The organism is Bradyrhizobium sp. SZCCHNRI2009, from assembly GCF_032485115.1.
Taxonomy (GTDB): domain Bacteria; phylum Pseudomonadota; class Alphaproteobacteria; order Rhizobiales; family Xanthobacteraceae; genus Bradyrhizobium.
In genome coordinates this window covers 682,937-726,886 of the sequence record NZ_JAUEUH010000003.1, presented here as the reverse complement: position 1 = coordinate 726,886, position 43,950 = coordinate 682,937, and the positions used below count along the sequence as shown (strand labels likewise).

At 65.8% G+C, this 43,950-nt stretch carries 42 protein-coding genes (1 of these 42 running past the window's edge); 28 read left to right on the top strand and 14 right to left on the bottom strand.

What is annotated here, in order from left to right; all coding sequences use genetic code 11:
* The first annotated feature begins 819 nt into the window (after nt 1-819).
* Nucleotides 820-1,173, top strand: coding sequence for a hypothetical protein (locus QX041_RS15155; protein ID WP_315713849.1), 354 nt, complete (start codon nt 820-822; stop codon nt 1,171-1,173).
* A 318-nt stretch (nt 1,174-1,491) separates the two neighbouring features.
* Here QX041_RS15155 and QX041_RS15150 read toward each other — a convergent pair whose 3' ends face one another.
* From QX041_RS15150 to QX041_RS15140, 3 genes are all read right to left on the bottom strand, one after another.
* Nucleotides 1,492-1,869 carry a DUF1493 family protein gene (locus tag QX041_RS15150; RefSeq protein ID WP_315713850.1) on the bottom strand — a complete coding sequence of 126 codons (378 nt, stop codon included), beginning with the start codon at nt 1,867-1,869 and terminating at the stop codon, nt 1,492-1,494.
* Nucleotides 1,870-2,346: 477 nt separating this feature from the next.
* Nucleotides 2,347-2,547, bottom strand: coding sequence for a hypothetical protein (locus QX041_RS15145; RefSeq protein WP_315713851.1), 201 nt, complete (start codon nt 2,545-2,547; stop codon nt 2,347-2,349).
* 175 nt (nt 2,548-2,722) lie between these two features.
* On the bottom strand, nt 2,723-3,451 hold the full coding sequence (locus QX041_RS15140; protein ID WP_315713852.1) for an MgtC/SapB family protein: 729 nt from the start codon (nt 3,449-3,451) through the stop codon (nt 2,723-2,725).
* Nucleotides 3,452-3,832: 381 nt separating this feature from the next.
* Between QX041_RS15140 and QX041_RS15135 the strand changes: the two genes are divergently transcribed.
* Nucleotides 3,833-4,825, top strand: a complete 993-nt coding sequence (locus tag QX041_RS15135; RefSeq protein ID WP_316165802.1) for a cytochrome-c peroxidase — start codon at nt 3,833-3,835, stop codon at nt 4,823-4,825.
* A 203-nt stretch (nt 4,826-5,028) separates the two neighbouring features.
* Here the strand turns inward: QX041_RS15135 and cysC are convergent, their stop codons facing one another.
* Both cysC and cysD read right to left on the bottom strand, forming a co-directional pair.
* Nucleotides 5,029-6,945 (bottom strand): adenylyl-sulfate kinase, encoded by a 1,917-nt coding sequence (cysC, locus tag QX041_RS15130; protein WP_316165800.1) that lies wholly within the window; start codon nt 6,943-6,945, stop codon nt 5,029-5,031.
* A 14-nt stretch (nt 6,946-6,959) separates the two neighbouring features.
* Complete coding sequence (cysD, locus tag QX041_RS15125; protein WP_315826002.1) at nt 6,960-7,784, bottom strand: sulfate adenylyltransferase subunit CysD; 825 nt, start codon at nt 7,782-7,784, stop codon at nt 6,960-6,962.
* Nucleotides 7,785-7,988: 204 nt separating this feature from the next.
* On the opposite strand from cysD, the gene cysG reads away from it, so the two are divergent.
* From cysG to QX041_RS15055, 14 genes are all read left to right on the top strand, one after another.
* Complete coding sequence (gene cysG, locus QX041_RS15120; RefSeq protein WP_315826003.1) at nt 7,989-9,419, top strand: siroheme synthase CysG; 1,431 nt, start codon at nt 7,989-7,991, stop codon at nt 9,417-9,419.
* Entirely contained in the window at nt 9,420-9,734 is a 315-nt protein-coding gene (locus QX041_RS15115) for a DUF2849 domain-containing protein (protein WP_315713857.1), read from the top strand. It abuts the gene before it with no gap.
* A 9-nt stretch (nt 9,735-9,743) separates the two neighbouring features.
* Nucleotides 9,744-11,399: a nitrite/sulfite reductase gene (locus QX041_RS15110; protein WP_316165798.1), complete on the top strand. Its 1,656-nt coding sequence runs from the start codon at nt 9,744-9,746 to the stop codon at nt 11,397-11,399.
* Nucleotides 11,386-11,904 (top strand): DUF934 domain-containing protein, encoded by a 519-nt coding sequence (locus tag QX041_RS15105; RefSeq protein WP_315826005.1) that lies wholly within the window; start codon nt 11,386-11,388, stop codon nt 11,902-11,904. The genes QX041_RS15110 and QX041_RS15105 overlap by 14 nt, the downstream gene beginning before the upstream one ends.
* Complete coding sequence (locus QX041_RS15100) at nt 11,901-12,626, top strand: phosphoadenylyl-sulfate reductase (protein ID WP_316165796.1); 726 nt, start codon at nt 11,901-11,903, stop codon at nt 12,624-12,626. The genes QX041_RS15105 and QX041_RS15100 overlap by 4 nt, the downstream gene beginning before the upstream one ends.
* A 211-nt stretch (nt 12,627-12,837) precedes the next feature.
* A complete protein-coding gene (locus tag QX041_RS15095) occupies nt 12,838-13,830 on the top strand; it encodes a sulfate ABC transporter substrate-binding protein (protein ID WP_316165795.1) in 993 nt (330 codons plus the stop codon).
* 207 nt (nt 13,831-14,037) lie between these two features.
* On the top strand, nt 14,038-14,874 hold the full coding sequence (cysT, locus tag QX041_RS15090; protein WP_315713861.1) for a sulfate ABC transporter permease subunit CysT: 837 nt from the start codon (nt 14,038-14,040) through the stop codon (nt 14,872-14,874).
* Nucleotides 14,875-14,882: 8 nt separating this feature from the next.
* Complete coding sequence (gene cysW, locus QX041_RS15085; RefSeq protein WP_316165794.1) at nt 14,883-15,791, top strand: sulfate ABC transporter permease subunit CysW; 909 nt, start codon at nt 14,883-14,885, stop codon at nt 15,789-15,791.
* Entirely contained in the window at nt 15,781-16,818 is a 1,038-nt protein-coding gene (locus QX041_RS15080; protein WP_315713863.1) for a sulfate ABC transporter ATP-binding protein, read from the top strand. The genes cysW and QX041_RS15080 overlap by 11 nt, the downstream gene beginning before the upstream one ends.
* Nucleotides 16,819-17,181: 363 nt before the next feature.
* Nucleotides 17,182-17,697: a CAP domain-containing protein gene (locus tag QX041_RS15075; RefSeq protein ID WP_315714371.1), complete on the top strand. Its 516-nt coding sequence runs from the start codon at nt 17,182-17,184 to the stop codon at nt 17,695-17,697.
* A gap of 125 nt (nt 17,698-17,822) precedes the next feature.
* On the top strand, nt 17,823-18,998 hold the full coding sequence (locus QX041_RS15070) for a patatin-like phospholipase family protein (RefSeq protein ID WP_316159343.1): 1,176 nt from the start codon (nt 17,823-17,825) through the stop codon (nt 18,996-18,998).
* A gap of 4 nt (nt 18,999-19,002) precedes the next feature.
* Nucleotides 19,003-19,794: a 3-hydroxybutyrate dehydrogenase gene (locus QX041_RS15065; protein ID WP_316165792.1), complete on the top strand. Its 792-nt coding sequence runs from the start codon at nt 19,003-19,005 to the stop codon at nt 19,792-19,794.
* 113 nt (nt 19,795-19,907) lie between these two features.
* Nucleotides 19,908-20,159 (top strand): SemiSWEET transporter, encoded by a 252-nt coding sequence (locus tag QX041_RS15060; protein WP_315713865.1) that lies wholly within the window; start codon nt 19,908-19,910, stop codon nt 20,157-20,159.
* A 10-nt stretch (nt 20,160-20,169) separates the two neighbouring features.
* Complete coding sequence (locus QX041_RS15055) at nt 20,170-20,721, top strand: RNA 2'-phosphotransferase (RefSeq protein WP_315713866.1); 552 nt, start codon at nt 20,170-20,172, stop codon at nt 20,719-20,721.
* Nucleotides 20,722-20,749: 28 nt separating this feature from the next.
* On the opposite strand, the gene QX041_RS15050 is transcribed toward QX041_RS15055, so the two are convergent.
* From QX041_RS15050 to QX041_RS15040, 3 genes are all read right to left on the bottom strand, one after another.
* On the bottom strand, nt 20,750-21,409 hold the full coding sequence (locus tag QX041_RS15050; protein WP_315713867.1) for a L,D-transpeptidase: 660 nt from the start codon (nt 21,407-21,409) through the stop codon (nt 20,750-20,752).
* Nucleotides 21,410-21,584: 175 nt separating this feature from the next.
* A complete protein-coding gene (locus QX041_RS15045; protein WP_316165791.1) occupies nt 21,585-22,961 on the bottom strand; it encodes a lipopolysaccharide biosynthesis protein in 1,377 nt (458 codons plus the stop codon).
* Between the two features lie 112 nt (nt 22,962-23,073).
* Nucleotides 23,074-23,913, bottom strand: a complete 840-nt coding sequence (locus QX041_RS15040; RefSeq protein WP_315713869.1) for a protein-disulfide reductase DsbD domain-containing protein — start codon at nt 23,911-23,913, stop codon at nt 23,074-23,076.
* 136 nt (nt 23,914-24,049) lie between these two features.
* Here QX041_RS15040 and QX041_RS15035 point away from each other — a divergent pair, with 136 nt between their 5' ends.
* Entirely contained in the window at nt 24,050-24,700 is a 651-nt protein-coding gene (locus tag QX041_RS15035; RefSeq protein WP_315713870.1) for a YqgE/AlgH family protein, read from the top strand.
* A gap of 237 nt (nt 24,701-24,937) precedes the next feature.
* Here QX041_RS15035 and QX041_RS15030 read toward each other — a convergent pair whose 3' ends face one another.
* A complete protein-coding gene (locus QX041_RS15030; RefSeq protein ID WP_316165790.1) occupies nt 24,938-25,825 on the bottom strand; it encodes a TauD/TfdA family dioxygenase in 888 nt (295 codons plus the stop codon).
* Between the two features lie 125 nt (nt 25,826-25,950).
* Nucleotides 25,951-26,730, bottom strand: a complete 780-nt coding sequence (locus tag QX041_RS15025) for an SDR family NAD(P)-dependent oxidoreductase (protein ID WP_315713872.1) — start codon at nt 26,728-26,730, stop codon at nt 25,951-25,953.
* Between the two features lie 136 nt (nt 26,731-26,866).
* Here QX041_RS15025 and QX041_RS15020 point away from each other — a divergent pair, with 136 nt between their 5' ends.
* The 3 genes from QX041_RS15020 (at nt 26,867) to QX041_RS15010 (ending at nt 29,311) form a co-directional block, all read left to right on the top strand.
* On the top strand, nt 26,867-28,009 hold the full coding sequence (locus QX041_RS15020) for a PQQ-dependent sugar dehydrogenase (RefSeq protein ID WP_315713873.1): 1,143 nt from the start codon (nt 26,867-26,869) through the stop codon (nt 28,007-28,009).
* Nucleotides 28,010-28,130: 121 nt separating this feature from the next.
* Nucleotides 28,131-28,865: an SDR family oxidoreductase gene (locus QX041_RS15015; protein WP_316165787.1), complete on the top strand. Its 735-nt coding sequence runs from the start codon at nt 28,131-28,133 to the stop codon at nt 28,863-28,865.
* Nucleotides 28,866-28,939: 74 nt separating this feature from the next.
* Entirely contained in the window at nt 28,940-29,311 is a 372-nt protein-coding gene (locus tag QX041_RS15010) for a CsbD family protein (RefSeq protein WP_315713875.1), read from the top strand.
* Between the two features lie 133 nt (nt 29,312-29,444).
* Here the strand turns inward: QX041_RS15010 and QX041_RS15005 are convergent, their stop codons facing one another.
* On the bottom strand, nt 29,445-31,199 hold the full coding sequence (locus QX041_RS15005) for a DUF459 domain-containing protein (RefSeq protein WP_315713876.1): 1,755 nt from the start codon (nt 31,197-31,199) through the stop codon (nt 29,445-29,447).
* A 140-nt stretch (nt 31,200-31,339) separates the two neighbouring features.
* Complete coding sequence (locus tag QX041_RS15000) at nt 31,340-32,734, bottom strand: lytic murein transglycosylase (RefSeq protein ID WP_315713877.1); 1,395 nt, start codon at nt 32,732-32,734, stop codon at nt 31,340-31,342.
* 218 nt (nt 32,735-32,952) lie between these two features.
* Here QX041_RS15000 and galU point away from each other — a divergent pair, with 218 nt between their 5' ends.
* Entirely contained in the window at nt 32,953-33,834 is an 882-nt protein-coding gene (gene galU / locus QX041_RS14995; protein WP_315713878.1) for a UTP--glucose-1-phosphate uridylyltransferase GalU, read from the top strand.
* A gap of 46 nt (nt 33,835-33,880) precedes the next feature.
* Here galU and QX041_RS14990 read toward each other — a convergent pair whose 3' ends face one another.
* Entirely contained in the window at nt 33,881-35,389 is a 1,509-nt protein-coding gene (locus tag QX041_RS14990) for a sensor domain-containing diguanylate cyclase (protein ID WP_315713879.1), read from the bottom strand.
* Nucleotides 35,390-35,532: 143 nt separating this feature from the next.
* On the opposite strand from QX041_RS14990, the gene QX041_RS14985 reads away from it, so the two are divergent.
* The 7 genes from QX041_RS14985 to QX041_RS14955 all read left to right on the top strand — a co-directional run bounded on the left by QX041_RS14985 (nt 35,533) and on the right by QX041_RS14955 (nt 43,669).
* Complete coding sequence (locus QX041_RS14985) at nt 35,533-35,790, top strand: hypothetical protein (protein ID WP_315713880.1); 258 nt, start codon at nt 35,533-35,535, stop codon at nt 35,788-35,790.
* A 119-nt stretch (nt 35,791-35,909) separates the two neighbouring features.
* Nucleotides 35,910-37,703: a peptide ABC transporter substrate-binding protein gene (locus QX041_RS14980; protein ID WP_316165786.1), complete on the top strand. Its 1,794-nt coding sequence runs from the start codon at nt 35,910-35,912 to the stop codon at nt 37,701-37,703.
* Nucleotides 37,704-37,969: 266 nt separating this feature from the next.
* The gene (locus QX041_RS14975; RefSeq protein WP_315713882.1) at nt 37,970-39,763 is read left to right on the top strand and encodes a peptide ABC transporter substrate-binding protein; all 1,794 of its coding nucleotides are present in this window, start codon (nt 37,970-37,972) and stop codon (nt 39,761-39,763) included.
* A 43-nt stretch (nt 39,764-39,806) separates the two neighbouring features.
* A complete protein-coding gene (locus QX041_RS14970) occupies nt 39,807-40,766 on the top strand; it encodes an ABC transporter permease (protein WP_316165784.1) in 960 nt (319 codons plus the stop codon).
* Complete coding sequence (locus QX041_RS14965; protein ID WP_315826014.1) at nt 40,732-41,673, top strand: ABC transporter permease; 942 nt, start codon at nt 40,732-40,734, stop codon at nt 41,671-41,673. The genes QX041_RS14970 and QX041_RS14965 overlap by 35 nt, the downstream gene beginning before the upstream one ends.
* Nucleotides 41,673-42,671 carry an ABC transporter ATP-binding protein gene (locus tag QX041_RS14960; protein WP_315826015.1) on the top strand — a complete coding sequence of 333 codons (999 nt, stop codon included), beginning with the start codon at nt 41,673-41,675 and terminating at the stop codon, nt 42,669-42,671. The genes QX041_RS14965 and QX041_RS14960 overlap by 1 nt, the downstream gene beginning before the upstream one ends.
* Nucleotides 42,671-43,669, top strand: coding sequence for a dipeptide ABC transporter ATP-binding protein (locus tag QX041_RS14955; protein ID WP_315713886.1), 999 nt, complete (start codon nt 42,671-42,673; stop codon nt 43,667-43,669). Before QX041_RS14960 ends, QX041_RS14955 begins: the two co-directional genes overlap by 1 nt.
* Nucleotides 43,670-43,685: 16 nt before the next feature.
* On the opposite strand, the gene QX041_RS14950 is transcribed toward QX041_RS14955, so the two are convergent.
* Nucleotides 43,686-43,950 carry the 3' portion of a cache domain-containing protein gene (locus tag QX041_RS14950; protein ID WP_316165782.1) on the bottom strand. 1,721 nt of this gene lie beyond the right edge of the window, so 265 of the gene's 1,986 nt are visible here — the last part of the coding sequence; the start codon falls outside the window, past its right edge; it ends in the stop codon at nt 43,686-43,688.

Sequence of the window (43,950 nt, the reverse complement as noted above, 5' to 3'; positions counted from 1 at the left end):
GCGATTGATCTGCGCGACCCCAAAACTGTCAACTATGTCCCCGAACAGGTGTAAGCTATGTCTCCGGGCTGAACACTTCGCTCGCAATGACGCCTGAGGTTGCATCTCGTTGCCCATCTCAGGATCATGCATTCGCGGACAATCGCCAACGGCCTCGCGGCGCATGATCGCGTCCGAGCTTTGCCAGGATGCCGCCTCTCGAAAACGAGAGGCGCAGGGAAGGCCGGGTGCAGGCTGCACCCATGGCCCGCCTGCAGAAAAAAATGCAGGCGGCAGTCACCACAGGTACGAGCCGGACATCCGGCCTCCCCTGCGCGATGGCTCTACGGTTGCTCCGTGGTCTCCCCGGTGCGCCGGGCTTTCTGGTCACCGTTGCCCGCGCAGCGCGTTGGCGCTGCCGCTTGCGTGGCATCAGCGTCGGGATGCCAGGACCCCACGGCTTGGCCGTGCGCCTCGGGACTGTCCGTCGACATGATCGCTCACGCCGCAGCCCAAAGCGCCCACCGCATCCCGCACCCGACGTCCGTGACGGTCGCGAAACATCCCTCGTGTGGGACGGGATGAACATAGATCTATCGTGATTTCTGAAAAAAAGAAAGAAGAATATTTTTGCGCCAAGGACTGGACAGGGCAAATCAGGTTGATGGGGCTGAGCAATTCGGCTTTTCGGCGCAGGCAGATTTTGTGGACTTCGGGGCATGGCAAGCTGGCGAGCTAGTGCCGACCGAGCTTCCATCTGGTCTTGCCTGTTGGCTTTGTGAGAACCTTCGAATATGACGTCCGCGCCGGCAGAGTGTTCGCACAACGGAGCCCATGTCGATGGCTCGCCTGAAAGATCGATACGAACTCAATGCGCTGCTGCCGGAAGATGCACGTCGTGCGGAGCTCCTGACACTGATTGATCGCCTCTGTCCGGGAGGATCAATCCATCATGTGCTGAGGCATATCCCCGAGCAGGCTGAAGACGTCTATACCATCCTTGTCGATGATCATTCTGTCGTGAGCTTCGATGTACCGCGCGGGCGTGATCCGATGACTCTAACGGGAGTCAGAATTCAGAGCTTAAAGGAATTTCGCCATGAGATCGGCCAGGGCAAGGACCGGATCAGATTGGATCGCGCCGCTGACCAGGCGAGGAAGCTGCTCGGATCGACCTCCGCACCGCGCTCGTGAGCGCGGGTGCTCTGTAGGCGTGGTCCGGAAGCGGGCTTGGCCGCTCCTCAGGTCGATGGCGGCGTCCGGAATTGACTTGGTAGCGACTCCCCTCCGTGCTCCCAAATGCCAGCATTCGTGAAACGGTTGGGTTTTGCGGATGCAAAAAGCCATTCGTGACCGTCAGACGTGTCGCTGCGTCGATCCGGGCCGTCCGTGCTATGCCTGCTCAGAGCCGGGCTAATGCGCGGAACGCCCTGAGGGTCGACGGTTTGACCAGGGTCGATAGCCTCGTTCCGCAATAGGGGCAGACTTGGATTTGGAACGCGGCGGTCAGGCTCACATCTCCGGCGGTGCCGTGCGGCCTTCCGGCGAGACGGCGATCGATGTCGCTTCATTGGGCCAGCGCTTCTGTCTCGCGGCATCGACGAGTGTGGCGATCGTCAGCGGCAACTGGGGGCGGCGCAGGCGAAGAACGGTCAGGACAAGCCGGGTCAGCGACAGGCCCTCCGGTCCGAAATGGCGGTCGAATTCGAAGCCGGACAGGTCGACGTCGAACGCCCGCTGGAATGCAAGCATGAATTCGCGCGCATCATCGCCGTCGACGCCGAGGTCTCCGGCGATGTCGGACTCGTCAGAGATTTGCTCGCGGATCCCGGTCTCGGCCCTGACGAAGTCCAGAATCTTCTGAAGGAGTTGGTCTGAAGTCTGTGACATCATCCAACTATCCGACACCTTCTGCTGCAGGCAAGCGCAGGTCGCTCGTGGGCCGGGCAAAGGCGCGGAGCGCCGTGCTCACCATGCTTCACCGGTTTGAGATGGGGGGCACGCGCCGCCTGCCCGCGCCGCTTTGCCCACCCGATGGTCGCAAAAGATCGCAGGCGCGTCGCTGAATGAATAGCAAACCATCAATCCGCATGGCGCTTTCCTTTGTCCGCGCCTAGGCTATCCAACGAGCTTGTCGTAGTCGGCATGCGAGCCGATCCAGAACCATAAGTAGCCGTCATCGATCTCGGTCACGAGGGCTCGGTAGCGAGTCCGACCCGAGCCGACCAGAAACGTCCGACCTTCTTAAACTGCAGAGAGGGTGACGCGGGTCGCGTTTCAGCAGCTCAGAAATTCTGATCGGCGAGCCTTTGATGGCTTCAGGCAGCAACTCGTAGGCCGCCCAAAATTTCGGGGATGCGAAATGGGTCACAATAGCCGGGAGCGGCCGGCCCGATGCGCGGCAAGAGCTTCGTCCGCCAAGGCGTCGAGTTTCCCCGTATGAGCATCACGCTCGATCGCAGCATCGAATGACGCAGCATCGAACCGTTCGAACCATGCGCGAAAGCGCGCGAGTTCGTCTGGATTGAGCTGTTGGACGGCCTTTTCGATCTCTTCTGCGGTTGTCATGATGGGAACATAGAACTGAACATTGAAGCCGAAAAGGTGGGGGCCCGATGGGACCATAAAACGGCATTGAGGGATCGCGTTGTCGAATGTGACGTAGGCGTGTTGCTTGAGCGTGCCGCGACACGGCAGGACCGGTCCCGGATGTCGCCGAGCTCATCCCGGCTACGCGCTACCCTCACGCTCTTGATGGCGCCAAGCGGAATTCGACCACGTCTTGCGCGCTCGACAAATCGCGCGCCATCTGGGCGGTCTCGAACCGGCCGGCGGCCTGCAGCACCAGCTCGAAATGGAATTGCCGCTTCGTCTCGCTGTATTCGTAGCACCAGTCCAGCACGTCGAAGCCATAGGCCCGCATGCATTCGCGCAGTTCGGCCTCGCTCGGCTGCAGGCCGTGGCGGTAGACGACCGACAGCGACAGCGTGGTCTGATGCGGCAGCCATTTCTCGACTTGGCCGAGCAGGGTCATCGCGGCCAGCGACAATGCCGTGGCGCACAGCGCGGTGCCGTAGAAGCCGATGCCGATGATGATGCCGATCGCCGACGTCATCCAGATCGAGGCGGCCGTCGACACGCCGCGGATGGTGAAGCCGTCCTTGATGATGACGCCGGCGCCGAGGAAGCCGATGCCGGTCATCAGGCCCTGGATCACGCGCGTCGGATCGGAGACGGTCGGCGACACCGCCATGCCGCCATACCAGCTGCCGGGAAAGCCGTTGATCGCCGTCAGCAAGGTCGATGCGACGCAAACCAGGGCGTAGGTCCGCATGCCGGCCGCGCGTCCGTGATAGGTGCGCTCGTAGCCCAGCAGCAGGCCGACGGCCGCCGCACCCATCAGGTGCAGCAGCAGAATCCCGTTCGTCTCCAGTTCGGCCGTCGACCAATAGGCCGCCAGATGCTCCATCATGCGCCTCGACCGCGTTGCTGCGGGTGGCGTGAACTGTGCGGATCAAGTGCTAATTTCTGCTTGCCGATGCGGCGGCCGCGCCGTGGGCAAACTGTTGTCCAGGCACGAGCCGGCGCACTCCTCCGTAGTTCTCCGGCCAGGATGCGCGCAGCGCCTGACGCGCCGGCGCGCCGTCGTCGATGGAGACGGCAGGTTCTCACATTCGCCGCGCCGGCTGTTCTCGACGCACCCGGCATCGCGTCCGCCGATGACGGTCAGGCCGGCGCACTGACGCCGCTCAATCCCGCCTGCGCCGATTCATTGCCCCCGCACAGTCCCACTTCGGACGTAAAAGCTATCGATAACGATTTGCATCAAGGGGATGTCGGGGGGAGACGGGCGATGTCGTTCACGGGGCTGCGGTCAGTCGTCTTGTGTCTTGGCCTGCTCGCCCTGCCCGCGCTTGCGGCGGACAAATCTGTGGCGCCCTATCTCGCGGCGGCTCCGCAAAAGCCGACCTTGCTGCAAATGCTGGCTTCAGCGTTGAAGCCGAAATCGGCGCACGCGGCGCCGTCCGAGCACAGGCCGAGAATCCGCCACGCCACCGCGGCGGTGAGGAAGCAGCCGAAGGCGCCGTCAGCACCTGCTGTGACCGAGGCGCCGGTGGCCGAGCCCACCACGGTCGGCGCCGCCGTGGCGCCACCGGCCCAGCTCTCCGAAGCCGAACTCGCCGCCAAGGGGCTGGAGCTGTTCAACGACGCGAGCCTCTCCGGCGGCAGCAAGGCGTCCTGTGCGACCTGCCACTTCTCGACCGGGCATACCAACAACAAGACCTATGTCGGCCTCGACGTGGTCGCCGACGGCGATCCCAATGGCCGGAATACGCCGACGCTGTGGGGCGTCGGCGAGCGCGCGGTGTTCGGCTGGGCCGGCCAGGCGCCGACCCTGGAGGACAGCATCCGCGGCATCATCGTCAATCGCATGAAGGGGCCGGAGCCGTCGCCGGAGGCGCTGGCGGCGCTGGTCGCCTATGTGCGCACGCTGAACTATCCGGCGAACTGGCAGGTCAAGGGGGACGGCACGCCGAGGGAGGATGCCAGCGCGGCCGTCAGGCGCGGCTATGAGCTCTATATCGGCGACGGCGGTTGCGGCACCTGCCATCAATTGCCGAGCTTCGACAAGAAGAGCAAAGACGACATCGGCACCGGCGGCAAGTTCAAGGTGCCGACCCTGCATGCGGCCGCGTCGACCGCGCCGTATTTCCACGACGGCCGCACGGCGTCGCTGCGCGACGCCGTCAAGCTGATGTGGGAGTTCTATGCCAAGAAGATGGAGACGCGACTGCCGACCGAGGCCGAGCTCGACGATCTCACCGCCTATGTCGGCGCGCTGTAGCGTCCGGCTGAGCTGGGTCGCGCTTCACCGTCATTCCGGGGCGATCGGCAATGCGCAGCCGTGAAGCGGCTGTGCGTCGACGATCGAACCCGGAATCTCGAAGTGATTGGGGATTGAGCGCAAGGCAATGTCGAGATTCCGGGTTCAAGGCCTGCGGCCTTGCCCCGGAATGACGGAGTGCATGACAAGTCTGGAAGCAGACGTCAGATATTCGCGCCGAGATCGGCGATGTCGTCGAACAGCACGGATGTCCGCGACAGCAGCGCCTCCAGCTCGTCGGTGGCGTCCGCAATCCCGCGCGTCGCGGTGTCGATCACCAGCTCCGCATCGAGCGGCGGCTCGTAGTCGGTGCCGATGCCGGTGAAGTTCTGCAGATTGCCGGCGCGGGCCTTGGCGTAGTGGCCCTTGGGGTCGCGGCTCTCGCAGATCTCGGCGGCCGTCGCGACGTAGACCTCACGGAACAGGTCGCCGGCGACGCGGCGCGCAGCCGCGCGGTCCTCGCGCGCGGGCGATACCGCGGCGACGATCGCGATGTGGCCGTTGCGGGCGAGATGGGTCGCGACCTCAGCGAGGCGACGGATGTTCTCGGCGCGGTCCTCCGGCGTGAAGCCGAGATCCTTGTTGAGGCCGGCACGGACGGTGTCGCCGTCGAGCAGCACCGGGGCGCCGCCGCGGCTGAACAGCCGCCGCTCCAGCGCGCGCGCCAGGGTCGACTTGCCGGCGCCGGGCAGGCCGGTCATCCACACGACGGCGCCCTTGTGGCGATAGCGGTCGGCGCGCTCCTGCGGCTGCAGCGCCGATTCCACCGGCATGATGTCGATCGGTGCGGCGCGCTTGCCAGCGGCGATCGACAGCACCAGCCCGCCGCCGGCGATGCGGCCCTGCACCTCGATGACGAGACGGCCGGTGCGCGCATTCTCGGTGTAGGGATCGACGGCGACCGGCTGGGTCAGTGCGATCTCGATCTCGCCGACATGGTTGCGCGCGATCGATGCGTTCTCTTCGTTGGACAGCGAGCCCGGGTCGACCGCCTTCGCGATCGCGACGACGCTGCCGCGCGCCTCGCGGGTGCCGAGCCGGACCAGGATGCTGTCGCCTTTCGACAGCGGCTGGTCGTGCAGCCAGAAGATGCGGGCATGCAGCCGGCGCGCCGCCTGCGGCTCGCGGCCGACATGGGCGATGACGTCGCCGCGTTCGATGAACAGCTCGCGATCGAGCGTGATGCCGACCGAGCGGCCCGCGCCCTGCGCCGTGGTCACCGGGGTCTGCGGCCAGCCCTCGACGGTCCTGATTTTGGCGATCTTGCCGGCGGGCATGATCACGATCTCGTCGCCGGCGCGCAACTCGCCGGCCTCGACGCGGCCGGCGACGATGCGGCGGTCGTCGAACTTGTAGATCGCCTGCACCGGTAGGCGCAGCGGCAGGCTCGACAGCGGCTTGGCCGGCTCCAGCCCGTCGAGCGCCTCGACCACGGTCGGGCCGTCGTACCAGCCGATCCGCGAGGTCAGCTCGGCGACGCCGTCGCCGTCTCGCGCGGAGATCGGGATGACGGCGACCGGCTTGACGCCGAGGCCTTCGAGATGCGCCGAGATCTCGGCCTTGATCGCGTCGAAGCGGTCTTCGCCGAAATCGACGCGGTCCATCTTGTTGACGACGACCGCGACCTGCTTCACGCCGAGCAGATGCAGGAGATAGCCGTGGCGGCGGGTCTGGTCGCGCACGCCTTCGAGCGCGTCGATGATCAGCACCGCGCCATCGGCCTGCGAGGCGCCGGTGATCATGTTGCGCAGGAATTCGGCGTGGCCGGGCGCGTCGATCAGCACGACCTCGCGCGCATTGGTGCGGAAGCGGATCTGCGTGGTGTCGATGGTGATGCCCTGGTCGCGCTCGGTCTGCAGCGCGTCGAGCAGGAACGACCATTCGAACGGCATGCCGCGGCGGGCGGAGACGGCCTGCAGCATCTCCAGCTTGCCCTCGGGCAGGCTGCCGGTCTCATGCAGCAGGCGGCCGACCAAGGTCGACTTGCCGTGGTCGACATGGCCGACGATCACGATGCGGACCTGCGGACGGGTGGTGCCGTTCGGCGTGGCGGGGGCGGCTGACGGGACTCGCATGTTCATCGCCTTATCCCCCCTCACAGATAGCCGGCGACGCGAAGCCGCTCGAAGGCGTCCTCGGTCTCGTGGTCGAGCGCGCGGCCGGCACGCTCCGGCACCTTGGTGCTTTCGAGTTCGGCGAGAATCTCGGGGATGTTCGAGGCGTTCGATGCGACCGGGAAGGTGATGTCCTGATCGCCGAGCGAGCGATAACGCTTGCCGTTCCTGGACAGATACAGCGGGATGATCGGAATGTTCTCGCGCGCCGTGTAGGCCCAGATGTCGGCCTCGGTCCAATGCAGGATCGGATGGATGCGCAAGTGAGCGCCCTGCGGCGGCGAGGCGTTGAAGTGATCCCAGAATTCCGGCGGCTGGTCGCGCACATCCCAATGGCCCTCGGCCCCGCGCGGCGAGAACACGCGCTCCTTGGCGCGCGTCGCCTCCTCGTCGCGGCGGATGCCCGCGATCAGACCGTCGAAGCCATGCTTGGCGAGCGCCATCTTCAGGCCTTCGGTCTTGCGCGCAGCCGAGCGTGCGGCGGGCGGCAGGGTGGGATCGACGGCATCGATCGGCGGGCACGGCTCGACCTTGAGATCGAGGCCCCATTCCTTCGCGTAGGTGTCGCGGAAGGCGTACATCTCGGGAAACTTCTTGGCCGTATCGACATGCATGGCCGGAAACGGCACCCGGCCGAAGAACGCCTTGCGCGCCAGCCAGATCATCACGTTGGAATCTTTTCCCAGCGACCACAGCAGCGCCAGCTTCTTCAGCCGTGCAAAGGCCTCGCGAAGGATGTAGATGCTCTGCGCCTCCAGCTCGTCGAGATGGTCCATCGTCGGTGCGGCGTTGAGGACGCGCGGCATGGAAGATGCTTGCTCGATCTCGGAGGAGGGTAACCGATCTCTGGAAACGTCGTTGGTGAGAATGTGCATGCTATCAGCCATCGCCTGCCTGGGAGAAAATTCTATGGCGGAGCCAAGGAATAATTTTCTCTTTACGTCGTAGGCGGGACACTTATATAGAAAATAATTCCAGTCAACCCCCAAGTGCCGAAGCCGAAGAACGCAATGCAATATCTGCCGGTGTTTCTCGATCTGAAGACCGGCCCCGTGCTGCTGATCGGCGCGGGCGAGCTCGTGCGCGCCAAGCTTCGCGTGTTGCTGTCCGCGGGCGCACGGATCCGCTGGTTCGCCACCGACGGCGACTTCGATCTCGCGGGTCTGCGCGATCAGCACGGCCAGATCGAGCGCGCCGAAGGCGACCCGCTGAGCGCCGATCTCACTGGCGTCATCGCCGTGCTGTGCGCGGGCGCTGGCGACATCGGCGTTGCGATGTCGGCGCGGGCGCGCAGCGTTGGTCTGCCCGTCAACGTGATGGACGACCTCGCGCATTCCAGCTTCATCTTTCCGGCGATCGTCGATCGCGGCGACGTGGTGGTGGCGATCGGCACCGGCGGCTCCTCGCCCGTCGTGGCACGCCGCGTGCGCGAGCGCATCGAGGCGCTGCTGCCGGCGCGGATCGGCGAGCTCGCGAGCTTCATCGGCGACTTCCGCAAGACCATCAACCCGCAGATCGCCGAGATGACGCTGCGCCGCCGCTTCTGGGAGCGCATCGTCGACGGCCCGATCGGTGCACTGGTGCTGGCGGGCCGCAAGCAGGAAGCGGAGGCGGCGCTGCATGGCATTGCCGATCCCACGGCGTTTGCGGGCGCCGATCATGCCGGCCGCAGCAACGGCCATGTGACCTTGGTCGGCGCCGGTCCCGGCGATCCCGACCTGCTGACGATCAAGGCGCTGCGCGCGCTGCAGGACGCGGATGTCGTGTTCTACGACGAGCTGGTCACGCCTGAGATTCTCGACCGCATCCGCCGCGATGCCTCGCGCGTGCCGGTCGGCCGCCGCGTCGGCAAGCCCGGCATTGGCCAGGACGCTGTGAACAGGCTGCTGATCGAAGCGGCACGCGAGGGCAAGCGCGCGGTCAGGCTGAAAGGCGGCGACTCCTACGTGTTCGGCCGTGGCGGCGAGGAGGTCGATGCGCTGCGCAAGGCGGGCGTGTCCTACACGATCGTGCCCGGCATCACCGCCGGCCTCGGCGCCGCCGCGCAGTTCGAGGTGCCGCTGACCTTCCGCAGCAAGGCGCTGCGCATCACCTTCCTCACCGCGCACAAGGAGCGCGATGCCGAGGCGGTCGACTGGTCGGCGCTGACTGACACCAAGATGACCGTCGTCGTCTACATGGGCATGACCGCGGCGCCGGCGGTGCGCGCAGGGCTCCTCGCGGCGGGCCGCTCGCCGCAGACGCCGGTCGGTGTGTTCGCGAAGGTGACGCGCCCCGATGCGCAGGCGGCGGTCGGCACGCTCGATCAGTTGCCGGATCTCGTCGGCCAAATCGATGGCGGTCCGGCCATCCTCATCATCGGTGACGTCGTGGCGCACTCCGCGCCGTGGCGTCAGCAGACTATCAGTGGCGTGATCGCACAACTCCTGGAACCCGTCTGAATGACCTCCCCGCTGCAACAGAAGATCAAGATCACCGGTCCCTCGATCATCACCGCGAACCGGACCTGGGATGGCGCGGTGATCTACCGCACCGGCACCAAGAGCTGGTCGGATGAGCTCTCCGATGCGGCGATCGTCCGCACCGCCGACGAGGCGCGCGCCCTGCTGTCGGAAGCGGTGGCCGACGATCTCGGTGCGATCGGTCCCTACATCGCGCCGGTCGAGGTGGGCGCCGACGGTGCGGTCAAGCCCGGCAATATGCGCGAACACATCCGGCTCACGGGCGCCTCCATCGCGCTCCCGGCTCAAGTCTGAAGGCCTGTCATGTACGCTTATGACGAAATCGACCGTACCTTGGTCAACGAGCGCGTCGCCGAATTCCGCGACCAGGTGAAGCGGCGCCTGTCGGGCGAATTGTCCGAGGACGAGTTCAAGATGCTGCGGCTGCAGAACGGCGTCTATCTGCAGCTCCACGCCTACATGTATCGCATCGCCATCCCCTACGGCACGCTGGCGTCGAACCAGCTTCGCCGGCTGGCCCATGTCGCGCGCCGCTACGACCGCGGCTACGGTCACTTCACGACGCGGCAGAACATCCAGTTCAACTGGATCAAGCTCGCCGAGCTGCCGGATGCGATGGCCGACCTCGCCGAGGTCGGCATCCAGTCGATGCAGACCTCCGGCAACAACATGCGCAACGTCACCTCGGATCAGTGGGCGGGCGTCGCGCCGGGCGAGGTCGAGGATCCCAGGATCTGGGCGGAGCTGCTGCGCCAGTTCACGACGCTTCACCCGGAATTCTCGTTCCTGCCGCGCAAGTTCAAGATCGCGATCACGGCGTCCGACCACGACCGCGCCGCGATCAAGATCCATGACATCGGCCTGCGTCTCAAGAAGAACGAGCAGGGCGAAACCGGCTTCGAGGTGCTGGTCGGCGGCGGCCTCGGCCGCACGCCGTTCATCGCCAAGACCATCAAGCCGTTCGTTCACGGCCACGACATCCTCAGCTATGTCGAGGCGATCCTGCGCGTCTACAACCAGTACGGCCGCCGCGACAACATCTACAAGGCGCGCATCAAGATCCTGGTGCATGAGCTCGGCATCGAGAAGTTCGCCGCCGAGGTCGAGGAGGAGTGGCAGCAGATCCGCGACGGCGTGCTCAAGCTCGATCAGGGGATCATCGAGGACATCCGCTCGCGCTTCTTCTATCCGGCCTACGAGACGCTGCCGCACATGCCGGACGAGCTCAAGCAGGCCGCGCACGATCCGAAGTTCGAGGCCTGGCGCAAGAACTCGGTCTTCCCGCACAAGGTGCAGGGCTATGCCATCGTGACCGTGTCGCTGAAGCCCATAGGCAAGCCGCCTGGCGATGCGACCGCCGACCAGATGGATGCGCTGGCCGACATCGCCGACAAATACTCGTTCGGCGAGATCCGCGTCGGGCATGAGCAGAACCTGGCGCTGCCGCACGTCCGCAAGCGCGACCTGCCGGCGGTGTGGAAGGCGCTTGAGGCCATTGGCCTCGCGATTCCCAACGTCAACCTCGTGTCCGACATCATCGCCTGCCCGGGGCTGGACTACTGCTCGCTGGCGAACGCGCGCTCGATCCCGATCGCGCAGGAGATCACGCGCCGCTTCGCCAATCACGACACGGCGAACCTGATCGGCCGGCTGCACATCAACATCTCCGGCTGCATCAATGCCTGCGGCCACCATCACGTCGGTCACATCGGCATCCTCGGCGTCGAGAAGAACAACGAGGAATTCTATCAGATCACGATCGGCGGCCGCGCCGACGAGGGCGCCGTGCTCGGCACCCTGATCGGACCCGCGGTGCCCTATGCCGAAGTGGCCGATGTCGTCGAGGACATCGTCGAAGCCTATCTTGCGCTGCGCGCGAGCCCCGAGGAGCTGTTCGTCGACACGGTGAAGCGGCTCGGGGTCGAACCATTCAGGGAGCGGGTCTATGCCACTCGTTAAGGGCGGACACATCATCGCGGACACGTTCGTCCGCCTCACCGACGATGCCGAGCTGCCGGCGCAGGGCGCGATCCTCGTCTCGGAGACGCGCTTCCTCGCCGGCCCCGACGCGCTGGTCGGCCGCGCCACCGGCAAGCTCGGCGTGATCTGGCCGAACAATCGCGACGTCGACGATCTCGTGCCGTATCTCGATCGGCTCGCGCTGGTCGCGCTGGTGTTTCCGAGCTTCCGGGACGGCCGCGCCTACACCCAGGCGCGCCTGCTGCGCGAGCGCCATGGCTTCCGCGGCGAGCTGCGCGCGACCGGGCAGGTGCTGCGTGACCAGTTCGTGTTCATGCTGCGCGCCGGCTTCGACGCCTTCGAGGTCAAGAAGCAGGCGGATGCCGAGGCCTTCACCGAGACCGTGAAGCGCTATTCGGTGTTCTATCAGCCGACCGGCGATGGCCGGATCTCGGCGCTGCATCAGCGCCTGCAACTGCGCCATTCGGAGAGTGCCGGGCTGTGAGCACGCTGGCTGCATCGCCTTCCGTTGCGGAGATCCCGGTCGCGGCGCTCGACGCCGCGCTGCGCACCGCCGCGCCGCATGAGGTCATTGCCGCTGCTCTCGCGGCGATCGGTCGCGAGCGGCTGGCGGTGGTGTCGTCGTTTGGAACGGAGTCGGCCGCGCTCCTGAAGGTGACGTCCGATGTCGATCCGGCGATCCCGGTGATCTTCCTCGACACCGGGCACATGTTCGCGGAGACGCTGGCCTATCGCGACCGGCTCATCGAGATCCTCGGCCTGCAAGACGTGCGCTCGATGAAGCCGGACGCCGCCACGCTCGAGCGCGAGGACGCCGGCAACGATCTGTGGTTCTCCGATCCCGACGCCTGCTGCCGCATCCGCAAAGTCGAGCCGCTGGCACGCGCGCTGGCGCCGTTCGCCGCCTGGATCAATGGCCGCAAGCGTTTCCAAGGCGGCTTGCGGGCGGCGATCCCGGTCGTCGAGCAGGACGGCGTGCGGGTGAAATTCAATCCGTTCGCCAATGTGACCCGCGAGGAGATCGCGGCGATCTACCGCTCTGCCAATCTGCCGCAGCATCCGCTGGTCGCCGCCGGCTTCCGTTCGATCGGATGCATGCCCTGCACAAGCCGCGCCGACTCCGGCGAGGACGAGCGGGCCGGCCGTTGGCGCGGCCGCGACAAGACCGAATGCGGCATCCACACGGTCGCGACCCCGACGGTGTAGTTCGAAACTCACCGGCCGGCTGACTTGGCAGCCCATGACGACATTGTGCCGCGGCAAGAACAGCTATCCCAACGCCGAGCGCTTCGTAGCAAAATGCCTATGTCCGGCCGGAAACAAGAAAATCCGGTTCCGTTGACTCCGACGTGAACATTTGGCGATCTGCAGTGCGCGCCTGCAACATTGCGGGCGGTGAATGGAACGGAGAGCTTGGATGAAGATGCGACGTCTTCTGGCAGCGGTCGCAGGCCTGGCATGGGCAGGATCGGCCCATGCCGCGGACATCAGTCTGCTCAACGTCTCCTATGACCCGACCCGCGAGCTCTACGTCGAGTTCAACAAGGCGTTTTCAGCCGCGTATCAGAAGGAGACCGGCAAGAGCGTCGAGGTCAAGCAGTCGCATGGCGGCTCCGGCGCGCAGGCCCGCAGCGTCATCGACGGGCTGCAGGCCGACGTCGTGACCCTGGCGCTCGCCTATGACATCGACGCGATCGCGGGCAAGGGTCTGCTCGACAAGGATTGGCAAAAGCGACTGCCGCAGAATGCCTCGCCCTACACCTCGACCATCGTTTTCCTGGTGCGCAAAGGCAATCCCAAGGGCATCAAGGACTGGGACGACCTGCTCAAGAAGGGCGTCGACGTCATCACGCCCAATCCGAAGACATCCGGCGGCGCGCGCTGGAACTACCTGGCTGCCTGGGGCTATGCGCTGAAGAAGTTCGGCTCGGCCGACAAGGCCAAGCAGTTCGTCGGCGACCTCTATCAGCACGTCCCTGTGCTCGACACCGGCGCCCGCGGCGCCACCGTGACCTTCGTGGAGCGCGGTGTCGGCGACGTCCTGCTCGCCTGGGAGAACGAGGCGCATCTGGCCCTGCGTGAGTTCGGCAAGGACAAGTTCGAGATCGTCGCGCCGCAGCTGTCAATCCTGGCCGAACCGCCAGTTGCGGTGGTCGACTCGGTGGCCGACAAAAAGGGCACGCGAAGTGTGGCTGAATCCTACCTGAAATACTGGTATACAAAGGAAGGTCAGGAAATTGCCGCACGCAACTCCTACCGTCCGCGTGATCCCGAGGTGGCCAAGAAGTACGAGGCTGCCTTCGCCAAGGTCGAGCTGTTCACCATCGACGAGGTGTTCGGCGGCTGGACCAAGGCCCAGAAGGACCATTTTGCGGAAGGCGGAATCTTCGATCAAATCTACAAGAATTGATCGAATCAGAAGGAACAAGTTGGTGACCGCCGATCTGATACGGCTTCGAGACAACAAGGCAAGAAGCTGGCGTTGCGGCGATCTGCGATATCGCGCATGAGACGCGGTCCCCGGTCTCGATTGCCGAGACGAGGCTGGGGGCGGCGGGCGTACACCACAATCGATTCAAGCCCATCGACACCGATCATCAACGGACCAGGCCTTTTTTTGAACGTACTTGCACCACGTCGCAGCACCTTGCCAGGCTTTGGTCTCACCATGGGGCTGACGCTGACCTGGCTGTCGCTGATCGTCCTGATTCCACTGGCGGGACTGTTCGTTCGCTCGACCGATCTCAGCCTGGAGCAGTTCTGGGGCATCGTCACCAGCCGTCGCACCTTGAGCGCGCTGAAGATCTCGTTCGGGCTCGCCTTCGCCGCCGCCTGCGTCAATCTGGTGATGGGCACCATCGTCGTCTGGGCGCTGGTGCGCTACCGCTTTCCCGGGCGCCGCCTGTTCGACGCCATCGTCGACGTGCCGTTCGCGCTGCCGACGGCAGTGGCGGGCGTGGCGTTGACGGCGCTGTTCGCACAGAAGGGCTGGCTCGGCGCGCCGCTCGCCGCAATGGGCATCAAGGTGGCGTTCACGCCGCTCGGCATCTTCGTTGCGATGATCTTCATCGGCATCCCCTTTGTCGTCCGCACCGTGCAGCCGGTGCTGATCGATCTCGATCCGGAGATCGAGGAGGCGGCAGCGAGCCTCGGCGCCGGCCGCTGGCAGATCGTGGCCCGCGTGATCCTGCCGAGCCTGACGCCGGCGCTGCTCACCGGCTTCGCACTCGCTTTTGCGCGCGCGGTCGGCGAGTACGGATCGGTGATCTTCATCGCCGGCAATCTGCCGAACGTCTCCGAGATCGCGCCGCTGCTGATCGTGATCCGGCTGTCCGAATTCCGCTACGCCGATGCCACCGCGATCGCGGTGGTGATGCTGGTCGTGGCGTTCCTGATCATCTTTGCCGTGAACCGGTTGCAGCGCTGGGCGCAGAGCCGGGCGCCCTTGAACTAGGACCCGACATGAGCGTGGAGATGACCCTGCAGGCGCCATCCGTGGCATCGTCCGCGGCCAGCCCGCACGTCGCGCAGGCCGGCCGCCCCGATCCGCGCACCGAGCCGCGCCTGGTCCGCATCGTCATCACGACGCTGGCGTTGGCGTTCCTGTCGGTGTTCGTGGTGCTGCCGCTGATCGTCGTGTTCGTGGAAGCGTTCGGCAAGGGCATCGCGGCCTATTTCACCGCGCTTGCCGACGCCGAGGCGTGGGCCGCGATCCGCCTGACGCTGCTGGTGGCGCTGGTCTCGGTCGGAACCAATCTCGTGTTCGGCCTGTGCGCCGCCTGGGCGATCGCCAAGTTCGACTTTCCGGGCAAGACGTTCCTGATCACCCTGATCGATCTGCCGTTCTCGGTGAGCCCGGTGATATCGGGCCTCGTGTTCGTGCTGCTGTTCGGCGCGCAGGGGTTCTTCGGCCCGTGGATGCAGAGCCATGGCCTGCAGATCCTGTTCGCCTTTCCCGGCATCGCGTTGGCGACCGTGTTCGTGACCTTCCCGTTCGTGGCGCGCGCGCTGATCCCGCTGATGCAGGAGCAGGGCACGCAGGAGGAGGAGGCGGCGATCTCGCTCGGCGCGTCCGGCCTGCAGACGTTCTTCCGCGTCACGCTGCCGAACATCAAGTGGGGCGTGCTGTATGGCGTGCTGCTCTGCAACGCGCGCGCGATGGGCGAGTTCGGCGCCGTCTCGGTCGTGTCCGGCCATATCCGCGGCGAGACCAATACGATGCCGCTGCTGGTCGAGATCCTCTACAACGAATACCAGATGGTCGCCTCGTTCGCGATCGCCTCGCTCTTGGCGATGCTCGCGCTGATCACGCTGGTCGTCAAAACCGTCCTCGAACGGCAACTCGATGAGGGAGGTCCGCGTGACCATTGAAGTCAGGGGTGTCGTCAAGACGTTCGGCACGTTCAAGGCCCTCGACGGCGTCGATCTCAAGGTCGCCGACGGCGAATTGCTGGCGCTGCTGGGCCCGTCCGGGTCGGGCAAGACGACCTTGCTGCGGATCATCGCCGGGCTGGAGTGGCCCGATTCCGGCGAGATCCTGTTCGACGGCGAGAGCGCGCTCGATCGCGGCGCGCGCGAGCGTCACGTCGGCTTCGTGTTTCAGCACTACGCGCTGTTCCGGCACATGAACGTGTTCGAGAACGTCGCCTTTGGCCTGCGCGTGCAGCCGCGCCGCATCCGCAAGAGCGAGGCTGAGATCCGCGCGCGCGTGAAGGAGCTGCTCGACCTCGTCCAGCTCGACTGGCTCGCCGATCGCTATCCGAGCCAGCTCTCCGGCGGCCAGCGCCAGCGCATCGCGCTGGCGCGCGCGCTCGCCATCCAGCCGCGCATCCTCCTGCTCGACGAGCCGTTCGGCGCGCTCGACGCCAAGGTGCGCAAGGAGCTGCGGCAATGGCTGCGCACCCTGCATCACTCGATCAACGTCACCTCGATCTTCGTGACGCATGATCAGGAGGAGGCACTCGAGGTCGCGCACCGCGTCGTGGTGATGGACAAGGGCCGCATCGAGCAGGTCGGCTCGCCGAGCGACGTTTACGACAGTCCGGCGACGGCCTTCGTGCACGGCTTCATCGGCGAATCGATCATGCTGCCGGTGGAGATCTCCGGCGGCGCCGTGCATCTGAACGGGCGGCCGCTGGACCTGGCTGCAGAGGGCGTGGCCGCGGGCGCCTCGACCTTGTTCGTGCGCCGGCACGACATGCTGATCGGCTCCGCGGACAGCGGCACGCTGCACGGCGCCGTCACCCACGTCCGCAGCTTCGGCCCAGTGCAGCGCGCCGAGATCGCGCTGACTGAAGGCTCGACCATCGAGATCGACGCCCCCCGCGACCGCGAGCTCCGGATCGGCGACCGCATCGGCCTGAAGCCGCGGCATTATCGGATTTTCGCGGCCGGGTAGGGGCTGCTCGGGCTCGTCCCGGCTCTCTGCCAAACATGCGGTGTCGTCCCGGACAAGCCCGGCAACGCGAAAGCGTTGGCGGGCGCTGATCCGGGACCCATGCGCCGTGAAGCTTGCTTGAGGCACGCCGGAGCGGCATCGGGTCTCACCACGACCGCTGCGGAGTAAGGTCCCGGCTCAAGGCCAGGACGACACCGAGGGCGTCGTGCCGTTCCTGGCTTGACCGAACTGCTCCTATGGTTGACGAACGGTTGCCGGCAGGAATGGCCGCAATTGTCGCGACGGAACTTACCGCCGATTCACCTTTCAGCCACGGTTGATGTGCAACAACCCGCCTCTCGCATCGGCATAGGGATTGGTTCATTGAAGCGTCTGGCTCTCGCTCTCTCCATTGCATTCCTGCTCGCCGGCTGTGCGGCCGAGACGCCGGTCGTGCAGGCGCCGACCATGTATGCCGATATGGCGGTCGCGGGCGCCAAGCTCGATGCGGTGGCTGCGGCGACGATGATCTCGCAATACCGCCAGAACAACGGGCTCGGCACGGTCGAGGTCGACCCCGAGCTGATGCGGCTGGCGGAATCGCAGTCGCAGGCGATGGCCGACAAGAACAAGCTCGATCATGACGTGCGCGCCCCGCTGGCGAAGCGCCTGACGGGTGCCGGCTATGACGCTGTCGTCGCGGTCGAGAACGTGTCGGCCGGTTATCATACGCTGGCGGAAGCGTTTTCCGGCTGGCGTGACTCGCCGCCGCATCGCGCCAACATGCTCAAGAGCGGTGTCACAAAAATAGGCATCGCAGCGAGCTATGCTCCGAACACCAAGTACAAAGTGTTCTGGACCATGATCCTGGCCGCGCCGGACGGCAAGAAGCCCTCCTGACAGGCTGGGCTGCCGCCGCCCTGCGCAGGCCGCGTGCGAGTCAGGCCGGCCTAGCCCTTGGGGTGGATTGACGTCACCGCGAAGTGACGCCACGGTGGCGCCTTGCTTTGCTAATGACCGCGGTAATGACGCAACATCCATTTCCCCCGCTGCCTGCAACCCCCGCCGAATCGCAACGCGTGCTCGTCCTGCAGGGCGGCGGCGCGCTCGGCTCCTATCAGGCCGGCGCCTATCAGGCACTGTGCCATTTCGATTTCGAACCGGAATGGGTCGCCGGTATCTCGATCGGCGCCATCAATGCCGCGATCATCGCCGGCAACGACCGGGAGAAACGCATTGGCCGTCTCAAGGAATTTTGGGAGATGGTATCGTCGCCGGTGCCGTGGAAGCCGCTGCTCAATGGCGATCATCACCGCTCGGCCTTCAACGAAGTCAGCGCCGGGCTGATCGCGGCGTTCGGCGTGCCCGGCTTCTTCACGCCGCGCTTCCCACCGGCGCCGCTGTGGCCGTCAGGCACGCTGCAATCGGTCAGCTATTACGACACCGCGCCGCTCAAGCGGACCCTGGAACGGCTGGTCGATTTCGACCGCATCAACGATCTGAAGACGCGGCTCTCCGTCGGAGCCGTCGGCGTCACCACCGGCAACTTCACCTATTTCGACAATGTCGAATTCAGGAAGCAGGGCAAGCGGATCGGGCCCGAGCACATCATGGCGTCGGGCGCGCTGCCGCCCGGCTTCCCGCCGGTCGAGATCGACGGCGAGCACTATTGGGACGGCGGCATCGCCTCCAACACGCCGCTGGACTACGTGCTCGATACCGAGACCGATCGTGATCTGCTGATCTTCCAGGTCGATCTGTTCTCCGCGCGCGGCGATCTGCCGCGGACGCTGCTGGAGGCCGCCGAGCGCGAGAAGGACATCCGCTATTCCAGCCGGACGCGGATGAACACCGACAAGAACCGCATGATCCACAACACGCGCAAGGCGCTGCGCGAGCTCTATGCCAAGCTGCCCGACGAGCTGCGCAACGATCCCTCGCTCGAGATCCTGTGCAAGGCGGCGCAGGAAAACACCGTCACGGTGGTGCACCTGATCTATCGCAGCAAGAACTACGAGACGTCCTCCAAGGACTACGATTTTTCCCATGTCGCGATGGTCGAGCATTGGGAAGCGGGCGTGCGCGATGTCCACCAGTCGATGCGCCACAAGGACTGGCTGGAGCGGCCGCAGTCCGGCGAGACCATGGTCACCTACGATCTCACGCAGGACGGCAGTCTCGCTGCCGCCAAGAAGGAGTGAAGCAATGACGACGAATCTGAAGGGCAAGACCGCGGTCGTAACCGGCTCGACCAGCGGCATCGGGCTGGCCTATGCGCGCGCCTTCGCGTCCGCCGGCGCGAACATCGTGCTCAACGGTTTCGGCGCGCCAGCCGACATCGAGAAGGAGCGTGCGGCGATCGAGAGCGACTTCAAGGTCAAGGCCGTGCACTCGCCGGCCGACATGAGCAAGCCGGCCGAGATCGCCGGCATGATCGCGCTCGGCGAGACCACGTTCGGCTCGGTCGACATCCTCGTCAACAATGCCGGCATCCAGTTCGTCTCGCCGGTCGAAGACTTCCCGCCGGAGAAGTGGGAGCAGATCATCGCGATCAACCTGTCGTCCGCGTTCTACGGCATCCGTGCCGCCGTTCCCGGCATGAAGAAGCGCGGCTGGGGCCGCATCATCAACACGGCGTCCGCGCATTCGCTGGTCGCCTCGCCGTTCAAGTCGGCCTATGTCTCGGCCAAGCACGGCATCGCCGGCCTCACCAAGACCGTGGCGCTCGAGCTCGCGACCTTCAAGATCACCTGCAACTGCATCTCGCCGGGCTATGTGTGGACGCCGCTGGTGGAGAAGCAGATTCCGGACACCATGAAGGCGCGCAACCTCACCAAGGAACAGGTCATCAACGACGTGCTGCTCGCGGCGCAGCCGACCAAGGAGTTCGTGACCTCCGAGCAGGTCGCGGCGCTGGCGCTGTTCCTGTGCGGCGACGATGCGGCGCAGATCACCGGCGCCAACCTCTCGATCGACGGCGGTTGGACGGCGGCGTAACGATCGCAGGGAGCGCTGAACAAGGCACCAGTTTCGCGCCGGGGCGGGTTTCGCTTCGGCGCGGTCCATTCTACAAGCGTGCGTTTCCACGACCAGCGCACGGACCCTCGACCTTGCTGACCACGATCATCGGCCTCGGCGCCGCCATCTGCACCACGAGCTCGTTCCTGCCGCAGGTCATCAAGGCCTGGCGGTCGCGCTCGACCCATGACATCTCGATGGGCATGTTCGTGCTGCAGACCACCGGCAACTCGATGTGGCTGCTCTACGGCGCGCTGATCAGCGACCTGCCGCTGGTCGTCGCCAACGCGATCACGCTCGGCCTGGTGGCCGCGATCCTCGGCCTGAAGCTGCGCTACGGCTAGGATGCAGACGATGGCCTTCGATCCGGTCCGCTTGAGCAAGTTCCTCAGTCTCGTGCTGCGCCACCAGCCAGATACAATCGGCTTGGTGCTGGATGGGCAGGGCTGGGCGATCATCGATGATCTGATCGCGCGCGCGGCGGCGGCGGGGACCGTCCTCAGCCGGGCCGATCTGGAGCAGGTGGTCGCGACCAGCGACAAGAAGCGCTTCACGGTCTCGCAGGACGGGCAGCGCATTCGGGCGGCGCAGGGACATTCGGTGGCGGTGGAACTCGGCTTGACCCCGCGCGAGCCGCCCGCCGTGCTGTATCACGGAACGGCGACGCGCTTCGTCGAAGCGATCATGGCAGAAGGCTTGAGGCCGCAGTCACGCCAGCAGGTGCATCTGTCTTTGGATGAGGCGACGGCCGTCAATGTCGGGCGCCGGCACGGCGAGCCCATCGTGCTGCGCGTCGATGCCGCAGCGATGCATCGGGATCGCTTGAAGTTCTTCGTTGCGGACAACGGCGTCTGGCTGACCGACCACGTGCCTCCGGAGTACCTGAGCGTCGACCCCGCGCCGTAACCCGCGCGCGTCGCAGAACGTCGCGATATCAGCTGCGGCGGGCGAATACGTTCGCGGTGGTGGACGCGACGCTCTGGCCCGGCGGCAGCACGACCACGGTCGATCCGAGCTGGACGTGGTTGTAGAGGTCGGCGACGTCGGTATTGGTCATGCGGATGCAGCCCGACGAGATCGCCTGGCCGATATATTCGGGCTGGTTGGTGCCGTGGATGCGGTACAGGGTGTCCTTGTTGCCCTCGTACAGATAGATGGCGCGGGCGCCGAGCGGATTCGCCGGGCCGCCGGCGACGCGCTTCGGATACGGCCCGAGGCGCGCCTGGATGTCGGCGGTGGGAACCCAGTCCGGCCATTCCGCGAGCTTGCCGACGGTGGCGACGCCGGAGAAGGCCATCGCCTCTTCGCCGACGGCGACGCCGTAGCGGATCGCCTTGCGGTCGGGCAGCACGTAGTACAGGAAGCGCGCATCGGTATCGACGACGATCGTGCCCGGCTGTTCCTGCCGGGTGTAGTCGACCATGTGGCGCTGGAACTGTTGCGGGATCTGCGCCTCGGCATAGGGCGCGTGCGCCAGCAACTGACGGTCGCGGGGCGTCAACGCCGCGTCTGACGTCGGCGACAGCGTCGCTTCCATGCAGCCGGCCAGCATCACGGTTCCGGCCAGCGATAGTGCGACCCCCAGTCTCGACATCTCATTCTCCCCCAGCGCGCATTCAAATCATGTGCCCGGAGGATCGCGCCAATATCAAGGCGTTGCACCCAACACTTGCGTGATCGCCGGGCGAGACGAGGCGTGGCGGCGCGACGCTCGCAGTTCCGCCAAGGCGAGGCCAAGATGACGCAACAGATGCGTCAATATGGTTTCCTCAAGATGCCTTGCCGAAGGCGAGGACATGCAGCCCGAGCCGCTGCTTGACGATCCGGAACAGCAGCACGGTCTCGAAGGCCAGCGACAGCGAGGTCGCCGCCGCGGCGCCGTGGCCGCCGAACTGCGGCACCAGCAGGATGCAGAGCACGAGGTTCATGACGAAGGCCGCCGCATAGGCCATGGCGCAGGCGCGCTGCTGGCCCAGCATGTTGAGCAGCCGCTCCACCGGTCCGATCGCGGCGCGTACGACGAGCCCGATTGCGGCGATGAACATGATGTCGTAGCCGGCGGTGAACTGTGCGCCGAACAGAAACAGCAGCGGCTTGCCGAGCGCGAGCAGCACCAGCGTCGCCGCGAGCGACGGCCAGAACGTCCACTTGATCGCATGCGCGACATAGGCCGACAGCCGCGCCTTGTCGCCGAGCGCGTGGTATTCGGCGAAGCGATGCGCCGTCGTCGCCGACATCGCGTAGTGGATGAACGACACCAGCGCGAGCGTCTTCACCACCGCGAAATAGATGCCGACCTCCTCGGAAGAGCGGAATTGCTGCAGCACCAGCACGTCGGTGTAGGACAGCAGCAGATAGAAGCTCTCGACCAAGAGGATCGGCAGCGAGATCGCGAGCCAGCCGCGGAGATCATATTGTTTGGGACCTGGCTCGACGTGGCGGCGGAGCCGGTTGTTCAGCACCAGCATCTGGCCGAGCATCGCAAGCCACACCGCTGCCGCGCTCGCGGCCATCGCAGCGGTGGCGCCGAGATCGAGATCGAGCACGAAGGCGCCGGCCGTGAAGCCGATGATCAGCGTCTGGCGGATGATGAATTGCGGCATCAGGCCGAGCGTCATCCAGTCGTGCGAGCGGGCGATGCCGTCCTGGGTGTTGGCGACGACGAAGGCTGGCAAGGTGAGGCAGCCGATGTAGAGCGGCATGCGCTCGCCGGCGTCGATCCAGGGCGACAGCAGCGCGATCAGGCCGGCGAGCAGCAGCGCCGCAGCGGTGGACGTCGCCAGCGTCAGCCAGCGTCCGCCGGAGAGGAAGCCGCGCAGCAGCGCCTGCTGGCCCGCGGTGCGGTAGTCCGGAATGATCTTCTGCGCCGAGGAGGCGATGCCGACATCCAGCATGCTGCCGAGCAGCAGCACCCAGGTCCAGACATAGACATAGGTGCCGTAGTCCGAGCCACCCATCCAGCGCGCGAGCAGGATCTGGCTGAGATAGGCGAGGCCCGCGCTGAGCACGCGGATCAGGAAGATGGTGCCGGCCAGGCGGCGCGTCAGCGATGCCTCGCCGCTGCCGCCGAGCGCGGCCAGGCGCGCCTTCAGGCGGGCCGCGAGGCCGGTCGATGCGGGGGCGTTGCGGGCATCCATCACGGCCACGGCGGGGTCCGGCTCCACGGCCGCGCGGATGGCGGCGATGGTGCTTCCCTATCAACGCAACGTTAAGATTGAGTTGGGCCGGCGCCGCGCCGGTCGCGCGGCGCTACAGCCGTCACGGCAGAGTGAAGTTGAACTCGTAAGACTTGTCGGGGCCGACCAGCGTGAATTTCAGGGCCGCGCCGTCCGGCTTCACGCCCGGCGGAACGCCGTCGAGCTCGAAGGCGAAGCGCTTGATGCCCGGCATGCCGCTGTCGCGCACGGTCGGGATCGGCAGTGCCCAGTCAGGCGTCGGCCCCTCGACATAGAGCTGGACACCGCGCGGATCGGCGACGGCGACGTCGACGACGACGTCCTTCGGGCCGTCGCGCTTGACGTCGCGGATCGTCAAGGGAATGGCGTCGCCGACAGTGGCCGGCTTCGGCACCGTGTCGAGGGCCGCCGAGAGCGCCGTATCCTCGGTGCTGGCGACGCTGGTGAAGGCGAGCTCGGCCTTTGCCTCGACGGGAATGCAGATCTTCTCGCAGACCGCGTAGCTGACGTCGGCGCGCAGGGTCATCGGCTTGTCGGGGTTCTTGGCGACGATGCGCAGCGGCAGCACGACCTGATCATGATAGCCGAGCGAGTGTCCGCCGGCGCCGTCGTCGAACTTTGTCGGCGCGGGCCACAGAACCGTCACCGCTTCGACGTTCTCCGACTTGGAAAAGTCGAACCGCGGCGGCACGCCTGAATCGCCGGGCGTTCGCCAATAGGTCTTCCATCCCGGCTGCAGCGCGAAGGCGATGCCGCCCAGCATGACCGGACCGCTGCGCGAGCCCGCGAGCAGGCGCACCGCGGAGTGGCTGTCGCGCTGCCAGGGCGAGGAATCCTGCGCCTGCGCGCCGAACGCAAGGCAGGATGATACGACGGTCGCGACGAGCAGTGTGGCAGAGTGGTGAGGAACCAAGGCGGACATGAGACGTCTTTAGAGTGCGGTTCGGGCGCAAACCATTGAAATGCTTGTGAGCAGATTTCCTCGCGAGGACCTGAACCTTGATTGACAGATGCGCATCCCAATATCAGGATATCGATGATCATGAGAGTCCTTGCGGATGAATCCTGAGGCAAAAAGGCTGGGCGACATTCGCCGCAAAGTGACAGGGATCGGGGATCACACCTCTCACGGTGGTTACCTCGACGGTCAGCTGCTGGTTGCGATGCCCGTGATGGGCGATTCCCGTTTCGAGCGCTCGGTGATCTATCTCTGCGCGCATTCGGCCGAGGGCGCCATGGGTATCATGGTGAACCGGCCGGCGGGCAGCATCGACTTCCCTCAGCTCCTGATGCAACTGAATATCATCGAGAAGAGCGATCAGATCAGCCTGCCCGACAGCGCCGAGACGATGAAGGTGCTGAGCGGCGGCCCGGTCGATACCGGGCGCGGCTTCGTGCTGCATTCGAGCGACTACTTCATCGCCAACGCGACCTTGAAGATCAACGACGGCGTCTGCCTGACGACGACGATCGACATCCTCAAGGCGATCGCCAAGGGCGACGGTCCGAAGCACGCCATCCTCGCCCTCGGCTATGCCGGCTGGCGCGCCGGCCAGTTGGAGGAAGAGATCCAGGACAATGGCTGGCTGCATTGCGACGCCGATCCGGAGCTGATCTTCGGCGACAATGTCGACGCCAAATACGATCTTGCGCTGCGCAAGATCGGCATCGATCCCGGCATGCTGTCCAACGCCGCCGGGCACGCATAGGCCTTATTGTCCGGTTGGAGCCCCCGCGCTCGCTGGGATCAGAGAAGGCTCAATGGGGCGCTCTGCCTCTCCGCCGTCATTGCGAGCGCAGCGACTTGTCCGCCGAAGCTTGGAGAGCGTAGGCGGAAGCAATCCAGAATGTCCACCGCGGATGCAGTCTGGATTGCCTCTGCGCTTCGCTCCTCGCAATGACGACATGGAGAGGGATGAGGCCGCGCATCTCTGCTGAAGGCCGAACTACTCCGCCGCCTGCTGCGCCACCGTCGGTTCGGTGCCGGCCACCGTGGCCCGGCGCATGTCGCGCGGTTGCGACTGATCGTAGCGGCGCACGCGATGCATGGTCTGCCTGTTGTCCCACATGATCAGGTCGTGCAGCGTCCATTTGTGGACGTAGACGAACTCGGGCCGCGTGGCATGCTCGGTGAGGTCGCGCAGCAGCAGCCGGCCTTCCGGCATGCTCATGCCGATGATGGCGCCGGCATGCGATGACAGATAGAGCGACTTGCGGCCATGGGCAGGATGAGTCCGGACCAGCCGCTGCCTGACCGGCTTGAACATCTCCTTCTCCTCGTCCGTGTAGTCGAGGAAGCCGAGCGCGCCGCGCGAATACATCAGCGAATGTTCGCAGACGAGATCCTCGATCTCGGCCTTGGTCTCCTGGTCGAGCGCGTCGTAGGCGGCGCGCATGTCGGCGAATTCGGTGTTGCCGCCCTTCGGGTTCACGATCCGCGCCGAGAGGATCGAGTATTTCGCCGGGATCGGCCGGAACGAGCTGTCGGAGTGCCACAGGCAGTTGCCGAGATTGAACAGATGCGTGCGATGGTCTGATGGCAGCGGCTTGCCATCCTTGCCGAGATTGGAGACGTCGTTGAGGCCGGTGGTGAGGCGGTAATCCTCCTTCTTGGTGACGGTGCCGCCGCGCGCCTGCTCGCGGTCGCCGAAGCTGAGCGCGAAGGCGAGCTGCTGCTCGTCGGTGACGTCCTGATTGTGAAATACGAGAACGGCGTAGTGATCGATCGCGGCCTGCAACTGCGCGACCTCGTCCCGAGCGAGAGGCTTTCGCAGATCGACACCGGATACTTCGCCGACGAAATGCCGATGCAGCTGCCGGATGGCGATCGCCATGGTGTCCTCATCAGGGCGGACTCCTGTCCGCTTCTTCTGATAGAAGAGGCTACGCCGGCGATGCGCGAAGTCAACGCAAGGCGCGGATCGCCGACCGCACGGCTGTCATGCCGACGCGTCAGACGTCATGCATTGCGGGCCATCAGCCCGCCGTCCACCGGGATCACCGCTCCGGTGAGGAACGACGCGGCCGGCAGGCACAGGCTCAAGGTCATGTGCGCGACTTCTTCGGGATCGCCGTAGCGGCCAAGCGCGGTGCGGCGCCGTGCATAGACCGCCTTCTGCTCATCTGGAATGCGCGCGGTCATCGCCGTGGTGATCGGGCCCGGACAGATGCAGTTGACGGTGATGCGATCGCGGCCGAGCTCGACCGCGAGCGAGCGCGTCAATCCGGTCACCCCGGCCTTTGCAGCCGAATAGGCGCTGTGCCGCGCGGTTGCGCCGAGCGCCTCGGTCGAAGCGATGTTGACGATGCGCGGGCTGTTCGAGCGGCGCAGATGCGGCAGCGCGGCACGGATGACGCGCTGCTGCGCCGTCAGCATGATGGCAAGCCCTCTTGCCCAGGCCTCGTCGTAGGCTTCGTCGTCGATCGCGACATGCACCGAGATGCCGGCATTGTTGACGATGACGTCGAGCCCGCCGAAATGCGTCGCAGCATCGCCGACGACGGCCGCGATGGCGTTGCGGTCGACGAGGTCGAGCCGCCAGGCGCGCGCCGTTCCGCCGCTGGCCTCGATGTCTGCCGCCACCGCGCGGGCCGCGTCCTCATCGACATCGGTGACTGCGACCCTGGCGCCTTCATCGGCGAACACGCGCGCGGTCGCGCGCCCCATCCCCGACGCGGCGCCGGTGATCAGGACGGTCAATCCCTTGACCGAGCGGCTGAGTTGCCTGTGCTGGTGCATATTTGCGGCTCACGGAAAAATGCGGATCGCATGCTCGCCGTCGGGATTATCACTGATCGGACGCATTCGGTAGGCACCGATCCGGCATGGCCGAATTCTCGTTGCCGACGACACGGATCAACAAACCGGAGTGATCATGGTGCTCTCCACGACCTTCCTGCGCCTGGCATTGGTGATGGGACTCGTTGCGACCACGGCCGCGCGAGCCGAGAGCATCAATGCCGGCGATCGCAAGGCAAGCGCCGTGCGCCCGTTCGAGGCGCGGAGCGTTGCCGAGTTCGATACGCCCTGGGCCATCGCCTTCCTGCCGGATGGGCGGATGCTGGTCACGGAGAAGCCAGGCCGGATCTTTCTCGTCACGCAAGGTGGGCAGAAGATCCAGATCGGCAACGTGCCTGCCGTCGCGGCGCGCGGACAGAACGGCCTCCTGGACATTGCGGTGTCGCCGAGCTTCGCGACGACGTCGCAGATCTATCTCACCTACACCGAGCCGAGCAGCGAAGGCAGCCGGCTCGTCCTGACCCGTGCCGTGTTGTCGGTTTCGAATGACAACGCCACGCTGACCGACCCCACCGTCATCTGGCGCCAGACGCCCGCCGGCGGCGGCGGGCAGCCCGGCGGCATCATCGCGTTCGATCCGTCGGGAACGCATCTGTTCCTGACGGTCGGCGACCGCATGCAGCCGAACAGCGCCCAGGATCCACGTCAGGCGCGCGGCAAGGTGCTCAGGCTCGATCTCGACGGCGCGACTCCGTCGGACAATCCCATGGCCGAGGACAAGGGCGTGCCGGCCCAGACGTGGACCACCGGCCACCGCAATCCCTACGGGCTCGCCTTCGCATCAGATGGCAAGCTCTGGCTGCACGAGATGGGACCACGCGGCGGCGACGAACTGAACCTGATCGAGCCGGGCAAGAACTACGGCTGGCCGCTGGTGTCGAACGGCGACAATTACAACGGCACGCCGATCCCGCGGCATGCGACGCGGCCCGACCTCGCGCCGCCGCCGCTCTATTGGGATCCTGTGATCGCGCCGGCCGGCCTGGTCTTCTATGATGGTCCGATGTTTCCGCAATGGAAGGGATCGGCGCTGATCGGAGGCTTGCGGGTGCACGCGCTGGTCCGCGTTGCCTTCCGGACCGATGGTCAGCCTGACGAGGCCGAGCGCTGGGACATGGGCGAGCGCATCCGCGACGTCGCCGTGGCGCCGGACGGCGCCGTCTGGGTCATCGAGGACGACTCGCCCGGCCGCCTGCTGCGGCTGACACCGATGAAGTAGCTGCGCAGCAGCATTGATGCGAAGGCGCCGATGCCGGGGTCGCCACAGCCCGCGATGCCGTTGACAGGGCCTGCGCCGATCCCCACACCATCCGACAAACAACAAGAGAAGGAGTGGGGAGATGAACGCGCTCGATTTCACGGGACGCTCGGTGCTGGTGATCGGCGGATCGAGCGGCATCGGCAACGGCATCGCGCAGGCGTTTTGCGCGCAGGGCGCGCGCGTCGACGTCAGCGGCACGCGGGCGAGCGCCGCCGATTATGCCGAAGGTGAGGGCTCCGATCTCGCAGGGGTGAACTACCATCAGCTCGATGTGAGCGATCCCGGCGCGATCGAGAGCTTCGCGCCGCGGCTCGATCGGCTCGATGTGCTGGTGCTGGCGCAGGGCGCGGTATTGTACCGGCGCGGCGAATTCGCCATGGAGGGCTTTCGCAAGGTGGTCGAGGTCAACCTCATCAGCCTGATGGCCTGTGCGACGAAATTTCACGGCCTGCTGCGCGATGCCAGGGGCGCGCTCATCATCGTCTCGTCGACCGCGGCCTATCATTCGACCATGGGCAATCCGGCCTACAACGCCTCGAAAACCGGCGCGATGGGATTGACGCGAACCCTGGCCGAGGCGTGGGCGGAAGACGGCATCCGCGTCAACGGGATCGCGCCCGGGCTCGTCGACACCAAGATGACCAAGGTGACGACCGCCAATCCGAAGCGCCTCGAGGGCGCGCTGCAGCGCATTCCGCTGCGGCGGCTGGGGACGCCGCAGGACATGGCCGGTGCGGCGCTGTTCCTGGCCTCGCCGCTGTCGTCCTACATCATCGGCCAGACCCTCGTCGTCGACGGCGGCCTGATTTTGTAGTCGTCCGGAACCTGCGCCGTGCTGGCCGGTTAGCAGGCCAGCAATCCCGCACAATGCAGAGAAGGAGAGCGGCAATGGATCAGGATCGGCTGACCGGTACGGCCAAGGATGTCGCAGGCAAGATCGAAGGCGGCGTCGGCGAGATGTTGGGCGACAAGAGCACGCAGGCGTCGGGGCGTGCGCGCGAGGCCTCGGGCGTCGTGCAGAACATGTATGGCCAGGCCAAGGACGCGGCGCGCGAGGCCGGCGATGCGGCGATGGATTTCGCCAAGGATACGTTCGGCAACGGCTCCGAGACGCTGCGTGACGGCACGCAGGCGCTGACCAAGCGGGTTCAGGACAATCCGATGGGCGCGCTGCTGGTCGCCGGCGGCATCGGCTTCCTGCTGGCGATGCTGATGCGCTCGCCGAGCCGGCCGCAGCCGCCGCAGCGCTGGCGCTACTGAGCCTGCAAAGACCCGCTGACGATCAGATGACAATCAGCCCGCATTCGCTCTCGAATGCGGGCCGATTTGTCATTGGCACCTTGGTCCGGAATGATCCGCGTCGATCGCCCTCAGCGCCGAAATGTGGTCACGATCAGCGGCCCTGGGTCTCCAGCGATGCTGCCGAGCGGCCGACCAATCCTGGCGGCCGCGGCGGCGCGTTCGGATTGCGCGCGGCGGGCGGCCGCGCCGGCTGCTGTTGCTGCTGAGGCGCGCCGAAGCCGAAAAACTCACGAACGCCCTGATTCGGCTGCGGCGTTTGGGCTGGCGGCTGCTGGGTGGGCGCCCCCGGCGTGGTCAGCCGCCTTTGCCGCGGCTGCGGCGACACCGGCCCAGGTGCTGCCGGCGTCGCTTCCGCCGGCGAAGTCGCTGCCATCGGCGCTTCGGGCCGGGTCGGCTCCTTCGGCGGCTCCTTGGCCTGCTCACGGCCGACCTCGCGGCGAGGCCAGACGAAATCGTCGGCGCGGCCGGCCGGCGGGCTCAGCGCCTCGCCCTTGACCAGGGTTCGGGCCGCCAGCGCGTCGATCGCCGCAGGTCGGGAGCCGGGGCCGCCCAGCAACTGATCGGTGCCGACGGATGACGCCACCAGCGGCAGGATCGGGCCGGCGACTGGCCGCGGCGCCGGCTGGCCCGGTACGGCATTGGCGTCCGGCGTGGCCGGCTCGTTCGGCAGCTCGAGCGGCGCGGAACGGGCCGCGAGCAGCCGGTTGATCTCACGCTCGGCATAATGGGCGAGCTTGCGCGCGCCCGGCTTGGTGAAATAGACGCCGTCATAGGAGCGCAGCTGGCGGATCTGGCCCTCGAAGTCCGGACCTTTCTGCAGGAAGCGGCCGGCCTCGTCGACGAAGCCGTCCCAGACATCGACATAGGTGATGCCGGCCTTGCCGGCGGCATCGCGATACAGCGAGTCGAGGAACAGCGTGTCCGCCGTCCCCTTGGGACCGCGAACCGCGGGCAGGCCGACCCAGAGCACGGGCACGCCCTTGCTCTTGGCGATCGCGATCATCTCCTCGATCTTCTTCGTATACAGCTCGACCCAGCGCTCGTCCCGGAACTCGTAGAGGCCGCCCGGCGAGCGGGCGGCCTTCTCCGGTGCCGCGACCGCAGGCGTGTCGTTGTCGGCCTCGTCCTGCGGCAGATCGGTATCGGCAGCCTTGTCGTCGGGCTTGGCCGCCGTGTCGGCCTTGCCATCCGGCTTGGCTTCGCCCGGCTTGGCCTCACCGGGCTTTGTCTCACCAGGCTTTGTCTCACCAGGCTTGGCCTTGGCATCCTTCTTGGCCTTGTCGCCCTTCTTGTCGTCGGTCTTCTCGATCGCGGGCTCGCGCAGCGAGATGCGGTCGTTGAGGCCGAGCATGATGACGATGGCGTCGGCGCGTTCGGTCGCCAGGATACCCTTGGCGGCGGCGGCCCAGTCGGCCGGCTCGCCCCTGGGCTGATACTTGATGAGGCCCGACGTGGTCCGGATCCTGCGGGTCACGCCCATGTCGGGCTGCTCGGCATAGGCCTCTTCCAGGCCATAGGCGAGCCAGTCGGCCATGGCGTCGCCGAGCACCAGCACGTAGCGGTCCGGCGCGCCATCACGCTTCTCCGGCGGCGGCGCCTTGGAATAGTCTTGGATCACCCTCTTCGGCTGTTGCTGCGGGAACGGAGCGAAGAATTCGCCGCCGAACCAACCTCCGCCACCTCCACCGCCGCGCGGTGCCGGGCGGGGCGAAGCGAACGGGTTGAAGTTGAAGAACTGGGCCGAGGCGGGACCGGCGATGCCGACGAGCATGGCGATGACGACCGCCAGCACGACCAGCGGGCCGGGCTCGTTCAACAGCTTGAGGATGGACTTCAGCTTTGACATGCGCACCCGTCGCGCGGCGTGATCGTGACGATTCATATAATAGGACGCGAATCAGGCCGCAAACGGGCATTCACCGGATGGTGTTGACGGCGCCGGTAATCGCCCCAGAAGGTTACCGGCAGGGCAGATTGGGGCTGCGATCAGCGCGTCCGCAGCCGTTCGAGCACATCCGAGGTGGCAAATCCGTCCGCCGGCGCCCCGATCGAGGCCTGGAAGTTCCGCAGCGCCTCGCGCGTCTGGCCGCCGAACTGGCCGTCCGGCGTTCCGCGGTAAAATCCGCGCTCGGCGAGCAATTGCTGCAGCTCGAGCCGCTCGCCGCGCGACAGCGTTCGCTCCTCGCGCGGCCAGGCCTGAACGAACGGCGGTGCGCCGCGGAGGCGGTCGGCGAAGTGTCCGATCGCCAGCGCATAGGCTTCCGCAGGGTTGTATTTCATGATGACGCGGAAGTTCTGCAGCATCAGGAAGCCGGGGCCCTGGGCGCCGGCCGGCGCCAGCAGATAGGCCTTTTCGGCGCCAGTCGGGAACGGCTGACCGTTGGCCCGCCGCAGGCCGAGCTGTTCCCACTGGGCGAAGCTCATGCTCTTGGCGCGGTCGGCGAGCATGTAGTTGAAGCCCTGGGGCACCACGACCTCGTAGCCCCAGCTCTGGCCGCTCTGCCAGCCGTCCTTCTTCAGATTGTTGGCGGTGGAGGCGATCAGGTCGGCCGGATTGTCGACGACGTCGCGGCGGCCGTCACCATCGGCATCGACGGCGAAGCGCTTGAACGCGGTCGGCATGAACTGGGTCGGGCCGAAGGCGCCTGCCCAGGAGCCGCGCAACTGCTCGGGGCGCAAATCGCCGCGATTGAGGATTTCCAGGGCGGAGAGGAACTCATCCTTGAAATAGGCCTGGCGGCGGCCGATGCAGGCGAGCGTCGCGGTCGACTGCAGCACGCTACGGTCGCCGATCTGGGTCGAGTAGTTGGACTCGATGCCCCAGATCGAAGCGACGATGTAGCGGTCGACGCCATAGGTACGCTCGGCCGCATCGAACTGCGGCTTGTACTTCGCCAGCACCTCGCGGCCCTTCGCCAGCCGGTTGTCGTTCACCAGGATGTCGAGATAGTCCCAGATCGATTTGGTGAATTCGGGCTGCGCGTCGAGCAGGTCCATGATGCGCAGGTCCGGCGACAGGCCGGCGGTAAAGCGCTGGAAATTGTCCTGCGTGATGTTGCGTCGTGCGGCATCTGGCCACATGCCGGCGACGCAATTGTCGAAATTGCCGGCGGCTTCGCGGATCGCCGCCGCCGTCATCAGCGGATGGCCGGAGGCGCCGTCCTGGCCGCTCCACGGCTGCGGCCCGCCGGCGGCAGGGGGCTGGTTGGGGGCGGGGTCGCCCTTCGTCAGGGTGCCCGTGAACAGGCCGTCGAGAAAGTTCAGCGGCCCGCCTGAGGATTGCGCGACAGCGGAACCAGACACCACCGTCAACGCCGTGACCAGAACCGCCGCGCCAGCACCGGCCTTCAGAGCTGTCAGCATCACGTTCCGTCGCATCATGTCTCGATCCAGATCGCATGGAAGATCGGCCTCCACGAGGCCCGGTCCTGCTTAACGGGAGATTAACAAGGTTAACGATTTCCGCAGCGAAATTTAGCCGTTCGGTCCGTGTCGAGCGGAACACTGGACCAACATCCGCCTTTGTTCTCGGCTGCAAACGAGCTACCTAAAATGCGATCGATTTCGCATTCATATCGCCACAAGGTCTAGTCATCCCCATGAAGATCCGCAAAGCCGTTTTTCCGGTCGCCGGTCTCGGCACCCGCGTCCTGCCCGCCACCAAGGCGATGCCGAAGGAAATGCTGACGATCGTCGACAAGCCGCTCATCCAATACGTCTTCGACGAAGCCAAGGAGGCGGGCATCGAGCATTTCGTGTTCGTGACCGGGCGAAACAAGACCGCGATCGAGGATCATTTCGACCGCATGTACGAGCTCGACGCGACGCTCGCGGCGCGCGGCAAGAAGACCGAGATGGAAATCCTCGCGCGCGACCAGCCGGAGGCCGGCGCGGTCAGCTTCACCCGCCAGCAGGCGCCGCTCGGGCTCGGCCATGCCGTGTGGTGCGCGCGCGACATCGTCGGTGACGAGCCGTTCGCGGTGGTGCTGCCCGACGAGCTGGTGCTGAACGCGCCGGGGTGCCTGGCGCAGATGATTGCTGCCGCCAGCAAGCTGCCGGAAAAGAGCAACGTGCTCGCCGTGCAGGAGGTGCCGGCCGATCAGACCCATCAATACGGCATCTGCGGCGTCGGCAAGCGCGACGGCAAGATGTTCGAGGTCGACGGCATGGTCGAGAAGCCGGCCAAGGGCACCGCGCCGTCGAACTTCTCGATCACCGGGCGCTACATCCTGCAGCCGGAGATCTTCCAGATCCTCGCGACGCAGGAGCGCGGCGCCGGCGGCGAGATCCAGCTCACCGACGCGATGATCGGTCTGTCGAAGACGCAGAAATTCTACGGCGTGGACTTCGACGGCGAGCGGCATGATTGCGGCTCGAAGTCCGGCTTCCTGAGGGCCAACATCGCCTTCGCCATGGCGCGAGCCGACCTGCGCGATGGCCTGCGCGCGGACATGAAGCGCTATCTCGAAGGCAAGGGCTGAGGCCAAGCCGGCGCGAAATGCCGCGCCTTCGAGGCGGTTGGCGGCATCACGCCGCCAGCGAAGCCGCGGGTGACGGATGACGCACCGCTGCGCTGGCGCAGCGGTTACGGCCCGCGGCCTTGGCCATGTACAGGGCGCGGTCGGCGGCATTGAGCAGGCCGGTCCAGTCCGTGTCGCGCGACGGCGTGACGCTGGCGGCGCCGATGCTGATCGAGGTGGTGCACGCTTCTCCCGCCCACAGCTTGACCTTGCTGCGGATCGTCTCCGCGACGCGCAGCGCATCCGCTTCCGAGGTCCCCGGCAGCAGCACCGCGAACTCCTCGCCGCCATAACGCGCGGCGCAGTCGCCGGCGCGCCGCACCGAATCGGAGATGCACACGGCGATGCCGACCAGCACCTGATCGCCGGCCTGGTGCCCATGGGTGTCGTTGTAGCTCTTGAAGTGATCGGCATCGATCATCAGCAGCCCCAGCGGCGCGCCGGCGCGCTGCGCCCGCCGCCATTCGAGTTCGATGGTCTCGTCGAACTTGCGCCGATTCTTCAGGCCCGTCAGCGGATCCGTGGTCGCGAGCTGCTCCAGTCTGGATTCGACCTTCGCCCGGAGCTGGATCTCGCGCGCGGCGACCTGCGTCGCGGCCAGGACGAACACGATCAGCGCCAGCATCATCGCCCCGATCTCTGCAGCCTCATGGCGCCAGTATGCATAGACGCTGTCCCACGACTTGCTGGCGATCACGACCAGCGGCTCATTGGCATTGCGCCAGACCAGCAGCCGCGGCAGATCGTCCAGCGCGCCATAGCTGCTCGACCAGCCGGCCGGCTCGGTGAGCGCGCGGGTCACGGCCGGCGCCCGCGCCAGGTTGCGCCCGATCGCGCCGGTATCGAACGGCGCGCTGACGATGACGGTGCCGTCGCGCCGGAGCACGGTGATGTTGTCGCCCGCCCCGAGCGTGAGCCTTGCGAACAGGTCGCGGAAATAGCCGATGCGGATCGAGCCGGCGACGACGCCGGCGAAGCGTCCGTCCGGCGTCGAGATGCGGCGGCTGAGAACGATGGAATATTGGCCATGATGCTGAGCGGGCCGCCCGACATAGAGCCCGGTGTCGGGCCGGTCGCGATGCACCTGGAAGAAATCGGCGTCGCTGCGGTCCTCCGGCAGCGGGTCGAGCGTCGACGACTCGAGCGACAGCCGCCCGCGGGCATCAAAGACTTGGATGGTGCCGAAATTCTTCGCGGTGGACGAACGGTCGAACAGGATCAATTGGCGGACGTGCTTGCTGACCTCGTTGATTTCGGGCAGCAACATGTTGCTGGCCACCGCCCGCAGCGAGAGATCGTAGAGCTCGACGGTGCGGCTGATGTCGGCGCCGATGCTGGCGGCCATGTTCTCCAGCGCCTGCCGGGCGCGGACTTCCTCGCTCCGGCGCAGGTCGATCATGACGCTGGCGCAGATGGCGGAGAAACCGATGATGGTCGAGATGGAGCAGGTGATCAGCGTGCGCGCCGAAAGCCGCCAAGGCTGCGTCGCCCGGCCCGTTCGGCGTGTCCAGCGCATCGGATCGTCCCGTCCCCCGTGGAGTCCCGTCCGTAGACTGACGGATAAAGCCGAAGTAACGCATGTTAGGTTAACGAGTCGTTGCGTTCGCCGCGCCTGTCGTCAAGGCGGCCGCACACGCGCTGGTACGATGGAGTCGAGACTTGCCGGACTATGATGCGCTTCGAGACTATCTCAAGCGGCAGACCCGCCCCGAGCTGGTGCTCAGCCTCGACGAGATCGAGGAGCTGATCGGCGACGGCCTGCCGCGCGCCGCGCAGCGCGCCTCGTGGTGGGACAGCCTGCGAAGTCCGCAGGAGAAGATGCCGCAGCGCGAGGCCTGCCTGGCGGCGGGCTATGTCGCGACCCGGCTGCCCGATGGCAAGGGCGTCCGCTTCCGCAAGCTGAAGCCGGAGCGCTGAGCTGTATCCGTGTCCGCGGCACTGGAGCTGTGTCCTGATTTTCCGGCGGTGCGGCAGTGTGGTTGAGCTTTCAGGGCGCGATCGAGCCCGCATTGTGACTGAGGATATGGGAGGCGGACATGAACGAGCAGGACCTGCGCCACGAGATCGCCGCGGTCAAGGACGGGCGGCTGTCGCGCCGCGACTTCGTGCAGCGGATGCTGGCGGCCGGACTGACGGCGCCGCTGGTCGGCATGATGCTGGCGCATTCGGGAGTGGCAATGGCTGCGCAGGAATTCCCCTACAAGCCGACCAAGGCGGGCGGCGGCGGCGCGCTGAAGCTCCTGTTCTGGCAGGCGCCAACCCTGCTCAATCCGCATTTCGCCATCGGCTCCAAGGACCAGGAATCCGCGCGCGCCTTCTACGAGCCGCTGGCCGGCTGGGACGCCGACGGCAATCTCGTCCCGGTGCTGGCGAGCGAGATTCCCAGCGTGGCCAACGGCACCGTCGCGGCCGACGGCACCTGGGTCATCTGGAAGCTCAAGCAGGGCGTGAAGTGGCACGACGGCCAGCCGTTCACTGCCGACGATGTGATCTTCAACTGGCAATATGCCACCAATACCGAGACGTCCGCAGTCACCATCGGCGACTACAAGGACATCAAGACGATCGAGAAGATCGACGACCACACCGTTCGCCTCGTGTTCAGCCAGCCGACGCCGCAATGGTTCACGCCGTTCGTCGGCGGCCGCGGTGCCATCATTCCGAAGCATCTGTTCGGCGACTACATCGGCGCCAAGTCGCGCGAGGCGCCGAACAATCTCAAGCCGGTCGGAACCGGCGCCTATCTGTTCGTCGACTTCAAGCCGGGCGACATACTGACCGGCAAGCTCAATCCCGACTACCACGTTCCGAACCGGCCGTATTTCGACACGCTCGAGATCAAGGGCGGCGGCGACGCGGTATCGGCGGCACGCGCGGTGCTGCAGACCGGCGAATATGACTACGCCTGGAATCTGCAGGTCGAGGACGAGATCCTGGTCAAGCTGGAGACCGGCGGGACCGGGGTCGCCGAGATCGTGCCGACCGGTAATCTCGAATTCATCCTGCTCAATGCCACCGATCCCAATGTCGAGGTCGACGGCGAGCGCTCGAGCCTCAAGACCAAGCACCCGCTGTTCTCGGACCCGGCGGTGCGCGAGGCCATCAACCTCCTGATCGATCGCACCTCGATCCAGAAATTCGTCTATGGCCGCGGCGGCATCGCCACGGCGAACTGCGTCAACAATCCCGCGCGCTATCGCTCGCCCAACACGCGCTTCGAGTTCAACATCGACAAGGCGAACGAGATCCTGGAGAACGCCGGCTGGAAGAAGGGGGCGAGCGGAATTCGGGAGAAGGACGGCAAGCCGCTGAAGCTCGTCTTCCAGACCTCCACCAACGGGCCGCGGCAGAAGAACCAGACGATCGTCAAACAGGCCTGCCAGAAGGCCGGCATCGAGCTCGAGCTGAAGTCGGTGGTGGGTTCGGTGTTCTTCTCCAGCGACGTCGCCAATCCCGACACCTACACGCACTTCTATTGCGACATGGAAATGCTGATGATCACGATGGCGTCGCCGGAGCCGCAGGCCTTCATGACCCAGTACGTGTCGTGGGAAGCGGCCAGCAAGGCCAATAAATGGCAGGGCCGCAACGTCTCGCGCTGGCAGAGCAAGGAATATGACGATCTCTACAACGAACTCACGCGCGAGCTCGATCCGGTGAAGCGCGCAGCGCTCTATATCAAGCTCAACGACACGGTCTGCGCCGGCCGCCATGTGCTGCCGGAGCTCAACCGTCCGCGCGTCAGCGGCATCCGCAAGGGTTTGCAGACCCATTCCTCGGGATGGGACAACGATCTCTGGCAGTTGCCGAACTGGTATCGAGAGAGCTGAGCGCTGATCGCGGCGTTCGCGCCGAGGCAGTACCTCCCGGCGCGAGCGACCGTCGCGAGCGACGTAGTTCCATTTTCCGGGATGTGACTCGCAGTCAATCTTTCCGCATCTGCGAAGTGCGACAATCGATCCGTTCTTTATTGCGGAATTGGCCCGGATTCTGCTTTGACAGTCGCTTCGAAGGCTGATCCAATTTTATGCAGTTCCCGATCGATCCAGGACGGGGACGCGTTTTTGGCATTCAGCACCACCTTTGGAGTCGATGGATGAACGAGCGTGACCTCCGTAGCCAGATCGCTGATGTCAAAGCAGGACGCCTGTCACGGCGCGAATTTGTGCAGCGGATGATTGCCGTGGGGCTGACCGCGCCGATGGCTGGCGCGATGCTCTCCTACTCAGGCGCCGCGGTCGCTGCTGATGCCATCCCCTACAAGCCGACCAAGGCCGGTGGCGGCGGTCCGCTCAAGCTGCTGCTCTGGCAGGCGCCGACGCTGCTCAATCCGCATTTCGCCATCGGCACCAAGGACCAGGAGGCCAGCCGCCTGTTCTACGAACCGCTGGCCGGATGGGACAAGGACGGCAATCTGGTGCCGATTCTCGCGGCCGAGATTCCGAGCAAGGAGAATGGCGGTCTTGCCGCCGACGGCATGTCGGTGACCTGGAAGCTGAAGAAGGGCGTCAAATGGCACGACGGCAAGCCGTTCACCGCCGACGACGTCATCTTCAACTGGGAATACGCCAACAACCCCGAGACCTCGGCGGTCTCGATCGGCAGCTACAAGAACGTCAAGTCGATCGAGAAGATCGACGATCTGACCGTGAAGCTGGTCTTTCCGCAGCCGACGCCGTTCTGGGCCGATGCCTTCGTCGCCTCGTTCGGCTGCATCATCCCCAAGCATCACTTTGCGGATTATATCGGGGCGAAGTCGCGCGAGGCGCCGGCGAACCTGAAGCCGGTCGGTACCGGTCCCTACATGTTCGTGGACTTCAAGCCGGGCGACACCGTCGCCGGCAAGCGCTTTCCGGACTATCACGTGCCGACGCAGCCCTATTTCGACACGGTCGAGATCAAGGGCGGCGGCGACGCGGTCTCCGCTGCGCGCGCAGTGCTGCAGACCGGTGAATACGATTACGCCTACAATCTGCAGGTCGAGGACGAGATCCTGACCAAGCTCGAGGCGGGCGGCCAGGGCAAGACCGAGCTGACGCTGACCGGCAACATCGAGTATATCGGCCTCAACGTCACCGATCCCAATGTCGAGGTCGACGGCGAGCGCGCCAGCCTGAAGACCAAGCACCCGCTGTTCTCCGATCCCGAGGTGCGCAAGGCGATCAATCTCCTGATCGACCGTGCGTCGGTGCAGAAGTTCATCTATGGACGCGCCGGCGTCGCGACGCCCAACTTTCTCAACAACCCCGAGCGCTTCCGCTCCAAGAACAATACTTTCGAGTTCTCGATCGAGAAGGCCAACCAGATCCTCGACGCCGCCGGCTGGAAGAAGGGCGCCTCCGGCATCCGCGAGAAGGACGGCAAGCCGCTCAAATTCGTGTTCCAGACCTCGATCAACGGCCCGCGCCAGAAGAATCAGGCGATCATCAAGCAGGCGTTCCAGAAGGCCGGCATCGAGGTCGAGCTGAAGTCGGTGGTCGCGTCGGTGTTCTTCTCCTCGGACGTCGCGAACCCCGACACCTACTCGCATTTCTACTGCGATATGCAGATGTATCAGACCACGATGCCGCAGGCGGATCCGCAGTTCTTCATGAACCAGTTCGTGTCCACCGAGGCCGCGACCAAGGAGAACAAGTGGCAGGGCCGCAACATCTGCCGCTGGCAGAACAAGGAGTATGACGAGACCTACATGCTGGCCCAGAGCGAGCTCGATCCGGTCAAGCGCGCCGCGCTGTTCATCAAGCTCAACGATCTCGTCGTGCGTGACAACTACGTCCTGCCGGAGATCAACCGGCTCAATGCGATCGGCGTGAAGAACGGCATGGTGCTGTACAAGAGCGGCTGGGACAACGATCTGGCGTTCATCGCCACCTGGTATCGGGCGAGCTGACGCGCGGCCAGCATGACCAGCCAGACATTGTAGGGGTGGAGCGATGGGAAACTATCTTCTCAGGCGCCTCATCGTCGCTGTGCCGAGCCTGCTCGGCATCAGTCTCATTCTATTCGTGCTGCTCGCGCTGGCACCGGGCGATCCATTCGGCGAGCTCGCGAGCAACCCGAACGTGCCGCCCGAGGTGCGCGAGGCGCTGCGCATCAAGTTCGGGATGAACGATCCCGTGCTGTTGCGCTATGTCCACTGGCTGGTCGCCATGTTCCAGGGCGACTGGGGCTTCTCCTTCGCCAGCCGCGTCAACGTCGACACGCTGATCCTGCAGCGGATACCGACCACGCTCTACGTGGTCGGCACCGCGCAGATCTTGGCGCTGGCGGTGGCGCTGCCGGTGGGCGTGCTCGCGGCGCGGCGGCCGTATTCGATCTTCGACCAGATCGCCAACACCTTCGCCTTCATCGGCTTCTCGCTGCCGACCTTCTTCACCGGCTTGCTGCTGATCCTGATCTTCAGCGTCAATCTCGGCTGGCTGCCGTTCGTCTATCGCGCCGACCTGCAGGCGACCGGCTGGCAATGGTGGTGGGAGAGCATCAAGCAGGCGATCATGCCGGTCATGGTGCTCGGCCTCTACCAGGCGGCGTCCTATACGCGCTATGTCCGTTCCGCCGTGCTCGACGTCATCAAGCTCGACTACGTCACGACCGCGCGTTCCAAGGGCCTCGACGAGGGCAAGGTGATCGTCAAGCACGTCGTGCGCAATGCGCTGATCCCGGTGGTGACGCTGGTCGCGCTGCAGATGCCGACGGTGTTCGGCGGCGCCATCGTCACCGAGCAGATCTTCCGCATTCCCGGCATCGGCTCGCTCCTGATCAGCGCGATCCTCGCCAACGATACGCCGGTCATCATGGCGGTGACCTTCGTGTTCGCCTGCCTCGTCGTCCTCTTCAACCTCATCGCAGACATTCTGTATGGCTGGCTTGACCCACGCATCTCCTTCCGTTGAGACGGTGCCGGTCGTCGCATCGCCCAAACGGCGTTTCTCGCCGGGCCGCGACGCGCTCCGCCGCTTCCTCCGTCACCGCCTCGCGGCGGCCAGCATCGTCGTGCTGCTGCTGCTCGCGCTCTCGATCCTGCTCGGCCCGTGGCTGTGGCGGATTCCGATCAACGAGATCGACTTCACGGCACGCCTCGCGCCGCCGTCCTGGGAGCACCCGTTCGGCACGGACGATCTCGGCCAGGATCTGCTGGCGCGCATGATCTATGGCGGCCGCATCTCGCTTGCGGTCGGCTTTGCCGCGATGGGCGTGGCGCTGTTCGTCGGCATTCTCGTCGGTGCGATCGCCGGCTCGGCCAAGGGACCGGTGGATGCCGCGCTGATGTGGCTGACCGATCTGTTTCTGTCGCTGCCGCAACTGCCGCTGCTGCTCCTGATCATCTATTTGTTCCGCGATTTCCTCAAAGGCTGGCTCGGCCCGGAAGGCGGCGTGTTCGTGCTCATCGTGCTCGTGATCGGCGGCTTCCGCTGGATGCATGTGGCGCGTCTGGTCCGCGCCCAGTTCCTGTCGCTGCGCGAGAAGGAATTCGTCGAGGCGGCGCGCGCGCTCGGCGCCTCCAACACCCGTCTCGTCGTTCGCCACATCCTGCCGAACGCGCTGGGGCCGGTGATCGTCGCCGGCACCATCGACGTCGCGGCCGCGATCATCGCGGAATCGACGTTGTCGTTCCTCGGTCTCGGCTTCCCGCCGGACATTCCGACCTGGGGCCGGCTGCTGTTCGACGCCAAGGACTATCTCGACATCGCGCCGCATTGGGCGCTGTTCGCCGGCGGCGCGATCTTCCTCACGGTCATCGCGATCAACTTCATCGGCGATGGCCTGCGCGATGCGCTCGATCCGCGGAAGGTGATGTGATGGACGCGCGCGTAGCTCCGCTGCTCGAGATCAAGGGGCTGAAGACCTATTTCAACACCGACGAGGGCGAGGTCCAGGCCGTCGACGGCGTCGACATCTCGATCGGCAGCGGCGAGACCCTGTGCGTGGTCGGCGAGTCCGGCTCCGGCAAGACCGTCACCGCGATGTCGGTGCTGAAGCTGATCGCGATGCCGCCCGGCCGCATCGCCGGGGGCCAGATCCTGTGGCAGGGCCGTGACCTGGTGCCGCTCGGCTCGTCCGAGATGAACAAGATCCGCGCCAGCGAGATCGCGATCGTGTTCCAGGAGCCGATGACCTCGCTCAACCCGGTCTACACCGTCGGCGATCAGATCGCCGAGGTGATCCGGTTGCACCAGGGCCTGTCCAACAAGGCGGCGATGGATCGGGCGGCCGAGATGCTGGCGCTGGTGCAGATCCCCAATCCGAAAGCCCGCGTTCACGACTATCCGCACCATTTCTCCGGCGGCATGCGCCAGCGCGTGATGATCGCGATGGCGCTGTCGTGCAATCCCAAGCTCTTGATCGCCGACGAGCCGACGACGGCGCTCGACGTCACGATCCAGGCGCAGATCCTCGATCTGCTGCTCGACATGAAGGAGCGGCTCGGCATGTCGATCATGCTGATCACCCACGCGATGGGCGTCGTGGCCGAGGTCGCGCAACGTGTCGTGGTGATGTATGCCGGCCGGGTCGCGGAGGAGGCGCCGGTCGAGCGGCTGTTCGCCAATCCGCGCCATCCCTATACGCAGGGCCTGATCCGCTCGATCCCGCGGATCGATCTCGACGCGGTCAGGAAGAGCCGGCTGGAAAGCATCCCCGGCAGCGTGCCGAAGCTGGTCAATCCGCCGGAGGGCTGCCGCTTCGCCTCTCGCTGCCGCTTCGCCATTCCCGATTGCAGGACCGCGCAGCCTCTGCTGCGCGAGATCGAGCCCGGCCACAAGGTGGCGTGCATCCGCGCCGAAGAGACGTTGCTGTGATGACCGAAGCTGCCATTGCCACCCCCGTCGTACCCGCGCCGCTGCTCAGCGTACGCAACCTGACCAAGGCGTTCCCGATCCGGGGCGGGCTCTTGAAGCGCCAGATCGGCAGCGTGCGGGCCGTGGACGGCGTCAACTTCGACATCGAGCCGAGCGAGACCTTCGGCCTCGTCGGCGAGTCCGGCTGCGGCAAATCGACCACCGGGCGCTGCGTCCTCCGGCTGATCGAGCCGAGCTCGGGCGAACTGAATTTCGAGGGCAAGGACGTCATCGCGCTGTCCGGCGAAAGCCTGCGCGCGCTTCGCCGCGACATCCAGATCATCTTCCAGGACCCCTATGCCTCGCTCAACCCGCGCATGACCATCGGCGCCATCATCGGCGAGGCGCTGACCATCCATGGGCTGGCGACCTCACGCCAGCAATACGAGGCGCGCATCGTTCATCTCCTGGAGACCGTCGGCCTGCAGGCCGACCACATGACGCGCTATCCGCACGAGTTCTCGGGCGGCCAGCGCCAGCGCATCGGCATCGCGCGGGCGATCGCGGTCGAGCCCAAGCTGATCATCTGCGACGAGCCGGTGTCGGCGCTCGATGTGTCGATCCAGGCCCAGGTCATCAACCTGCTCGAGGATCTGCAGCAGAAGTTCGGCATCGCCTATCTGTTCGTCGCCCACGACCTCTCGGTCGTCGAGCACATCAGCCGCCGCGTCGCGGTGATGTATCTTGGCCGCATCGTCGAGACCGCGCCGTCACGCCAGCTCTATTCGACGCCGAAACATCCCTACACCGAGGCGCTGCTGTCGGCGGTGCCGATCCCGGATCCGAGCGTCAAGCGCAAGCGCGTGCGGCTCAAGGGCGAGGTGCCGAGCCCGATCAATCCACCATCGGGCTGTCACTTTCATACCCGCTGCCCGATCGCCAAGGACGTCTGCAGCAAGGAAGTGCCGCCATTGAAGGCAAGCGCCGAGGGGCATCTCGTCGCCTGCCATTTCCGTTGAGGCGGAGATCGGCGCGTTACGCCGCCTGACGGTCCGAGACCAGCGCCGTCAGCCGCGCCGATTGCTCCGGGTTCAATGCGAACTGGACCAACGCGGTACGGTCGCCAACGCGGGTCACGGTCCCCGGCAGATCGGACACCATGCCGGTGATGGCAAGCGTCACCGACGTGTTCATCGTCAGACGAACCGGAACGGCTTCGAGCAGGGCGCCGCCGAGCGAGAGGTTGCGCACGGTGACAGGGATCGCTTCGCCGTTCACCTGCAGCGTGCCCGGGCGGTTG

Coding starts and splice junctions, on each gene's coding strand:
- QX041_RS15155 (WP_315713849.1), top strand. CDS start 820: ATGGCTCGCCTGAAAGATCGATACGAACTCAATGCGCTGCTGCCGGAA.
- QX041_RS15150 (WP_315713850.1), bottom strand. CDS start 1,869: ATGTCACAGACTTCAGACCAACTCCTTCAGAAGATTCTGGACTTCGTC.
- QX041_RS15145 (WP_315713851.1), bottom strand. CDS start 2,547: ATGACAACCGCAGAAGAGATCGAAAAGGCCGTCCAACAGCTCAATCCA.
- QX041_RS15140 (WP_315713852.1), bottom strand. CDS start 3,451: ATGATGGAGCATCTGGCGGCCTATTGGTCGACGGCCGAACTGGAGACG.
- QX041_RS15135 (WP_316165802.1), top strand. CDS start 3,833: ATGTCGTTCACGGGGCTGCGGTCAGTCGTCTTGTGTCTTGGCCTGCTC.
- cysC (WP_316165800.1), bottom strand. CDS start 6,945: ATGAACATGCGAGTCCCGTCAGCCGCCCCCGCCACGCCGAACGGCACC.
- cysD (WP_315826002.1), bottom strand. CDS start 7,784: ATGCCGCGCGTCCTCAACGCCGCACCGACGATGGACCATCTCGACGAG.
- cysG (WP_315826003.1), top strand. CDS start 7,989: ATGCAATATCTGCCGGTGTTTCTCGATCTGAAGACCGGCCCCGTGCTG.
- QX041_RS15115 (WP_315713857.1), top strand. CDS start 9,420: ATGACCTCCCCGCTGCAACAGAAGATCAAGATCACCGGTCCCTCGATC.
- QX041_RS15110 (WP_316165798.1), top strand. CDS start 9,744: ATGTACGCTTATGACGAAATCGACCGTACCTTGGTCAACGAGCGCGTC.
- QX041_RS15105 (WP_315826005.1), top strand. CDS start 11,386: ATGCCACTCGTTAAGGGCGGACACATCATCGCGGACACGTTCGTCCGC.
- QX041_RS15095 (WP_316165795.1), top strand. CDS start 12,838: ATGAAGATGCGACGTCTTCTGGCAGCGGTCGCAGGCCTGGCATGGGCA.
- cysW (WP_316165794.1), top strand. CDS start 14,883: ATGAGCGTGGAGATGACCCTGCAGGCGCCATCCGTGGCATCGTCCGCG.
- QX041_RS15070 (WP_316159343.1), top strand. CDS start 17,823: ATGACGCAACATCCATTTCCCCCGCTGCCTGCAACCCCCGCCGAATCG.
- QX041_RS15065 (WP_316165792.1), top strand. CDS start 19,003: ATGACGACGAATCTGAAGGGCAAGACCGCGGTCGTAACCGGCTCGACC.
- QX041_RS15055 (WP_315713866.1), top strand. CDS start 20,170: ATGGCCTTCGATCCGGTCCGCTTGAGCAAGTTCCTCAGTCTCGTGCTG.
- QX041_RS15050 (WP_315713867.1), bottom strand. CDS start 21,409: ATGTCGAGACTGGGGGTCGCACTATCGCTGGCCGGAACCGTGATGCTG.
- QX041_RS15040 (WP_315713869.1), bottom strand. CDS start 23,913: ATGTCCGCCTTGGTTCCTCACCACTCTGCCACACTGCTCGTCGCGACC.
- QX041_RS15035 (WP_315713870.1), top strand. CDS start 24,050: ATGAATCCTGAGGCAAAAAGGCTGGGCGACATTCGCCGCAAAGTGACA.
- QX041_RS15030 (WP_316165790.1), bottom strand. CDS start 25,825: ATGGCGATCGCCATCCGGCAGCTGCATCGGCATTTCGTCGGCGAAGTA.
- QX041_RS15025 (WP_315713872.1), bottom strand. CDS start 26,730: ATGCACCAGCACAGGCAACTCAGCCGCTCGGTCAAGGGATTGACCGTC.
- QX041_RS15020 (WP_315713873.1), top strand. CDS start 26,867: ATGGTGCTCTCCACGACCTTCCTGCGCCTGGCATTGGTGATGGGACTC.
- QX041_RS15015 (WP_316165787.1), top strand. CDS start 28,131: ATGAACGCGCTCGATTTCACGGGACGCTCGGTGCTGGTGATCGGCGGA.
- QX041_RS15010 (WP_315713875.1), top strand. CDS start 28,940: ATGGATCAGGATCGGCTGACCGGTACGGCCAAGGATGTCGCAGGCAAG.
- QX041_RS15005 (WP_315713876.1), bottom strand. CDS start 31,199: ATGTCAAAGCTGAAGTCCATCCTCAAGCTGTTGAACGAGCCCGGCCCG.
- QX041_RS15000 (WP_315713877.1), bottom strand. CDS start 32,734: ATGATGCGACGGAACGTGATGCTGACAGCTCTGAAGGCCGGTGCTGGC.
- galU (WP_315713878.1), top strand. CDS start 32,953: ATGAAGATCCGCAAAGCCGTTTTTCCGGTCGCCGGTCTCGGCACCCGC.
- QX041_RS14990 (WP_315713879.1), bottom strand. CDS start 35,389: ATGCGCTGGACACGCCGAACGGGCCGGGCGACGCAGCCTTGGCGGCTT.
- QX041_RS14980 (WP_316165786.1), top strand. CDS start 35,910: ATGAACGAGCAGGACCTGCGCCACGAGATCGCCGCGGTCAAGGACGGG.
- QX041_RS14975 (WP_315713882.1), top strand. CDS start 37,970: ATGAACGAGCGTGACCTCCGTAGCCAGATCGCTGATGTCAAAGCAGGA.
- QX041_RS14970 (WP_316165784.1), top strand. CDS start 39,807: ATGGGAAACTATCTTCTCAGGCGCCTCATCGTCGCTGTGCCGAGCCTG.
- QX041_RS14965 (WP_315826014.1), top strand. CDS start 40,732: ATGGCTGGCTTGACCCACGCATCTCCTTCCGTTGAGACGGTGCCGGTC.
- QX041_RS14960 (WP_315826015.1), top strand. CDS start 41,673: ATGGACGCGCGCGTAGCTCCGCTGCTCGAGATCAAGGGGCTGAAGACC.
- QX041_RS14955 (WP_315713886.1), top strand. CDS start 42,671: ATGACCGAAGCTGCCATTGCCACCCCCGTCGTACCCGCGCCGCTGCTC.